This window comes from Pseudarthrobacter sp. NPDC055928 (assembly GCF_042270935.1).
In the GTDB taxonomy this organism is placed as follows: domain Bacteria; phylum Actinomycetota; class Actinomycetes; order Actinomycetales; family Micrococcaceae; genus Arthrobacter.
This window is the reverse complement of record NZ_JBHJZH010000002.1, coordinates 173,015-225,843: the sequence shown is the minus strand read 5'-3', so window position 1 is coordinate 225,843 and position 52,829 is coordinate 173,015. Positions and strand designations below refer to the sequence as shown.

The following is a 52,829-nucleotide window of genomic DNA, read 5'->3' as shown; positions in this document are numbered from 1 at the left end:
GCTGGCTTGACCGTCCGTGGGGTGATGAGCTGCCCCACGACTGAGGCCGTGACGATGCCGCAGCGTGCAGCCAACCACTCGTCGGTGCCTTGTTGCAGGTTCTCGTAGATGTGCAGGCCTGGTTGTTGTCCACCGGTGATGGCCGGTTCGGTAATCGTGGTCGTCATTCCATTTCCTCTGCTCGGATGGGTGTCTCTTCGGGCGGCTCAGTTGTGCACATCTCGCACTCGCATTGTTGGCGGGTCACAGCACGTGTCCCATGACCATGCCGATAAGGTCTGGTGCGTGACGGTCGAGATAGGTGAGTGCCCGTCGTTCTGCTTCGTGGTCGCGTGTGAGGGTGTGGAGGATTTGTTGTTGACCGAACACGTAAGACGACTGGAGAGTGTCATTCGCTGAGATGGGCTGAGTGGTCATTTGGTGTACTCCTCGTACTTGGCGTAGGTGATCTGGTCGCGGTTTACGAGCGTGGTCCCACCGTCTGAGGTGTTGATGAGGGTTGTTCCGGGACCAGCAGTAAGGCCGCGCATTAGGTCGCTAGCTTGGGTCGGGTTCATGCCTTTGACTGTGATGGTGTGCCCGCCCGTGAAACCTATGGTGAATGCGCTCATTGTTTGGTTCTTCCTGTGTGGTGTGCGGGTTGGTCGTTGTCGTGTTGGATGGCGGGCCGGATCGCAAGACCGAAACCGACCGCGAGTGTGAGGACGAGGATGATCATTGCGGGCCTGCTTGTTGGTGCTGGGTCTGGTTTGCGCCGGCGACCTTTGCGATGTCGAGTACGGCGAGTTCAACGGCGAGGTTGCCGCGGTAGAACTGCTCAAGAATGCCGTTGATCGCCTCCAACGCTGCCCGGTCGTTCATTGTTGGCCTGCCGCGTACTCGAGGGCCCGCTTCATGGCCTCGGGGTGAGACTCGAACATGTCCGAGTGGTACTTGCCGTGCTGATCCCGGTAAGTCGCCCACCACAAACCATCAGGCCGGATCTTGTACACGGCTGGCTTATCCCAGTTCCGGGTGCCAGCTTGTTGATAGATGCTCATTGTTTTCCGTTCCTTCTGTTGGCTCGTGTCCCGACGTTGGGGACGGTTCGTGGTGGGGGTGGGGCTTTGTGGTTTAGGGCGATGATGGCTTCGACGTCGGCCTTGGTGAATCGGTCTGTTTTGCCGTCCGTGCCGATCCTGGTTCTGGGCCAGTTCTGTGCTTTGGCTCTTGCGAAGATTGTTGATCTGGTGACTTTGAATAGTCGGGCTAGGTCTTCGTGGTCGTAGAGCTGGTTGGGGTCGGGTGGGGTTAGTTGTTGTGCGAGGGCTGCGGCGACTGCTTGGGCTAGTTCCTCGACGGTGAAGTTTGGTTCCATCAGCGTTGTTGTTGGTCGATGGCTAGTCGGGTCTTGTGGCGGGTCACGTCGCCGGCTCCCAAAGGATGGTTGCTGGGAGTGTTATGGCAATGCTTGGGAACTCGCTCACGGCACCAGCAGTAACCCACCAGATAGCGGTCGGGTCGTCGAGGTCAATGTCCTTGATGTATACGTTTCCCATGTCCGAAAGAACCGCGGACTCAACCGGCAGCGCGTCGAGTTCCTCAACCGTCGTGATGGTCCGGGGCTTGCGGTAACCAGCGGCGAGGATCCTGTCAGCCGTCTTATCCGCATACTCATTGCGGTTCGACGCAATAATGTCAGTCAGTTCGACGCGTTCAGCGTTCTCGTTCATGCTGCGACCCGGACCTTGCTGTGAGGGGAGCGGACCATGCGTGCGTGTGCGGGGTCTGCGACCAGGATGAGTGTCTCGACTTCGTAGGTGATGTCTTCGGGGAAGACTCCGAGGCACTTGCAGATGCCTAGCAAGGTGGCTTCGGTGGGCTGACGTTCGCCTGTTTCGATTCGCTGTAGGTGTGAGGGGGAGATGTCCCCTTCGAGGGCGAGTGCGTCCTGCGTTATTCCCTTTGCTTTACGGAGAACCTTGATGGCCCGTCCGAGTACTTTTCGTTCGCTCATAGGAAGAAGGTAGCAGGGATGCGCAGGTATGCGCAAGTGCTGGCACGCAGGAACCGGAAGACGTGCGCAAGTACCGAAAACCCGCGCCAATTAAGGGAAGAAGCGGTAAATTACAGGGGCAGCATGCTAGCAATCTGCGCATGTGCAGGTCAAAAAGTTTTTTTTGCTTGCGCGGTTCTTCTCATGACAACCTTTGGCCATGAGCAGCTAACGGAATCTTCCGGAAGCAAGTAGTGGATGTGCGCAAAGACAGGTACTTAAATGCACCCGCTACCTATATACGAATACGACTTGGGGGAGAAACATGGAGCACATGAGCAGCATTACCGGAGAACAGATAAGAGCAGCAAGGGAGATGGTGAGGATGACGCAGCGTCAGCTCGCGGAGGAGGTTGGTGTTTCGCTTCGGACTATTAGTAGTTGGGAGCGTGGTGAGTCGGTGCCTAGGAATAGGGCGGCGGCGATTATGGAGGTGTTGAATATTCCGCCGGCTGATGAGCCGGAGTTTGGGCGTATGGCGTTGTTGCGTCGGGTGGGTGAGTTGGGGAAGCAGCGGCGGGAGGAGTTGGGTTTGTCTCGTGTTCCGTTTTCTAAGGAGATGGGGTTGGGGTCGGATAAGACGCTCGTGTCGTTTGAGTTTGGTCGGGCTGGTTTGTCGGGTACGAGTTATCGGCGGATTGAGAAGGGCCTTGGTTGGCGTTTGGGTGTGATTGATGATGTTTTGCGGATGAAGGATCGTAAGGCGTCGAGTATCAGCATGGAGATGTTGGATGCGGAGGACAGTCTGCATTTGGATCAGGTGTCGGGTGTGCGTCCGTTGGCGTTGGTGTCGAATGAGGATCTGTTAGATGAGATCCGCCGGCGCCTGGTGTCGAACCCGGCGCCGTTGCAGAACGACGATATGCAGAATCTTTATGGTCTGGCGGCGTCTACGAACATGGAGCATTTGGAGGATGAGGAAGGGAAGGGTACTGGCGAGTAGGTCGGTTGTGTGCGATTAATCGAGGTTCTGGGGTTTGTCTATCGATTGTCGGTGTCGGGTTCTAGTGTGGTTGGACGGTCTAGTAGCGGGCCGGGTCTCGTTCGTTTCGTTCGTTGTTGCTGGGGGTTCTAGGTATGGCGTTGGTGTTCAAGGTTCGTATGCCTGATGGTGTTGCTGCTAAGACGGATGGGGTGAATATTTGGGTTGATGATCGGTTGAATGAGATTCAGGAGAAGTGCGCGATAGCTCATGAGGAGGTTCATATTGAGCGGGGGCATTCTACGACGCAGGTTGAGGCGGTCGAGATGGCTGTTCGCTATGAGACTGCGAAACGTCTGCTGCCGTTGGCTGACATTGTGGGTGTGTGTAAGAACGGTAAGTCGCTTGCCGGTATCGCCCGTGAGTTGAAGGTCACCCGTCAGGTACTCATGGATCGGGCCGCGACGTTGACGGATGAGCAGGCCCGTATAGCGGGTTGTATGGAGTGTCAGTTGTGCCCGGTGATCCAGGCCCGGTATTCGCAGCATCCTGTTGGTCGGCGCTACCGGCAACTGGTCGCCTAATTCGTAGCGCTACCGCCACGAATACGCCACGCATGTAAGCCCCCGGCGAGTCACCGGGGGCTACTGCATTGCATACACCGTTACCCAAAAGTACTTACACGGTTGGGTAATTTCGGGTAGAATTGTTGCATGAGCCAAATTGAGAACATGAACATACCGTCGGAGGCTAAGCGGGCTGCTGAGGCCGCCTACCGTGAGACATTGACAGGGCTACGGCTGGCGGAGGGTGGTGGGTTCAAGGTTCCCTCACAGGTGAAGCGTTCCATATCTGCTGCTCTTGATGCTGCGGCGCCGCGCATCCGTGAACAGGGATATGAGGATGGCGTTCAGGCGGTTCGGGATGCCCTCTTGGCGTTCGCTGAGGAGCGGGACAACGCGCTAGGTGCGATCCGGTCACACATCACCACCTTCGAGCTACGCAAACTACTAGGAGTAGAAGAATGAGCACGTTTGAGGTTTGCTGGAAAATGCACGGCACCGCAACTGTGAAGGCCGCGAGTATGGATGAAGCCATAGAACGCGCAACCAATGAGTTGCATGACTGGGACGGTGCAGGAGTAGCACTAGCCTCGGTCAGCGTGGACGGAACGGACGTAGAAGCATGATCCCTGATGAGGCTGTTGAGGCGGCGGTATGGGTTGTTATTGCTGGTCAGAAGCACGGCGCTGACCCCGTAATTACCGCCCGTGCCGCCCTTGAAGCGGCAGCACCGCACATGCTGGACGCAGGCTGGGCTAAGGCTTACGCGGTCGGGTTCGAGGATGCGAAGGGTGGCAAGAATTACAACGCCGCCGACACCAACCCCTACAGGACCACCAAGTGATCCCGGCGGAAGCTGTGGAGTAAGAAAGGCCTTCACTTCGGTGGGGGCCTTCTTCGTTGGTGAATGGTTGTGAATCTGGTGAATGTGGTGAGTCTCAGTGCCCCGGCGAGTCACCGGGGGCTACTGCATTGCGCATGGAAGTACCTAAAAATACTTTGGATGATCGGGTACTTTTGGGTAGACAAGTGTCATGACACCCGATAGTCTTTATCTATCGGAACAAGCCGACAACGAAGGGTAAGGTCATGAACTTCCGCCTCAAGGTACGTAATGACGCAAACGGCTACTACGCACACGCTCGCGGCAAGGTCATGACCGAACCGTTCGCCTCACTCGAAGATGCCAATGCGGTCCTCGGCGCCATGGTCAACGGCGCCGAGTTTGAGGTCATTGAGGAGGGTCTATGACCCGCGGAACGACCCGCCGCACAGTCCGCGTAGAGGACGAGTTGTGGGACCTCGCGCAGGCCAAAGCAAAACAACAAGGCGACAACCTCAGCGCCATCATCAGGGACGCGCTACGCCAATACACCCAAGACAACCAGGATGAACAACAATGACCAAGCGCACGATATCTCATGAGTCCTTATGTCCCATCTGCAACAAACGGGCACGTGACCCAAAGGCGCGTAAAAGTCCAACCGGACACTGGTGCATGCCCTGCCAAGATGAATACGACAACATCGACTGGGATGCTATCCCGTGATCCCGGAGGAGGCGGTGAAGGCGGCGCATCGGGCTTGGCGTGAGCAGGCCGCGTTGGATGGTTCGATCTTCGAATACAACCTGCGCGCTGCTCTCGAAGCCGCGGCGCCGCACATGGCGGCGCAGGCCCTTGAGGATGCAGTTGATGCGTTCCCCCTAGAAACTATCGTCGCACCAGACAACGCTGTGGTGTGGATGATGCGAAGATCCGAAGCGTTGCGAGGTGACGCGTGAGCACGATCCACGTTGAACCTGTCAATGACTTGATCGAACACGAGGACGATGACTGCATGTGCGGCCCTGACGTGGAAGCCGTATTCCGCGACGACGGATCCAACGGGTGGCTAATCAGCCACCACTCACTAGACGGACGCGAACTACGCGAGGCAAGCGAATGATCAGAAAGGCCCTCACTCCGGTGGGGGCCTTTTTGGTGCGCATACCGTTACCCAAAAGTACTTATATGAATGGGTAATTTCGGGTAAAGTTAGGGTATGAGTGAATCGGAAACCATCGAATATCAGTCCAGCGTATTGGTTGAGGGAATCGTCAAAGGTTGGGTCAGGAACGCAGCGGACGCGACCCGTGAGAACGTTGCTGAGTTGACCGCCTACGAAGCAGTACAGCGAATGCAGCACCTATACCTTGCTGAACCCTGGCTAATCACGACAAAGATCCTGAACGCGCTCAAGCTCTCGGGATGGACGGCTCCAGAAGGAACTATCGAAGTGGACTACTCAAAGTGATACCCGCGGAGGCTGTGGAGGCGGCGCATCCAATACGCACAACCTGCCCGGATTGTGGTGGTGACGGATCATCCCCCGAGAAAGACTGCACCTGTCCGGGATGGGTAGCCGTGGATGACATTGCACACGCGGACCTCAAAGCAGTATTCGCAGACAATGGCATCAGCCTAGGAGCGCCGAAGTGATCCCCGAAGAAGCCGTGGAGGCGACTGCCAGAGCTATATTTCAGAGTCAGACTGGCATGGATTGGGAATCGCGCAGTGATGCCCTAAAGGCTGAGTTCATTACGCACGCACACGCCGCACTCGAAGCTGCGGCGCCGTACATGCAGGCCCCTGGCATCAGGCGTCCGATGGAGAAGGGTGCACTCTTTGAGGAACTGCGCCGGCTGAACCCGTCTGGAGCTTTACTGAAAGACATTGAGGCGCTTGAGCAGCAGGACTAGTGACGAAGCAGAGGGCCTTCACTTCGGTGGGGGCCTTTTTGTGTGGGGTGAATGTTTGTGAATCTGGTGAATGTGGTGAGTCTGGGACCTGTTGACGGCGTAAACATGGGTGTTTACGGAGTAAAGAGTTTTTGACCTCGTTACCCATCTTTACCCTGCCTTAATGGCTGTTATGGACTGGATGTACTTAAAAGTACTGTGTTTACGCACCCTCTTAGGGGGTTCAATTCCCCCCATCTCCACATTTTGCGATGCCGCAAGGCACGCGGAACGGCCCGGACCTTGGTCCGGGCCGTTCCGCGTTAAGCGCAATGCAGCAGCTGACGCTGTCATTTCCCCCCCGTTCACCCACGGCGTAGACACGCAGGGAGTAGGACGGCAGGCCGAATGGTTGAGACAAATAGGACCAGCAGCCAGTCCGGAGCCAATCGGCTGCCATAACCCCAGGAGGTGGGCCATGGACCAGGTGCGGAAGCCCGGTTCACCAGCGTCCGACGACGGGCCTCTGGACTCGTACTCGGAGACGGTCATGCGCGTGGCTGAGACAGTCACCCCACACGTTGCCGCCATTGAAATGACGGGAAACCGCCGTAATGGACGATTTCGTGTGGGCGCCGGATCGGCGGTGCTGTTCACGGAGGACGGTTACTTGCTGACAAACTCCCACGTAGTGGCCGGCACCCGCCAAGGCAACGCTGTTTTCGCGGACGGTGCCCGCACCGACCTGGAGCTCGTGGGCGCCGATCCATTGTCCGATCTTGCCGTTGTGCGCGGCCGCGCGCCCAAAGTCCCTCCCGCCGAGTTCGGCGACGCGGAAACCCTGCGGGTGGGGCAGCTCGTCGTTGCGGTGGGGAACCCGCTGGGGCTGGCCGGATCCGTGACTGCTGGCGTCGTCAGCGGCCTGGGCAGAGCGATCCCAGTCTGGGCGGGAGGCAACCGGAGGGTGATCGAGGACGTTATCCAAACGGATGCGGCCCTGAACGCCGGGAGTTCCGGCGGTGCGCTGGCGGACACCCACGGGCGGATTGTCGGCATCAATACAGCGGTGGCCGGTGCCGGGCTGGGGCTGGCGGTGCCCATCAATGCAACTACGCGAAGGATCATCGCGGCGTTGCTGGCTGACGGGCGCGTTCGCCGGGCCTACCTTGGCGTCGTCAGCACGCCCATCCGCCTAAATGCCAGTGCCGTGGTCCGGACAGGGCAGCGGGACGGGCTGCGCGTGGTGGAGGTCCTGGCAGGTTCGCCCGCGGACCGGGCAGGCCTGGCGGCGGGTGACATCATCCTGACAGCAGGCGGCCGTCCCGTCAGCAACGCTGAAAGCCTGCAGAAGCTGCTGTTCGCCGACGCTATCGGCCAGCCCCTGCGGATTGCGGTGCTGAGGGACGGCAAAGAAACTGACCTTGTTGCCGTGCCCGAAGAAATGGCGGCTAACGGGTAGTGGCCGCTACCGGCGCTTCTTCAGGTGCGCGACCGGATCCTGCGGGCCGTCAATGGGGCTCTTGGCCTTCTTTTCGGCGCGTTTCTCTTTGATGGTCTTGACCGGCTTCTTGGACAGATTCTGGTGAGGTGTCTTGTCAGGCATGGCGTGCTCCCTTATTAGGCGGGACGGCGTACGTCCCATCTCGTAAATTACGCCTGATTCGCCCTTAAGGAAATGCCCGGATTCAGTCCGGGACGGCGACGTCCGCGATGCCGACAAACCGGGTCCCAACGCCGTCGAACTCGCTGCGGACAAAGCCCGGACGTGGGGGCGGCAGCTCACTGGGAGCATGGTGACCGCAGCTGACATAGGTAAACTCGGGCCACCATTTCTTGGGCCGCGCCGCTTCCTCGTAGCCGCACACGGCACATTCCAGATGAACCCACACAGGACGCTTCCCGGTGCGGTTTGCCCTCGATTGGACAAGCCAGGGCGGCGGGTTGTCCAGGATTTCGCCGAGGTCGGCTTCCGTCAGCCATTTTGGGATGCCGTGGCGTTGGGCCATCTCCAGGGGTACATCGAGGGCAATTGCCGCGTCACGTCTGCTAATCATCACAGTCAACGATACGGGACTGCGTTAGAGGCCGCCGCCGCCCACCAGGCAACCGGAAGCACAGAGTGCGCTGATTCAGCTAGGACGCAAGGGCGATACCCACAGCAGCAGCGGCGAATCCCGCGAGTAGATTGGCCGCCACGTTCAAGGCTGCAGCGGCAATCCGGGATTCAGCCAGCAGCCTGATGGTGGCGGTTGTCCACGAACTAAAAGTAGTCAGGCCGCCGGCGAGGCCAGTTGCCACAGCGGCATGGAGGTCTTCGGGCAGTCCCAGCCGTCCTGTCATTCCAACGGAGAGCCCTATGATCAGGCACCCGGCTACGTTGACCACCAGGGTGGCCCACGGCCAGTGCTGCGGCGTCCGACCGGCGGCGTCCTTGGCGCGCGGGCCCGTGGAGGTAGCGGCGGGCCGATGAGCGAACCAGCTGTCCACGGCGAAGCGCAGCAGAGCACCGGCCACGCCGAAGACGCCTACCAGCATTGCGGCGATCACGCAGGGGCTCCGGAGCGGTCGGCCAGCACTTTGCCCGTCCTCCAGCCAGCGGCCGCGGCGCCGAACCCCAGCAGAAGTGACAGGCCGAGGTACGCAATCCACACCAGGTGGAGGTTGGCACGGGAGAACTGATCCACCGCGAACACCACTGCGGAAAACGTCGTGAAGGATCCCAGCAGACCGGGCCCGAGCCCCGCCCGGAGCCAGAAAGCCGTGCGGGGCCTTGCGATCCAGAACGTCGTCAGGGCTGCCAGGACAAAGCTCCCGGCCACGTTGATGCCCAGCGTGGTCCAGGGCATCATTCCCGCGGCATCAGGGAAGGCCAGGCCTAGGCCGTACCGGAGTTCGGTCCCGAGGAGTCCGCCGCTGGCCACCGCCAGCCATGCACGCCAGCCAGGTGCCTCAGTGCCGGCCATTCAGCCGTTTCCGAGGACGCAGCCGGCGTGCGGCGCGTCGCTGTGCACCCACAAGGCCGAGGTGATTTCATCAGCGAGGTCATACTCCCGAGTCTTCCCCGCGGAGCTGATTCGCACTACAAGTGCCCCGCCAAATGGCTTGCGGCCCACTACCTCCACATCGGCGTCGAGGTCGATTTCCTCGGCAGACAGGTACCGGAGTAAGTCAGGGTTCTCATCGCTGATTCGAGTGATCCGGCCGGTGTGTCCCTGATCCAATTCATTCATCAGGTGGGCGTGTGGCATCCGGACCGTGCCATCGGCGCCGGGGATGGGGTCGCCGTGGGGATCCCGAAGTGGATTTCCCAGTTTCGCCGCCATCCGCTCAATAAATGTGTCCGAGACGGCGTGTTCGAGATGCTCGGCCTCATCATGGACCTCATCCCAGCTGTAGCCAAGTTGTTGGACCAGATAGGTTTCGATCAGCCGGTGCCGCCTGACCATGGAGAGCGCAAGCCGCACGCCGGCGTCGGTGAGGGTGATTGCGCTGTACGGCTTGTGGTCCACCAGGCCCTGGTCCTTGAGCTTGCGGACCATCTCGGACACGGAGGAGTTTGCCACACCCAGCCGTTGCGCAAGTTGGGAGGAGGTAATGGGTTTGTCCTGCCACTCCGTGAAGGAGTAGATGACCTTGACGTAGTCCTCGATGGAGGAGGAGGGCGCGCTGGTCTTCACGACACCAAGCCTACCCGTTGCGCGGAGGGCGTCACGCTTTTGCGGCCCGCCATGTCAGGGTGAGGTAGGGCAGTCCCAGGCCCGCGCCGGGGGAGTGTCCCAGATGGTCGTGGAGGTACCAGTCCAGGTTCGCGAGGACCTTGGCGCGGGTGGTATCGCCGGAACGGAGGTAGTAGCTCCGCGACTTGGCAAGCTCCATGATCTCTGTCGTGGTGAGCGCGTCTTCCCAGCGGGTGACATGGCTTTCCAGCTCCACGAACTCCGGTCCCAAGGGCGGCTGGAAGTGCGGCCGGTAGACATCCCCGGCGTGCATGATGCGGGAAAGCCGGTGAACCCAAGGGACTGAAGTGTCCAACTGGTTCCAGATCAGCCCCAACCTTCCGCCGGCGCGGAGAACCCGTGAAAGCTCCGTACTGGCGGCCAGTGGATCGCACCAGTGCCATGCCTGCGCCACGCTGACGACGTCGAATGAGGAGTCCGCGAATCCCGTCGCCTCGGCAGTGCCCACAGTGGCCGCAACGCCGGGGTGCAGGATCCGCAACTGGTCGAGCATGTCTGTGGAGGGGTCCACGGCGGAAACGATCAATCCGCGGTCGAGCAGCAGGACCGTGAATTTTCCGGTGCCGGCTCCCACGTCCAGGGCATCCCGGGCCCCCGCCGGAATAAGCCAGTCGGCCGAATCGCCGGGGTAACCGGGGCGCACGCGTTCGTAGTGTTCGCCTCCGTCCTGGAAGCTCTGACCAAGCTCCTGACGGCGTACGTCGTCAAGTTTGGGGCCACCCCGTGCCACGTGCAGCCTCCTTCGCCAGATGCCCTTGGGTATCCTTCGAATTTACCGCATGAGCCGGGTAACCCGGGTCAGTCGTCGATGCAGGGGGCAGCGCCTGCCGTGCCAGGCGTATTGGGTGCCCAGTCCGGGTATTTGCGGGTGTCGTTAGCCGGAACCCAGCGGCCCGAGTCAACCACATAGTCCCAGCCCAGGCCGGTTCGGCGGAGTTCCTCGATGCCAGCCAGCAGACGCTGGGCGTCTTCGAGGCGGGACCCAACGCCGAAGCTTGCCCGCAGGGAGCCGGACGGGAGGCCCAGGCGCTTCAGCAGGGGGTGGGCACAGAACCGGCCGTCGCGGAGGCCTACGCCGTGTTCTGCTGACAGGTAGGCAGCCACCAGGCCGGCGTCGTAGCCTTCGACCGAGAAGTTCACTACGCCGATGGTGTCGGTGTCCGGATCGGTGTCCTTGAAGATCTGGTGTACCGTCACGCCTTCGATCTTCTGCAGACCCTCCACCAGGAACGACCGGATAGCCGACTCGTGGGCGTGCCACCGGTCCTGATCCAGCGATGCGATGACCTGGGTGGCGCGAGCCAGCGTGGCGGCGCCCAGGACATTGGGCGAACCGCCCTCGTGCCGGGCTGGGCCGGTGGCCCAGCTGACGCCGTCGAGCCTGGCCTCCCGCACTGCGCCGCCGCCGGCAAGATGCGGCGTGCCCGCGTCGAGCCAGTCCGACCGCCCCACGAGGACGCCTGCGCCGAAGGGCGCGTAGAGCTTGTGGCCCGAGAAAGCGAGGTAGTCGACGTCGTCGGCGCTGATGTTGATCCGGCGATGCGGCGCGAGCTGCGCGGCATCGACGACGATCCGGGCGCCGTGCTGGTGGGCAAGGGCGGCGAGGGCACGGATGGGCAGGATTTCGCCGGTGACGTTGGAGGCGCCCGTGACGGCGAGCAGGCTGATTCCGCCCTGTTCCAGTTCGGCACCGAGGGCCTCGATGGTGCCGTCCACGGTGTCGGCCGCAACGACGCTGCGGTGCGGGACGCCCTGCCACGGCAGGAGGTTGGCGTGGTGCTCGATGTCGAGGTACAAAACCTCCCCCGTGGGGCGGCCGTCCGCGGACGGAAGGCACCCGGCGAGGAGGTTCAGGGAGTCCGTGGTGTTCCTGGTGAAGATGACGGAGTCACCGGGCCGGCCTCCCACGAAGTCACGCACGATGTTCCGGGCGTTCTCGTAGACGGACGTGCTGATCTGGGATGCGTAGCCGGCGCCGCGGTGGACGCTGGCGTAGAACGGCAGGATCTCGTTGAGGTAGGCGGAGACAACCGAGAGGGCCGGGGCGGAGGCGCCGTAGTCCAGGTTGGCGTAACGCACGTGGCCGCCCTGGATCAGCGGGGCCTGGATTTCGGCGCCGGTGACGGCGGAGAGCGGCCGTCCGGCAACGGCGAGCCGTTCGCTGAACAGGGCTGCGGTGTCGTTTGCGGCCAGGGTACGGACGGCGGAGTTGGGGGAGACGGTGGCTGTTGTCACAGAGACCTCACTTTAGAGGGACTCCCTGTCCCGGGAATCCGCGCTTGCCGGGTCCGTTCCGGACCGGCCTGGTCGTCACCCGGGGCACCCCACCGCGAATGGAGGGTTGCCGGCCAGCAAACCGGGGTTTCGCGCTGGCACTCGTGACCTGTTAAGAGCGTAGAACATGGGCGGGGCGGGCAGGAAGCCCGTCCGAATGTTAAGGCTTTTGTTACGCGCGGATGGAAATACCCATGGTTATCCGAAGATACGACGGCGGACGCCCCCATCAGGAGGCGTCCGCCGTTGATAATTCGGCACTTGGGCTGCTATAGGAGGTCGTCCAGGTCGGGGTTGAGCCGTTTGAGGACTTCCGAATGCAGGATGGAGTTCGTCGCAAGCGCGTTGCCGCCAAACGGACCGTCTTCACCCTCGAGGGAGGTGAAGCGGCCGCCGGCCTCCACCACGATCGGGACCAGTGCCGCCATGTCGTAGAGATTCAGCTCCGGCTCACACGCGATGTCCACGGAGCCTTCGGCCACCATGCAGTAGGACCAGAAGTCGCCGTAGGCACGCGTGCGCCAGACGTCTTCGGTGAGCCCAAGGAAGTCATCCAGGTTCCCGCGGTCCTTCCAGCCGCTCAGGCTGGAGTAAGACAGGGAAGCGTCCGAGAGTTTCGACACGTCTGAGACCTTTAGCCGGGTGGCCGCAGCCAGCGATCGGCCCATGTAGGCGCCTGCGCCCTTGGCAGCCCACCAGCGCTTGCCCAGGGCAGGGGCACTGACGACACCGACGACGGGCTCGCCTTCGTCCACAAGCGCAATCAGTGTTGCCCACACCGGTACGCCACGGACAAAGTTCTTGGTGCCGTCGATGGGGTCGATGATCCAACGCCGGGAGCCATGGCCTGAACTGCCGAATTCCTCGCCCAGGACCGCATCGCGGGGGCGGGAACGGGAAAGCTGGCCACGGATGGCTTCTTCGGCGGCCTTATCGGCATCAGTGACCGGGGTCAGGTCCGGCTTGGTCTCGACGTGGAGGTCCAGTGCCTTGAAGCGGCTCATGGTCTGGTCGTCCACGGAATCGGCCAGCACGTGGGCCAGGCGCAGGTCATCGTTGTAGCTCGAAGCGGGTTGGATCATGGTTCCAAACTACCGTCAAAGCGCCGTGTGGTTGGGGACCCCGGCTTCGGGCGGCGTCCTGAACAGCCTGGGCGCTGGTCCCAGCCGGCCGGGCGGGTCAGTTGACGCTGCCCAATTCCTTGGTTTCCTGCCCCTCCATGCGGGGATCGGTGCCGAGCAGGCGACGGAGGGACGCGAGCCTGGCAGGTCCGGTTGGGCCCGCATGGCCTTCGGCAACCCAGGAGTCCAGGCCGCAATTGACTGCGCTGGCATTGTGTTTGCAGCCGCGCTCGCACGCATCCGTGCCCGGTTCCAGGTCCGGAAAGGAGCGGAGGATGCGGTCTGCGTCGACATGCGCCAGTCCGAAAGACCGGATGCCGGGGGTGTCGATGATCCAGCTTCCAGCAGGGGCGTCGGCCAGCTTAAGGGCCAGGGCCGAGGAGGACGTGTGGCGTCCGCGGCCTGTCACGGCGTTGACTCCGCCAGTGGCTCGCTCGGCTCCGGTCAGGGCGTTCACCATGGTGGACTTGCCTACGCCTGAGTGCCCCAGCATCACCGTGACCTTGCCATCGAGGTAGGCCCGAAGCTGGGCGACGGCATCGCTGTCGAGGCGCGCCGAGAGCCCGTCGTCGGAGCGGGCATCGATGCCGGATGCAGCGGCGTCGGCCGTCCGGCTGATGATGACCGGGAAGTCCAGGTGCTCGTAGTTCGACAGAAGTTCGGCAGGGTCTTTGACATCGGCTTTCGTGACCAGCAGGATCGGCTCGATGCCGGCGTCGTAGGCGGCGACGAGTGCACGGTCAATGAAGCCGGTGCGTGGTTCGGGATTGGCCGCCGCCACCACAACAACGAGCTGGTCGGCGTTGGCCACGACTGCCCGTTCAACGGGGTCGGTATCATCGGCGCTGCGCCGCAGGAGCGTCCTGCGGTCCTGGATCCGGACCAGCCGGGCCAGCGTGTCCGGTTCCCCGGAGACATCTCCCACCAATGAAACGAAGTCGCCAGCGACCACGGGGGACCGGCGGAGTTCCCGTGCCCGTGCGGCGATGATGATGCGTTCTTCCCCTGAATCTTCGCCGACCACCGCTGTGTATCGGCCGCGGTCCACGGTAATGATCCGTCCTGTCACGGCATCATCGTGGCTGGGGCGGTCCTTGGTGCGGGGCCGGGAACCCTTCTTGCTGGGGCGGATCCGGACGTCGGATTCGTCCCAGGAGTCAGTGCTGCGTGCCACTATGCGTTACCAGCGGGTCCCGGCGTACCGGGTTCCTGGCCCTGCGCGATCATGTTTTCCCACAGCCGCGGGAAATCGGGCATGGTCTTGGCCGTGGTGGCGATGTCTTCTACTTCTATGCCCTCCACTGCGAGGCCCAGTATCGCCCCTGCAGTTGCCATTCGATGGTCCGCATAGCTGTGGACGACGCCGGAATGCAGCTTGGCCGGGCGGATCACCAGCCCGTCGCTGGTTTCCTCGGCGTCGCCGCCCAGCCGGTTGATCTCGGCGACCAGGGCGGCGAGCCGGTCAGTCTCATGGCCGCGGAGGTGTGCGATGCCGCTGAGCCGGGAGGGCCCGCTGGCAAGCGCGCACAGCGCCGCGACAGTGGGGGCAAGCTCACTGGTTTCATCAAAGTCGGCGCCCTTGATCTGAGCTCCGCCGGTGACCGTGAGGACGCCGTCGGACAGGCTGACCGTGGCGCCCATGTCCGCAAGGATACTGCGCCAGAGGTCACCCACCTGCGTGGTTCCAGTGGGCCAGTTGGGGATCCGGACCGTGCCGCTGGTGGCCAATGCGGCGGCCAAGAAAGGGCCGGCGTTGGAAAGGTCCTGCTCAATGCGCTGGTCAAACGCCCGGATGGTTCCTGGCGCCACGACCCAGTGATTGGGGACGGAATCATCCACGGACACGCCCACGCCGCGAAGGACTGCCACTGTCATGTTGATGTGGTCCAGACTCGGAACCGGCTTACCGACATGCTCCAGGTGCAGCCCCTCTGTAAAGCGTGCACCCACCAGCAGTAATGCAGAAACAAACTGGGACGAGGCACTGGCGTCGATCACCAGATGTCCGCCCCGGACTTCCCCGGTTCCGGCCACGTCAAAGGGCAGGGACGCCGGTGTCCCGCCGTCCTCTGCCGTCACGGCCACACCGAGCGCCTTCAGGGCTTCGATGATGGTCCCCATGGGGCGGTTCCTGGCGTGCGGATCGCCGTCGAACACGCTGACGCCGTTCCGCAGTGCAGCGAGCGGAGGAACAAAGCGCATGACGGTGCCGGCCAGTCCGCAGTCGATCCGGGCCAGCGACGACGGCGCGTCCTGGCTGAGGGGAACGACCTCAAGGTCCGGGCCGAAGGCTCCGTCGCCGGGAACTTCCGTGATGGAAGCCCCCAACTGCCGCAGGGCCTCAATCATCAGGGCGGAGTCCCTGGAGTGCAGCGGAGCGCGGAGCCGGGACGGTCCGTCAGCCAGCGCCGCCAGGACCAGGAACCGGTTGGTCAGGGATTTCGAACCCGGCACGGTCACGGTGGCATTGATGGGCCTGGTGGCGAACGGTGCGGGCCAGAGCGGAAGAGCTTCGGCAGCGTCAGGCTGCGAAAGGGCGGTAGTGGATCCGGTCATGCGTCCTTATGCCCCCGTTGCCTGGTCCACCACACGACGCACGGCCTTGTCGGCCTTGTGGAGTTTCTTCCCAGTGCTCTTGCGGGCGTCAGCTGCCAGGTGCGAAGCGCCCTTCCTGGCGTCGGCAGCGAGGTGTTCCGCCCGCCAGGCCAACCCTGGCTTACCGGCAGTATCCACCGAAGCCAGCAGGGCCCCGCCGCTCAGGGACAGGTTCTTCAGGAGCTGGTTGCGGCGTGCCACACGGGCCTCCTTGGTGCTGATGTCGGCGCTGCGCCATTCGACGAATGTGTTAAGGGCAGAGATGACCGTGAGCAGCGTCGCAGAGAACCGCGCGAACTTGCCCAGGCCAAACAGCACTCCGGCGCCCACCTGCACCCCGCCGATGACCCGGGCCAGTGTCTTGTCTTCCGTACGGAAAGGCAGTGAGGCCGTGGCTTTGCGCAGAAGCGGCGACAGCTGCTGGGCAGTGTCATCCGCGTTCTTGAGCTTATCCAGTCCTGCGAGTACGAAGCTGGATGCCAGCATGGGCCGGGCGAGGGTACGGACAAAGGACATGGATTTCCTCCTGGCTGGACGAACCGCGTCGAATGCGGCGGAGTCGGTTCTAGTCTTGCACTTTTGGGGAATATTTGCCCGCCACTAAAGGTTATGGATTGCGGGTCCGGCAGTGCCGGACGAATCACGGCGCACACTGCGCCATGGCGGTTGGGTTGCGGGCTGCAGGTCCGGGCGCATCGAACGGTACAGGGAAATGGAGTTGGCCTTTGGGGTTGGTGAAGGACGGCATGGACGTGGCAGGCCCCGTGGCGATGGAGGCTTTGGAAACCGGTGCCCCGGAGTACGGGTCGCCGCGTGCCCGGAGCGTCACAGTAGACTTGGGGGCGATGAGCACCCTGGATCCGGCCCTCGAGGCCATGTATGAGGCCTCCGGGCGCGAAGCCAAGACCGCGGATGTCTCACCGGACGCCGCGAAGTCAGGCGGAACGCCTGATGCCGCGCTGTTGCCGGACACGGCGGCCACAGAACCCGAAGCCCCGGCAGTTGACCTTGCCACGGAAAGCACGGAGGAGCGCCGGATTCGTTTTGAGCGCGATGCCATGCAGTACGTGGACCAGCTCTATTCAGCGGCCATGCGGATGGCGCGGAACCCCGCTGATGCCGAGGACCTTGTGCAGGAGGCCTACACCAAGGCATTTTCGGCCTTTCACCAGTACAAGCCCGGTACCAACCTCAAGGCGTGGCTGTACCGCATCCTGACCAATACCTACATCAATTTGTACCGCAAGCGGCAGCGCGAACCGCTGCAGTCCAACTCGGACACCATTGAGGATTGGCAACTCGCCAGGGCAGAGTCCCACACGTCCAGCGGGTTAAGGTCGGCCGAAGCAGAGGCCTTGGACCACCTGCCTGACACCGACGTCAAGAGGGCGCTGCAGGCCATTCCCGAAGAGTTCCGGCTCGCGGTGTATTTCGCCGACGTAGAAGGCTTCGCGTACAAAGAAATTTCAGACATCATGAACACGCCCATCGGCACTGTGATGTCCCGGCTCCACCGCGGCCGGAAAATGTTGCGGGACATGTTGGCGGAATATGCCGCCGAGCGGGGATTCAAAACCGCCGTCGATCCTCAGGAAACGGCCGGAAGCACACAACAGGAGAACAGGAAATGAGCGACTGCCAGGGATTGGGCGACTGCGACGACGCCCGGATGCAACGCATCTACGAATATCTTGACGGGGCACTGACCCGGGAAGACATCACGGACATCAAGCACCACCTCGATGACTGCCCGGAATGCACCCAGCAGTATGACCTCGAATGCGTCATCCGCAACATGGTCAAACGCTCCTGCACGGAAGCGGCACCGGAGAACCTGAAGAACGCCATCCTGGACCGGATCCATTCAATCCGTCCCGTCGAGGCCTGAGGGCACCGAACCGGCCACACACCGTAAGAGACGAAGAACCCCGGAAGCCATGTGACTTCCGGGGTTCTTCGTTTGAACCGTCATACCAAGCTTTTGCTTAGGTGTTGGGGCGCTTGCCGTGGTTCGCGCCGCCACGCTTACGGTCACGACGTTTACGTGCACGCTTGCTCATAGCTGGCCTCCTTAATGTTGGTACTCAAAAGAGCTGCCCTCAAGTCTCCCACATGATGGCACGGGCCGCGAACCAGGACCGCCTGTGAAGCGGCCGCTCAGCCCGGCAGGGAATTCCGGATGGAAATGCGGGCCTGGTCAAGTACCGTCCGGACGGTTTCGAGCACCATGGGGCTCAGCGGCTCCCTGTTAGCCTGCAGCCTCAGCTCGACTCGGAGGTCGTCGCGGAACGCCTGGAGGAGCATCTCGGCTTCCTTGAGCGTGCGTTGTCCTTCGGGTGACTGCCGGGGTCCGGCCGAACTGAAGTCACCGTTCCGGACCGAGGCCCTTGCTGCCTCGGCCGTTGCTGCGAGATCTGCCCTCAGGCCACGCATGTTGGTCCGGATATCGTCGCGGAGGCTATCCGCCAACCGCCGGACGGAGGCGGAAATGTCGTTTTCGACGCCGGCCAGCTCGTCCCGGCGGGTGTTCAGTTCAGCCAGGCCTGCAGGCGTGATGTGGTAGTTGGTACGGCGGCCCGCGGATTCCGTGGCGACGAGCCCTTCCTCTTCCAGCTTCCCCAACCGCGGGTAAATGGTGCCCGCGCTGGGGGAGTACGTGCCGCCGAACCGTTCATTGAGGGCCTTGATGAGCTCGTAGCCGTGCTTGGGCCCGGACTCGAGGAGGGCAAGGAGGTAGAGCCTTAGGGCGCCGTGGGCGAAGACAGGAGGCATCAGTACTCTGTTTCCGGGGCCCCGGCTGTCTGGCCATGGAAGATGGAGGTCTTGCCGGAGACAGAGTTGGTCCGGACAATCATCAGCTTGCCGTCCGGGCCGGCGATTGTTTCCACCTTGCCGCCGGGCTGGGAGTACTGCTGGTTGTCGATGACCAGCGTGCCACTGGCCGACTTGGCCACGATGTCCACGCCGACGTCGTGCGGAAGGCGGATGGTCAGGTCGCCCGAAACTGAATTGGCGCCAAAATCCTGGGTGAAGCCCAGGAGGTCGAAGCTCATGTCGCCGCTGACAGTGTTGGCCCGGATGTGGCTGAACCTTCCAGAGGCGGTGACTTCACCGGAGATGCTCTTGGCGGTCAGGACGCCGTCGTGGTTGCGTGCGATCACCTCGCCGCTGACCGTGTTGACGTGGAGGTCACCGGCGGTTCCATCCGCCATCACCGAGCCAGACACCGTGTTGAGCCGTATGTGCCCGCCGGTACCCGACACCAGGCCATCCCCGCTGACCGTTCCGGCTTCCACGTCAACGCCCTCGGGCAAGGCGATGCTGATGACAGCCGAATTGTTGCTGTTGTGGTTGACGGTGCCCATGAGGTTCTTGAACCACCCCTGCGGCCCGTGGAGCTGGTGCCGAACCTCCAACCGGCCGTCCACCAGGCTGATGGCTACGGGATCGCCCTGGACTTCGGAAACCTCAACTCGCGCTACGGTGTCCGTGTGGGTGACAATGTCGAACCGCCCGCGAACCATTCCCAGCTTCAGCGACGTGACACCGTCGACGTCGATAATGCGGGGCTCGGTGACGGCCCAGCTGCTCTCTGCCATGGATCCTCCAAGATCGCGATATATCGTGACTGATACCCCACGGTATAACGCCTCGGCGGACGGGTCAAGATATATCGCGATTGGCGGCGTGGGGATTACTCCGGGGCGTCCATGCCCAGCCACTGGAACCAGCCCCGGTGCAGGACCAGCCAGGCCATCAGGCCGTAGCCAGACTGGCCGGGTGTCCCACCGTTAGCCGCGAGGTCCTGGCGCCACTGCTCGTGGTTCAGCAGGGGTGAGAAGGTGTCAACATACAGGTGCTTGCGCCTGGTGGTTACATCGGCGAAGGCCGTGTTGAGCTCTCCCAGCCGGCGGTTCTGGGTGGGATCCAGCGTAGGTGGCGGGCCAACCACAAAGACTTCGATCCGGTTCTGCGAGGCGGAGTCCAGGATGTTGGCCAGGTTAAGGCGGCTGCGGGCGGTGGAGAGGCCAAACTCAATATCGCGGCCGGAGAGCCCGATGACCAGCCGGTTTTCGTGGAGGTCGCTGAAACGCCGGCCGGCTTCCTCCAGCCAGCGTGCGGCCAGTCCTTCCGTTCCTTCCTGTGGGCAGGGGAGGGCATAACTCTCAAGTGCCATGCCATCCTGCGGAGTGCGGGCCAGGACGCGGCCCAGCCAGCCGAGAGCCCTGGGATCGCCCAGTCCGGCCAGCAGTTCATCTCCAACAGCTGCGATGCGCAGCTTCCTGTCTTCCACAAGTTCCTCTTTACTTCCGTACTGAATGGCGCCCCATGCCGGCAGCGCGGGACGGGCCGGGCAGACTCTGCCCGTTGGTACCCTCGCAACCCATTAAACAGAACTGCCCGGCCGGAGTCTGGTATTTCGACGTCCGGCCGGGCAGCCCCCGTGGTTACTTACGGGCGAAAGCCTGCTTCAGGAGTGTGTCCTGCTCGGCTGCGTGCCGCTTCATGGAGCCGGCGGCAGTGGATGCCGACGCCGGACGGGACACGAGCCGGACCCTGCGGTCAAGCGCGTCGGGAAGGTTCAGGCCCATAAACGGCCACGGTCCCTGGTTGGCGGGCTCATCCTGTGCCCAGACAACCTCCGCGTTCGGGTACTTGGCGAGCTCCGCCGCAATTTCCGCCGCGGGCAGCGGATAGAGCTGCTCGACACGGACGATCGCCGTCGTCTTGTCCTCGGTCTTCTGCCGGGTGGACAGGAGGTCGTAATACAGGCGACCGGATACGAGCAACACGCGTTCGACGGCGTCAGCCGCCAGCTGCTCGTGCTCACCGATGACCGGGCGGAAGCTGCCAGTGGTGAAGTCTTCGACCGAGGATGCCGCTCCCTTGAGGCGGAGCAACTGCTTTGGCGTGAAGATGATCAGCGGCTTGCGCGGCCTGCTGTACGCCTGGCGACGCAGCAGGTGGAAGTGCGATGCGGCTGTCGTGGGATTGGCAACGATCATGTTCTCTTCCGCGCACATCTGCAGGAAGCGCTCGATACGTGCCGAGGAGTGGTCCGGGCCCTGGCCCTCGTAACCGTGCGGCAGCATCAGCACGAGCGATGAACGCTGGCCCCACTTCTGCTCGGCGGAGGAGATGAACTCGTCGATGATGGTCTGCGCGCCGTTGACGAAGTCGCCGAACTGCGCCTCCCACAGCACGAGCGCGTCAGGGCGCTCCACTGAGTAGCCGTACTCGAAGCCCATGGCCGCGTATTCGGACAGCAGGGAGTCGTAGATCCACAGCTTTGCCTGGTTGTCTGAGAGGTTGCCCAAGGGAAGCCACTCGTTGCCATTGGAGCGGTCGTGGAACACGGCGTGGCGCTGCACGAAGGTTCCACGGCGCGAATCCTGACCTGCGAGGCGGACGGGAACGCCTTCCATGATGAGCGAACCGAAGGCTGCGATCTCGCCGAAGCCCCAGTCGATGCCGCCTTCACGGGACATCTGCTCGCGCTTCTCGAGGAGCTGCTTGAGCTTGGAGTGGACGGTGAAGCCCTCGGGGATTTCGACGTGTGCCTTGCCGATCCGGGCCAGGGTCTCCGGGGAGATGGCAGTGGACGCGGGAGCGTTGGTGCCGAAATCGGACTGCTGGGCGATGGGACGTTCGATGTCCGAAACCGCTGCGGAGTCCGCCGTGATGATCGGGATCGGGGAAGTCTGGGCGGCGTGGGTCTCTGCGAAGACCCGCTCCAGGCGCTCCTGGTAGTCGCGGAGCAGCTGCTCTGCTTCATCTTCGGTGATGTCGCCACGGCCAATCAGCGATTCGGTGTACAGCTTGCGGACGGAGCGCTTGGCTTCGATCAGGTTGTACATCAGCGGCTGGGTCATCGAGGGGTCGTCGCCCTCGTTGTGGCCACGCCGGCGGTAGCAGACCATGTCGATCACAACGTCCTTGTGGAAGCGCTGGCGGAACTCGTAGGCGAGCTGGCCAATGCGGACCACTGCCTCCGGATCGTCACCGTTCACGTGGAACACCGGAGCCTGGATCATCTTGGCAACATCCGTGGAGTACGTGGATGAGCGTGAGGACGATGGAGCTGTGGTGAAGCCGACCTGGTTGTTGACCACAACGTGGATGGTGCCACCGGTGCGGTAGCCACGGAGCTGGGACAGGTTCAAGGTTTCTGCCACCACGCCCTGGCCGGCGAAGGCGGCGTCGCCGTGCACCATGATGGGCAGGACCGGGAAGGCCTCGCCCTGGTCCAGGCGGTCCTGCTTGGCGCGGACGATGCCTTCGAGCACGGAGTCCACGGCTTCAAGGTGCGAGGGGTTGGCAGCGAGGTAAACCTTGGTTTCGTTGCCATTGTCCGACGTGAAGGTGCCCTCGGTGCCAAGGTGGTACTTGACGTCACCCGAGCCCTGGACGGAGCGCGGATCCTGGGTGCCCTCGAATTCGCGGAAGACCTGGGCGTAGGTCTTGCCGGCGATGTTGGTCAGCACGTTGAGGCGGCCGCGGTGGGCCATGCCAATGGCGACTTCGTCCAGGCCGTCATCGGCGGCGTCTGACATGATCGCGTCAAGGAGCGGGATGAGGGACTCGCCGCCCTCAAGGGAGAAACGCTTCTGGCCCACGAACTTGGTCTGCAGGAACGTCTCAAAGGCCTCCGCGGCGTTCAGCTTCGAAACAATGCGCAGCTGTTCTTCACGGGTGGGCTTGGAGTAGGGGTGTTCCAGCTGGTCCTGGAACCACTTGCGTTCCTCCGGCTCCTGGATGTGCATGTATTCGATGCCCGTAGTCCGGCAGTAGGCGTCACGCAGCACCGCCAGGATGTCGCGGAACTTCAGCATGGGCTTGCCGCCGAAGCCGCCGGTGGGCCACTCGCGGTCCAGGTCCCACAGGGTCAGTCCATACGTCAGGACGTCGAGGTCGGGGTGCTTACGCTGGACGTACTCCAGCGGGTCGGTGTCCGCCATAAGGTGGCCGCGCACGCGGTAGGAGTGGATCAGCTGCTGGATCCGGGCGACCTTGTTGATCTGGTCGGACGGGTCAACCTGCAGGTCCGGGCTCCAGCGCACGGGCTCGTACGGGATGCGGAGGGACTCAAAGATTTCGTCGTAGAAGTTCTGTGCCCCCAGCAGGAGCTGGTGGACGAGCTTCAGGAACTCGCCGCTGCCGGCTCCCTGAATGACGCGGTGGTCATAGGTGGAGGTAAGCGTCAGGACCTTGCTGATCGCGTTGTGCGCGATGATCTTTTCGCTTGCGCCCTGGAACTCGGCCGGGTAGTCCAGCGCGCCCACGCCGATGATGGCTGCCTGGCCCTTGGAAAGGCGGGGCACTGAGTGGACGGTGCCGATGCCACCGGGGTTCGTCAGGGAAACAGTGGTGCCCTGGTGGTCGTCGGCGGTCAGCTTGCCGCTGCGGGCCCGCTTGATGAGGTCTTCATACGTGTGCCAGAACTCGGAGAAGTTGAGGGTCTCCGCCTTCTTGATGTTGGGAACCATCAGGAGGCGGGTTCCATCGGGCTTGGGCATGTCGATGGCGATGCCGAAGTTCACGTGGGCCGGCTGGACGGCGACGGGCTTGCCGTCCACCTCGTCGTAGTACACGTTCATGGACGGGAACTGGGACAGGGCCCGAATGACGGCGTAGCCGATCAGGTGGGTGAAGGACACCTTGCCACCGCGGGCCCGCGCCAGGTTGGAGTTGATGACCACGCGGTTGTCGATCAGCAACTTGGCCGGGATCGCACGGACGCTGGTAGCGGTGGGAACCTCAAGGCTAGTCACCATGTTCGTGGCGATGGCCTTGGCCGGGCCACGAAGGATGGAGACGACGTCTTCCTCAGGCGCCGTAGGTGCCTTGACGTTCTTGGGAAGCTGGGCGGGGATCGGCTGTGATCCGGAGCCCGGCTCGGTCTTCTTCGCGCCGTCACGCGCCACGGTGGCCGGTGCCTTCTGAACCGGCGCCGGTGCCGGAGGAGCAGGAGGCGCAGCTGCAGCGGGGGCAGGCGCGGCCGGCTGTGCTGCCGGCGACGGTGCCGGAGCTGCGGGGGCCTGCGCCTGGGCTACGACGGGCATTTCGCGGGTTGCGGGATGAGCAACCGCGAGGGCCGAATTTCCGTTGGAGGAAGAACCGCTGCCCGAGTCGAAGGATTCGAACAGGGGCCACCACTTGGCATCCACCGCGTTTTTGTCCTGCTGATACTGCTCGTACAGTTCGTCAACGAGCCACTCGTTTCCGCCAAATTCCTCTGGTAGACGGTGGCTAGGCTGCTCTGGCACTTGAAATACGCCTCTTCCATGAGTTTGATTTCTCTCTGGCCGCCACGGTGCCTCAGCACAACATCCGAACCAGTCTCTGCGTCCTCTGAACCCAGACCTTTGCCAGTCTAATGAGCATTCTGTATTAACTGCCAATAAGGGTGACCCAAATCATGAAGTGACGCGTAGATTGGCAAATATGGCGCCGCCGGTCCCTGCCCGACGCTCATGGAGGGCTATCCCAGGGGACGCTTCAGGATGCCGGGATTTGCTCCTGTAGACTGAAATTCTTATGGACAGTAAATCTAGGTGCCGGCCTGGGGGCTGTCAGCGGAGCATGAAGTACAGCAACGCGCAGCCGACCCGCCGAGCCGGCAAACCCCGAACACGCGCCCATCACACTCCGTCGTTCCACGCCTCCGGAGCCTTCAAGGAGACAGCGTCCGCTTCGGCGGACCATCCTCCGCCGGGCAGACTTCCCCGGATCCAGCCTGGAACACGGACCTGCACCATCACCCCGCCCCAGCATCACCGGGCGGGCTGCTGAATGGAATGGTTACTCCTCGCGGCAGGCCTCCTGCTGATCGCCGGCACCGGCTTCTTCGTCGCCGTCGAATTTTCCCTTATTGCCCTGGACCAGGCGACTGTCCAACGCGCGATCGACAACGGTGACACCCGTGCCGTTGCGCTGCTCAAGTGCCTGAAGTCCCTTTCAACCCAGCTCTCCAGCTGCCAGCTTGGCATCACCCTGACCACCCTCCTGACCGGTTACGTCATGGAACCCTCCGTCGGCAAACTGCTTGAGGTGCCCCTGACCGCCGCCGGGATCCCTGAGGCCGCAGCAGCGTCCATTTCCCTTGTCATCGCGATGGTGCTGGCCACCCTGCTCTCCATGCTCCTGGGCGAGCTGGTGCCCAAGAACATGGCCATCGCCCTGTCATTCCCCGTGGGCCGCGCACTCGCGAGGCCACAGCTGATGTTCACGGCCATTTTCAGACCGGCCATCGTGGTCCTCAACGGGTTTTCCAACAAAGTCCTCAACGTCTTCGGCCTCGAAGCCAAGGAAGAGATTTCCGGTGCCCGGACGCCTGCCGAGCTCGCATCCCTGGTGCGTCGCTCGGCTGCCATGGGAACGCTCGACGCCGGAACGGCCAACTTCGTGGCACGGACACTGAATTTCTCGGCCAGGACGGCTGCCGACGTGATGACACCACGGATCCGCGTGGAAACCATCGACGCCGACCAGCCCGTTTCGGACATCGTGGAGGCCGCCCGCCGCACGGGTTACTCGCGGTTCCCGGTCATCGGGGACTCTGCCGATGACATCAGGGGATTGGTCCACGTCAAGAAGGCTGTGGCCGTACCTTCGGCACGCCGGGCAAACCTGGAGGCCGGAGCCATCATGACCGACGTCCTTCGGGTCCCGGAAACCATCCACCTCGATGCTCTCCTCGCTGAACTCCGCGAGGGAAACCTCCAGCTCGCCGTGGTCCTTGATGAGTATGGCGGCACCGCCGGAATCGCGACGCTCGAAGACCTCGTGGAGGAAATCGTAGGAGAAGTGGCGGACGAGCACGACAAAGTCCGTCCGGGGCTCCTGCAAAGCGCATCGGGTGACTGGTACTTCCCTGGGCTGCTGCGTCCGGACGAACTCTCCGAACAGATTCCCGGCCTGACCGTTCCCGACGAAGCAGCCTACGAGACGGTGGGCGGCTACGTCATGAGTGAATTGGGGCGGATCGCCGCCGTCGGGGACACTGTGGCGGTGGGCGGCGGAACGTTGAGCGTGACCAGGATGGACGGGCGCCGGATCGACAGGATTTGCTTCCGGCCGGCCGCCCCTGATGCAGAGCCTGACCCGAATGACAGGACGGAACGATGAGTGACTGGGCCGGAATTTTCTGGCTGGTAGTGCTCCTGCTGGGTAACGCGTTTTTTGTTGCCGCCGAGTTCGCCGTGATGTCGGCCAGGCGCAGCCAGATTGAACCGCTGGCCGACGCCGGGTCCAAGCGCGCGCAGACCACCTTGCGGGCAATGGAGAACGTGTCCCTGATGCTGGCGTGCGCGCAGCTGGGCATCACGGTCTGCTCCCTGCTGATCCTGCTGGTAGCCGAACCGGCCATCCACCATCTCCTGGCTGCCCCGCTGGAAGCCGTGGGGCTGCCAATGGAGATCGCCGATGTGGCGGCGTTCGCCGTCGCGCTGATGGTGGTTACCTTCCTGCACGTGACCTTCGGCGAAATGGTGCCGAAGAACATCTCGGTTTCGGTAGCTGACAAGGCCGCACTTTTCCTGGCGCCGCCGCTGATGTTTGTTGCCCGCCTGGTCAAGCCCGTTATTGTGGCCCTGAACTGGTCGGCCAACCACATCCTGAAGCTCCTCCGCATCGAACCCAAAGACGAGGTGAATTCCTCGTTCACCTTGGAGGAAGTCCAATCGATCGTCCAGGAGTCCACCCGGCACGGTCTGGTGGACGATGATGCAGGGCTGATCACGGGTGCACTGGAATTCTCCGACCACACCGCCTCGGACATCATGGTGCCGCTGGACAAGCTGGTCATGCTAAAGGCCGCCACCACGCCGGTGGAATTCGAGAAGGCAGTCAGCCGGACCGGATTCTCGCGGTTCCCGATGCTGGACGATGATGAGATGCTCTACGGCTACCTGCATGTCAAGGACGTGCTGTCCATCCCCGATGCGGATTATCAGCACCCGATTGCGGAAAGCCGGATCCGCTCTCTTGCCAACCTCGCGCTGGGCGATGAGATCGAGAAGGCGATGTCGGTCATGCAGCGAACCGGTTCGCACCTGGCCCGGGTCATCGGCCCGGATGGCCAGACGCAGGGGGTGCTGTTCCTGGAAGATGTGATCGAGCAGCTTGTCGGCGAAATCCGGGATGCTACGCAGGCGACCGGGATTCGGAGGCTCGGCCAGCCGAACGGCGAGTGATGCCCGCGGTCGGGGACACTGGCGCTTTTCTAAATAGGAATCATTCCTATTTGGAGATAGACTTTCCGGAGTTGCTTTTGTCCCTCCTGAACTGATCTGAGGTTTCCGTGCGCCGTCCATCCGCCGCCCGTGCATCCCTGGCCGCCCTCGCCGGCCTTGGCCTGATGTTGTCTGCATGCTCTGCTGAGGGGGCGCCCTCCGGCGCCTCTTCGGCTGCCGAGGGAATCAATGTGGTTGCCTCCACGAACGTCTATGGCGACATTGCCAAGGCCATCGGGGGCGACAAGGTCAACGTCACGGCGATCATCAACAAGACCAGCCAGGACCCGCATTCCTACGAGGCGACCGCCCAGGACCGGCTGGTAGTGTCCAAGGCCGACCTCGTCATTGAGAACGGTGGCGGCTACGACGGCTTTATCCACACGCTCGCAGACGACAGCAAGATCCCCCACGACAGCATTGTCAGTGCCGTGGAAGTATCGGGACTGGCGCCGGAGGAGGAAGCATCCGAGCCTGCGGCTGCGGAAGCCACCGAGCCGGCCGACGACCACGTCCACGATCACGGCGAGTTCAACGAACACGTGTGGTACAGCCTTTCTGCGATGGGGAAGCTGGCAGATGTCCTCGCTGCCAAGTTCGGTGAAGCCGAGCCGGGTTCAGCTGCCGCGTTCGAGGCGAACGCAGCCACGTTCAAGTCCGGCCTGGATGGGCTCACGGGTAAACTGGCAGCATTGTCGGCGGCCGATGCCGGAGCTCCTGTTGCAGTTACTGAGCCAGTTCCGTTGTACCTGCTTGAGGCCGCCGGGCTGGAGAACAAGACACCGGAGGACTACACTGCAGCGATCGAAGAAGGCACTGACGTACCGCCAGCCGTGCTGAAGGCGGCAACCGATCTTGCCGGTTCCAAGGACCTAAGCTTCCTGGCGTACAACCTGCAGACCGAAGGTCCCCAGACCGAGGCGCTGAAGAAGGCGGCAGAAACAGCCGGCGTTCCGGTGGTCGACTTCAGCGAAACACTGCCGGAGGGCAAGACGTACCTGCAGTGGATGACGGACAATGTGGACAACATCAGCAAAGTTTTGGAGAAAAAGTAGTTGAAACCGGTTGTGAGCCTCCGTGGGGCGTCCCTGCAGTTTGGCAGGAGGGCGCTGTGGGAGGGTCTCGACCTAGACATCAGGCCCGGTGAATTTTTCGCCGTGCTTGGTCCCAACGGAAGCGGGAAAACCAGCTTCCTCAAAGTGCTGCTCGGGCTGCAGCAACTCCACTCGGGCACTGCCAGCCTCGGAGCACACCCCGTGGAACGGGGGAGCCGGATGATCGGTTACATCCCGCAGCAGAAATCGTTCGCTGTGGACACGCCGATGCGTGCCAGGGACCTGGTGGGCCTGGGCGTCGATGGCCACCGGTGGGGCCTGCGCCTCGGGGCCGCCAAAGCAAACCGCAGGATCGACGAACTCCTGGAACTTGTCGGTGCCACGGACTACGCCAAGGTCCCGGTGGGGCAGCTCTCCGGCGGTGAGCAGCAACGACTTCGGGTGGCCCAGGCTCTGGCGACGGACCCGAAGGTCCTGTTGTGCGACGAGCCGCTCCTGTCCCTGGATCTTCACCACCAGCAGGCGGTCAGCGCCCTGATCAACAAGCAGTGCCGTGAACAGAACAGTGCAGTGGTGTTTGTGACCCACGAAATCAATCCGATTATCGATTACGTAGACCGCGTGCTGTATCTGGCCGGAGGCCGCTTCCGGGTGGGAACTCCCCAGGAAGTCATGACCACCGAGGTTCTCTCCGACCTCTATGGCAGCCATGTGGAGGTCATCCACGCCAACGGACGCATTGTCGTCGTCGGACTTCCGGACGCAACCACGCACCATCACGCGGATGTCCACGCCACCGCCGCTGAGGTGGCGTGATGGACGCCGACAGCATCATCGGGTCGATCTTCAGCTTCGAAAACTATGGCGAACTCCTGGTCCTGGTCCAGAACTCCATTTGGGCCGGCGCGGTCCTGGGGCTGCTGGGCGGCCTCGTCGGGACGTTTGTGATGAAGCGTGACCTCGCCTTTGCGGTTCACGGCATCTCCGAACTTTCCTTCGCCGGGGCTGCCTTTGCGCTGCTCATCGGCGCTGACATCGTCTTCGGCTCGCTCATTGGGTCAGTGGCGGCCGCGCTGCTCCTCGGGCTCATGGGCGTGCGGGCGCGGGACAAGAATTCGATCATTGGCGTGATCATGCCGTTTGGACTGGGGCTCGGCATCCTGTTCCTGTCGCTCTATGAAGGGCGGGCGGCGAATAAGTTCGGCCTGCTGACAGGCCAAATCGTCTCTGTCGACACGGTTCAGCTGCAGGCCCTGGCCGGGACAGCGGTGGTGGTCATGGTGGCGTTGGTGATCATCTGGCGGCCGCTGAACTTTGCCAGTGTCGACCCCGAGCTTGCCGAAGCCCGGGGGGTTCCCGTGCGGACCTTGGCCCTGGTCTTTATGGTCCTGCTGGGCGTGAGCGTGGCCCTGTCCATTCAGGTGGTGGGTGCCTTGCTGGTCCTGGCCCTGCTCATTACGCCGGCCGCAGCGGCTTTGCGGGTAACGTCCTCACCGGTGGTGGTGGTGGTGCTGAGCGTGGCATTTGCGATGACTGCGACCGTCGGAGGGATCTTGCTGGCACTGGGCGGCCGCATCCCGATCAGCCCCTATGTCACTACGCTGTCATTCGTCATCTATGTGGTGTGCCGGATCATCGGAACGGTCCGCGCCAAGCGCGGGCTAAACGGCCGGCTGCTGCACGCGGCCTGAGGATCTCCCGCCGATTCAGGTCCGTGTTCGACGACGGACCAGGCTACAGGAGCCCAGCGGCCTTGCGTGCCGTGCAGTCCGGGCACAGCCCAAAGATCTCCACGGTGTGCGCCACCTCGGTATAACCATGGTCCTTGGCTGTCCGCGCGGCCCACGTTTCGACTGCGGGTGCTTCGACCTCAACGGCCTTTCCGCAATTCCGGCACAGGAGGTGGTGATGGTGGCCGGTTACGGCACAGCGGCGGTAGACGGCCTCACCCTCACCGTTGCGCAGAACATCCACGAGCCCGTCGTCAGCCAGCGACTGCAGGATCCGGTACGCCGTGGCGAGGGAGACGGAAACGCCCTGGTTCTGCAGGATGCGGTAGAGCTCCTGGGTGCTGACGAAGTCATCCAGTTCGTCCAGGGCAGCGCTGACGGCCAGGCGCTGCTTAGTGACGCGCTGCTCTTTGCCCGCGGCGGTGCCTACCCGCGGCGCGGGGGTTGACGGCGTCGATTCGTCAGCCTTGGTGCCATACGGCATGGATTGACTCGCTTCCCTGAGGGATGGTGGCAAAGATCCAGATTACCAGCCAGACCTTGGCGGGCAGGAGTTCCGTGGACACCTGCCCGGACAGGACCCTAGGCTGGCGCTATGAAGCTAACTAAATACACTCACGCCTGCGTCCGGCTCGAAGTAGACGGGCGTGTCCTGGTCCTTGACCCCGGCACGTTCTCCGAAGTGAAGGAAGCACTGGACGGCGCGCAGGCAGTGCTGATCACGCACGAGCACGGCGACCACGTGGACGTAGCTGCCCTGGTCAATGCCCTGCGGGGTGAAGGCGAGCTCGCTGTTTTCGCGCCGGCGGGGGTGGCAGGCAACCTGCGCGAGGAAGCGCCGCAAGCCGCAGACCGGATCCATTCGGTTGAACCCGGGATATCCTTTGACGCTGCCGGGTTCAGCGTCCGCAGCTTCGGCGGGCAGCATGCCCTGATCCATCCACAGGTTCCCGTGGTGGCCAACGTAGGCTACCTCATTGACGAAAATGTCTATCACCCGGGCGACTCCTTCATCGTCCCGGACGGCATTAGCGTCAAGACGCTGCTGGTTCCCATCCATGCACCATGGAACAAGGCCAGCGAAGTGGTGGACTTTGTCATCGGCGTCCGGGCACCGCAAGCCTTCCAGATCCACGATGGGCTCCTGAACGAGATGGGCCTGAAGATGGTGGAGTCTCATGTGACCCGGATCGGAGCCAAGTACGGCACGGAATTCACGCACCTGGCGGTCCGTGAAACAGTCGAAGTCTAGGGTGCCCAGATGCCGGTTTCGAAGAAGCGGCTGATGACTGCCTGATGGGGCTCGGGGTCCATCCCCTGGGCGGCCAGCCACGCCGGGTTGTAGTAGTTGCCCGCGTAGCGCTCGCCGCCGTCGCACATCAGCGACACAATACTTCCGCGCTGGCCCGTGGCGATCATCTCCGCCACCAGTTGCCAGACACCCCAGAGGTTGGTGCCGGTGGAAGGCCCTGCGTGCAGGTCCGTGAGTTCCCGAAGGTGCCGCATTGCGGCCACGGATGCGGCGTCAGGCACTTGGATCATGCGGTCGATGACAGATGGGACAAAGCTGGGTTCCATCCGCGGCCGCCCGATGCCTTCGATCCGCGAGGGAATGCCGGTGGTGAATTCCGGCACGCCGTCCCGCCAGCCGGGATAGAAAGCAGAGTTCTCGGGGTCAACCACTGCCAGGGAGGTGTCATGGGAGTGGTACCGGAGGTAGCGGCCGATCGTCGCGCTGGTTCCGCCAGTGCCGGCACCCACAACGATCCAGCGGGGGACCGGGTGCTCCTCCATGGACAGCTGATCGAAGATGGACTCTGCGATGTTGTTGTTGCCGCGCCAGTCGGTGGCCCGCTCGGCGTAGGTGAACTGGTCCATGTAATGCCCGTTGCTGGTTGCTGCGACCTCCTCCGCAGCGGCGTAGACCTCGGACGCGTGGTCCACGAGCAGGCAGGCCCCGCCGAACTGTTCAATGAGGGCGATCTTTTCCGGGCTGGTGGTCCGGGCCATCACAGCGACGAAGGGCAGGCCCAGCAGCTGTGCGAAATAGGCCTCGGAGACGGCGGTGCTGCCGCTGGACGCCTCCACAATAGTGGTGTCCTCCCGGATCCAGCCGTTGACCAGGCCAAAGAGGAACAGGGAACGGGCCAGCCGGTGCTTGAGGCTGCCGGAGCGGTGGGTTGATTCGTCCTTGAGGTACAGCTGGACTCCCCAGTGCTCCGCAAGCGGCACCGAGTATAGGTGCGTATCCGCGGACCGGTTGTTTTCTGCGGTAATTTTCCTGATGGCCTGGTCAGCCCAGGCCCTGTCCGCGCGTGCGTTCTTCACCGGACCAGCCTACCCGCGCTGCCCGTTGGGGCCGGGCTAGAGTGGTCTGGTCAAAGCCCGAACCAACTACTCCTAGGAGCCGCATGGGACCCCTTCTGGATGTGGCCGCACTCGACGCCCGAATGAAGGCCGGCCAGCGCACCGTACTGCTGGACGTCCGGTGGCAACTGGGCGATCCCCATGGCCGCGAACACTATCTTGAAGAACACCTGCCCGGAGCAGTTTTTGTGGACCTGGCCACCGAACTGGCTGCCCCCGCCCAGCCGGAACATGGCAGGCACCCGCTTCCAACAGCTGAACAGTTCCAGGCCTCGGCTCGACGCTGGGGCATCTGCGACGGCGACATCGTCGTCGCTTACGACGACAGCGGGAACCTGGCTGCAGCACGGGTCTGGTGGATGCTGCGCAACGCCGGTTTCCCGGGCGTGTACCTGCTCGACGGCGGCTTGGCGGCGTGGCGCGGCGCTGGGCTGCCTGTGCAACGCGGCAATGTGGAGGCAAGGCCGGGCAACGTCACCCTTGGTGATGGGGCAATGCCGGCCATCGATGCGGCCACAGCGGGCAGTTGGGCCGGCACCGGAGTCCTCCTGGACGCCAGGGCTGGCGAAAGGTACCGCGGGGAATTCGAACCGGTGGACCCGCGGGCTGGCCATATCCCGGGCGCCGTCAGTGCTCCGACGACGGAGAATGTTGATGCGTCGGGGCGGTTCCTCCCCGCCGACGAACTGCGGCGCCGCTTCACCACGCTGGGGATCTCCGGGGACGCCCCCGTGGCCGTGTACTGCGGTTCCGGCGTCACTGCCGCCCACGAGGTCGCGGCACTGGAGATGGCCGGCATCGCGGCGGCGCTATACCCAGGTTCGTTCTCCGAATGGTCCAACAACCCTTCCTTGCCTGTGGTGACGGGCAGCGAGCCCCGCTAGCGCCTGCCCGGTGGAATGCCTCCCGAGTGGAAATATCCGGCAACACGGGGGTAGCGTCGCTGTATGACCCCTGGACGACCCGTACCGCCGCCCCTCGCCCGCCCGATTTTGCCGGCTCGCAGCTTCGAAAATGACAGCACGGTAAACGACAGCCTGGCGGCCGCCTATGGCGCCACGTCCGGGGAAAGCGGCCTGGTCCCGCTGACCGTAGCAAGGCGGGCACTCAAGGCGGACGACGTCCGGATTGCCATTGACTTCTGCGGCCTCTGCCACTCGGATGTCCACGCCACCCGCGGGGAATGGGGCACCCAGCACTACCCCTTGGTTCCCGGGCACGAAATCGTCGGCAGCGTCAGTGCTGTCGGGTCGGCCGTGAACGACTTCGCGCCTGGAGATCTGGTAGGGGTTGGCTGCATGGTCGACTCGTGCCGGGAGTGCCGGAGTTGCCTGGACGGACAGGAGCAGTACTGCGAAAACGGACTGACTGGGACCTATGGGGCGAAGGACGCCCGCAACGGTGGAGCGATCACCCAAGGCGGTTATTCGACGTCGGTAGTGGTGGACCGCCGGTACGTGGTCCGCGTGCCGGACAGCCTTGACCCTGCTGCCGTGGCGCCGCTCCTGTGTGCCGGTGTCACCACGTTTTCCCCGCTCCGCCATTTCGGCGTCAAGGAAGGGGACACAGTGGGCGTCGTGGGACTTGGCGGCCTGGGGCACATGGCGGTCAAGCTGGCCAAGGCCATGGGCGCCCGTGTGGTGGTCTTTACCACCTCCGAATCAAAAGTTCCCGCTGCGCTGGAACTGGGCGCGGACGAGGTGGTGTTGTCCCGGGACGCGGACGCGATGGCCGCCGCTGACCGCAGCATCGACGTCATCATCGACACCGTGGCCGCTCCACATGACTTGGACCCCTTCCTTCGCACCATCCGGCGGGACGGTGCGCTGTTCCAGCTGGGTTTGCCGTCAGAGACCATGCCCCCGGTAAACCCCAGGGCGCTGATCCGTCGGCGGATCTCCTACACAGGCTCGCTGATCGGCAGCATCGCCGAAACCCAGGAAATGCTCGATTTCTGCGCTATGCATCATGTGGTGGCGGACATCGAACTGGTGCGCGCGGACCAGCTGAATGAGGCCTACGACCGCATGGTGGCAGGCGACGTAAAATACCGGTTTGTGCTGGACACCAGCACCCTGCAGGCCCCGGCCGAGGAGGCAGACGCATGAGTACCCTGTTCACCAAGATCCTTAACGGCGAGATCCCCGGACGCTTCGTCTGGCGCGAGCCGGACGTCGCCGCCTTCCTCACCACCGGGCCCCTGGCTGACGGGCACACCCTGGTGGTCCCCACAGAGGAAGTGGACCGCTGGACGGATGCGTCGCCGGAAACGCTCGCCAAGGTGATGGAAGTGGCGCGCCGGATCGGTGCGGTGCAGCTGGATATCTTCCCGGCGGAGCGTGCCGGGCTGATCGTGGCGGGGTACGAGATCAACCACTTCCATGTCCATGTGTGGCCATCCAGGAGCATGGCCGATTTTGATTTTGCTTCGGCCGACCAGCACCCTGACCCTGCCGTGCTGGACGCGAACGCCGAGAAGCTCCGCGAAGGTTTGCGGGCCGCCGGTTACGGGGAATTCGTACCTGGCGACGCCTAGCCCCGCTGATGCCCAGAGCCACTGAGGCCCACAGCCTAGGCCGGCGCGAGAGCTTTGTTGAGCACGGCGCGGATTCGTTTTTCGGACACTGAGTAGGCAGTCCCCAGTTCGACGGCGAAGAGGCTCACCCTGAGCTCTTCGATCATCCAGCGCACCTGGGCCAGCTCCGCACCTGCCCGGCGGCCAGGCAGCAGGGCCGACACCGCGTCGTCGTAGTCGTCTTCCAGGCGCTGGACGGCGGCCATGCTGAGGGCGTCGCGCTGGACGTTGCCTGGCAGCCGTTCCAGCCGTTTTTCGATGGCTGCCAAATATCGCGGCAGCTGGCTCAGCTGGGCATAGCCGGTGCGGGCCACAAAGCCCGGGAACACGAGTTGCTCCAATTGGCTCTTGATATCGTTCAGTGCGCTGATGAGGGCAAGGCTCGTGGTGCCCTTCAGCTGCTTCTCGATCCGCCGGGTGCTGGCAAGGATGCGTTCCACCACTGCCGTCACACTGAAGACGGTATCGATGAGTTCGGCGCGGACCTGCTCATACAGCGCATCGAAGGACGCCTGGTCCCACGGAAGTTCAGCCGGGACCAGTTTGTCTACGGCGGCCAAGGCACAGTCGGCGATGAGGGCGGAGACTGAACCGTGCGGGTTCTGGCTGAACGTCAGTTTTTCGGTGTTGTTGAGGTGCTCCAGGACGTAGCGGTCCGGTGCCGGAACGCGGAGGGCCAGAAGGCGGATCACTCCGCCCCTCATGGCCTCCAGCTGTTCCGAAGGCGTCTGGAAGACGCGGAGGGCCACGGAGGTCCCTTCGTCCACCAGTGCCGGATAGCCCGTTACAGTGTGGCCCTTGACGGTGTTGCTTACCTGCCGCTGCACCGTGCCGAACGTCCAGGAGGTCAGGCCGCTTTGCTCCTTGAACCCCGGCGTCGAGCCGTTGGCGCTGCCTCCTTCGGCCGCCGCAGGGGTGATTCCGGCGGCTTTGCCGCCGGATTTTGGGGCCGTCGTTCCAGGCGTGGCCCCCAGCGACTCAGCGATGGCACGGCGAGTCGCCGGCGCCAGCTTTTCCTGCAGGGCGGCCAGGTCCTTGCCTTCGTCCAGTACCTTGCCCTTGCTGTCCACCACCTTGAAGCTCACGCGCAGGTGGGAGGGCACGGCATCCCAGTTCCAGGACCCGGGCGGGATGATGTGGCCCCTGATCCGGCGGAGGGCCAGTTCGAGTGATGCTTCCAGCTCGTCGACGGCGGGGTCGAAGTCCGCTTCCAGGGCCGCCACTGCCTGACGGGCCACATCTGGAGCGGGAACAAAGTTCTTCCGGATCTGCTTCGGCAGGGACTTGATCAAGGCCGCTACCAATTCGGCGCGTTGCCCGGGAATCAGCCAGCGGAACGCTGCATCATCGAGCTGGTTCAGGAAGAGCACCGGCACTTCGGCCGTGACGCCGTCGGACGGGTTGGGCGGCGAGCCGGGCGCCACCGGATGGAACTCGTAGCTGAGCGGCAGCTCGAACCCCTTGTGCAGGAGGGTCTTTGGGTACGCGGCCTCGTCCAGGTCGTCGGCGTCGTCATTGAGCAGCAGCGACTTGTCGTAGTCCAGGAGGTCCGGATTCTTCTGCCGGGCCTCCTTCCACCACTTGTCAAAGTGCCGCTCGGACACAACTTCGGGGCCAATCCGGGCGTCGTAGAACTCAAACAGGGTTTCGTCGTCCACCAGCAGGTCACGGCGGCGCATCCTGGCTTCGAGCTCCTCGACTTCAAGGAGGAGGGCGCGGTTGCGGTGGAAGAACTTATGGTGCGTTTTCCAGTCGCCCTCAACCAATGCATGCCTGATGAAGAGCTCGCGGGCCAGGACGGGATCCACCCGGCTGTAGTTGACCCGGCGCTGCGGGATGATGGGCACGCCGTAGAGCGTGACCTTCTCGTAGGCCATCACCGCGCCCATCTTGGTGGACCAGTGCGGTTCGCTGTAAGTGCGCTTGACGAGGTCCGGCGCAACCTGTTCGGCCCAAACGGGATCGAACTTGGCGGCCACCCGTGCCCAGAGACGGCTGGTTTCCACCAGCTCCGCCGCCATGACGAACGTAGGCGACTTCTTGAACAACGCTGAGCCGGGGAAGATCGCAAAGCGGCTTCCCCGGGCGCCCACGTATTCGCGTTTGCGTTCGTCGAGGATGCCGATGTGGCTGAGCAAGCCGGAGAGCAGGCTGATATGGATGCCTTCGTGGTTGCCCACGGGGTCGGCGAGACGCTTGTTGTCCAGGCTGATGCCCAGCGGCCGGGCCAGCTGCCGGAGCTGGGCGAACAGGTCCTGCCATTCCCTGACGCGCAGGTAGTTGATGAACTCTGTGCGGCACAGGCGGCGGAACTGCGTGGATGAGAGTTCCTGCTGCTTCTCCTGCAGGTAGTTCCATAGGTTCAGGAAGCCTGTAAAGTCTGAGTTTTCATCGCGGAAGCGGGCGTGTTTCTCTGCGGCCAGCTGCTGCTTGTCCGTAGGACGCTCGCGCGGGTCCTGGATGGTAAGCGCTGCCGCAAGGATCATCACTTCACGGACGCAGCCGCGCTTGCCGGCCTCCACGATCATCCGGCCGAGCCGGGGATCGACTGGGAGCTGGGCGAGCTTCTGGCCGACGGCGGTCAGGCCGCCGCTCTTGGCGTCCGCTTGTGCGTTTTGCGGTCTGGCGGCACTCAAGGCGCCGAGTTCACGGAGGAGGGTAACGCCGTCGTTGATTGCCCGTGAGTCCGGCGGCTCAACAAACGGGAAGTTCTCCACGTCCTTGGGCCCACGGGCCACCCCCATGGCGGTCATCTGGAGGATGACGGCGGCCAAGTTGGTCCGAAGGATTTCGGGGTCGGTGAAGAGGGGCCGGGACTCGAAGTCCTCTTCGGAGTACAGCCGGATGGCGATGCCGTCAGAGACGCGGCCACACCGCCCGGAGCGCTGGTTGGCGGAAGCCTGGGATACGCGTTCAATCGGGAGCCGCTGGACCTTGGTCCGGTGCGAATAGCGGGAGATCCGGGCTGTGCCGGTATCAATGACGTATTTGATGCCCGGAACGGTAAGGGAGGTCTCGGCGACGTTGGTGGCCAGCACGATCCGGCGTTTGCTGCCCGGGTGGAACACCTTGTGCTGTTCCTGCAGGCTGAGGCGGGCAAAGAGTGGCAGCACCTCGGTACCGGCAAGGCGCCGGTTGGACTGGATCCTGGCGTTGAGTGCCTCGGCCGCGTCACGGATCTCGCGCTCGCCCGAGAAGAAGATGAGGATGTCGCCGGGTGCCTCAGTGGCGAGTTCGTCGACGGCGTCGCAGACGGCGTCGAGTGGATCACGGTCCTCTTCGAGTTCGTCGTCGGAAGCGTCGGCGTCTTCGCCGTCTGCCGTGCCGCGTGCCGGCTGGGACAGCGGACGGTAGCGGATCTCCACCGGGAACGTTCGGCCTGAAACTTCGATGATGGGAGAGGGCTCGTCCTCGGAGCCAAAGTGCTTGGCGAAACGCTCCGGATCGATGGTGGCCGAGGTGATGATGATCTTCAGGTCGGGCCGCTGAGGGAGGATGCGCTTGAGGTAGCCAAGGATGAAGTCGATGTTGAGGCTTCGCTCATGGGCCTCGTCGATGATGATCGCGTTGTATTTCCGCAGCAGCTTGTCGCGCTGGATTTCCGCCAGGAGGATGCCGTCGGTCATGAGCTTAACCTTGGTGGACCGGCTGACTTCGCCGGTGAACCGGACCTGGAAGCCCACTTCCTGGCCAATTTCGACGCCGAGTTCCTCCGCGATACGCTCGGCTACCGTCCGTGCGGCCAGCCGCCGCGGCTGTGTATGACCGATCAGGCCGTTTTCGCCCAGGCCCAGTTCCAGGCACATCTTGGGGATCTGGGTGGTCTTACCGGAGCCGGTCTCGCCGGCAATGATGGTCACCTGGTTGGCGGCGATGGCCGCCATCAGGTCCTCGCGGCGCTCGGAGACCGGCAGCTCTGCGGGGTAGGAAATGTGAAAGGTCATGGCTCGAACCAGTCTACTGTGGGCTCCGCTGGCTGTTATGACGCTGTTACGGCCAGCACCCGGGGCTGATCAGCTTCGGCACCGGGGCGGATGCCGCCGTCGTGCTTTACGCATACTTCCGCCGTCGGACCATCACAGCCTACCCCTGGCGCCTGCACAGAGGAGGACCCGGCTCTGATGAGCCGGGTCCTTGGTGGTTGATGGATGCTTGGGCCGATGTGCTGCTCAGAACAGATGTCCTGCTCAGAAGAGACGGAGCGTGTAGCTGGTACTGGGCAGGTCCAAGGCGGACCAGGCCTGATGGGAGCTGACGGGCGGGTTATGGCCGAGGCCGTCGCGCAGAAGCGCTGAAACGGTGGCGGCGAGGACGATGAGGAGCAGGATGGCGATGATGATTCCGAAGATTTCCATGCCTCAATGCTGCTCCTGGCCGCCGCCAACCAACAGTGGCAGAAATGCCCAAAAAGCTATAATTTCTGCCACAATGGATGCATGCTCAAATCAGTGGCAGTCATCGTGGTTCCCAACTTTTCGATCTTCGAATTCGCTACGGCGTGCGAGGTATTCGGCATCGACAGGTCTGGTCGTGGCGGGATCGTGCCTGCGTTCGATTTCAGGGTCTGCACGCCTGAGCCTGGAAACCTCAGGCTCAAATCGGGCCTCTCCATGAACGTCTCCTTGGGGCTCGATGCCACGGCGGATGCGGACCTGGTGATTATGGCGCCGTACGGGCGGGACGAAGACGTTCCCGAATCCGTCCTGGAGGCGCTCCGTGCGGCGGATGCCAGGGGAGCCTGGGTTATGTCCATTTGCTCGGGTGCTTTTGCCCTCGCCCGAGCGGGCCTGCTCAACGGCCGGCGCTGCACAACGCACTGGCACTACTCGGGGGAGCTCGCCAGCCGCTATCCGGATGTGCAGGTGGACGAAAACGTGCTCTACGTCCAGGACGGGAACATCATCTCCAGTGCAGGCACGGCAGCCGGGATCGATGCCTGCCTCCATTTGGTCCGCGTGGAACTTGGCGCGAATGTGGCTGCCGCGATTGCGCGGGACATGGTGGTTCCCCCGCACCGCGACGGCGGTCAGGCGCAGTTTATCGACCGGCCCATGCCCACGTGCGGCTCCGCGCCGATGGAGGAGCTCCTTCGCTGGATGGTGCAGAACCTGGATCGCGAGCACACCGTCGGCGAACTGGCGACCCGCGTGCACATGTCGGCGCGGACATTCGCGCGCCGCTTCCGCTCCGAGACGGGCGCCACGCCGGCGGCATGGCTCAACTCACAGCGGGTCCTCCGGGCGCAGGAGTTGCTGGAATCGACGGACCTCAACATCGACGAGGTGGCCAGGGAATCCGGGTTCGGCCATCCGGTGCTGCTCCGGCACCACTTCGCCAAGGTGCTCGACACCAGTCCGCAGTCCTACCGCAGGGCCTTCCGGGGGCAGCTGGTGGAGGCGGGCTAGGCTGAGCCCGTCGTGCCATGCTGCGGGTGGTCTGCCCTAGGCAGGGTGGTCCTCGGCGGCCGCCCGGGCGCTGTCAACCAGCACGCGCCAAGGGCCGGTGACAGCCTGCTCGGGCAGTGCCGCCCGCCTTTGGCCGGCCCGGATTGCATAGATGAAACGGTCAGCCTGGTTCCCGGCAGCCTCCGCGGCTGCCGCCCTGACAGTTTTCGGCACCGCGTCCCAGGGGCATGCTTCGACAATGGGCTGCCACTGGTTCTTGGCGCTTTCGGTCTGGGCGTGCACTGTCCATACTCTTGTGAGGGCGGCGATGCCGCCGCTTCGCTCCACACTGATCTTCATGGCCGGTCCCGGGCTTTCCTGCAGCCTGGCCGCTTGGTGGTGTGCGGCCGGGCATTCAACTAAAGCTTGACCTTCACAGTTTCCCACGCCTGCCGTACGGCGTCATGCTCGGGGGAACCGGTGCCAAAAAGCTCGACGGCGGATGCCGCCGTCGCCCTCGCGAAGACACTGAAGGTGGCTGTGGCTGGCAGTGAGCCGTCGGTAAGCGTCTCGTACCAGATCCGGCCGGGCGACTCCCAGGCATTGCCGCCCAATGCCTCTGCGACGAGGTAAAAAGCGCGGTTGGGAATCCCTGAGTTGATGTGGACACCACCGTTGTCCGCGCTGGTGCGTACGTAGGAATCCATGGAGTCCGGCTGTGGGTCCTTCCCGAGAACGTCGTCGTCGTATGCAGTGCCGGGGGCCTTCATGGAACGCAGGGCTGAACCCTCCACATGCTCAGTGAAGAGACCTTCGCCGATGAGCCAGCTGGCCTCCTTGAAGGACTGCTGCCTGAGGAATTGCTCCACCAGGGCACCAAAAACATCCGACATCGATTCGTTGATGGCGCCGGCCTGGTTGCGGTAGGCCAGCCCGGCAGAGTACTGCGTGACGCCGTGAGCGAGTTCATGGCCAATAACGCTGAGAGACCGGGTGAAGCGTTGGAAAACCTCGCCATCGCCGTCGCCGAAAACCATCTGGCTGCCGTCCCAGAAGGCGTTGTCGTAGAGCTTTCCGAAATGGACCGTGGCGTCGAGGGGGAGACCCTCACCGTCGATGGAGTTCCGGCCAAAGACCTCAGCGTAAAGCCGGTGCGTGTGCCCTAGGCCGTCGTAGGCTTCGTTCGCCGCGTCGTCGCCCGAGTCCGGTTCACCTTCCTTTCGGACGAGCTTGCCGGGAAGTTTCTCGGCGCCTTGTGCGTCGTAGATGCTTCGGTGAGGCGGTCCCGGCTGGACCTGCCGAAGTCCCGGGGGAGTAACCCTGGCCGGCTGGGCTCGGGACTCCTGGACCGACCGGACATGGCTCAGTGCCTCTTTCGCGGCCCGGGCTGCGGCGGAAAACTGTGGTGCGTCCTGGCGGGCCAGCCGGCGCAGCAGGTACGGCGGAATGATGGAACAGAATGTGGCTGAAGCGTGCATGGCCTACCCCCTCAAGTTGGTTGAATCAGCCTACGAGGGGCCACCGACAAAAGGACTGCAGCCACACCCGTTTGATGTAAGGGGCCTAGATTTTTGGAAACCTTGGCGGGGGTCGCCTGGGTATAGGCGGGGAGCTCTGCGGCCATGTCCTGGGTGGTCGGGGGTTATCCACATAGGCGATGTGCTGGGCTGTTTTTGTTGGCACCTCGCTGGATGATGGGGGTATGGGGATCCCGGGTGTTGACGAGGCGGTGGAGGCCTTCGAGGCTGCTGCTGCGGAGTTTGCTGCCTTTGTGCGCCGGGGGCTGGGTGGCCGCGGTTCCGGGATGGGTTCCCAGATGGATTCCGGGACGGGTTCCTGCGGTGGTGATCCTTTGCGGGGGCAGGCCGATGCTTGCCTGGACGGGCTGGACGGTTCGGTCCGGGTGGACGCAATGGTGGCGGCGTTCAGGGTGCGCCTGGCCGCCGCGTACGCGGGAAAGGCTGCGGCCCTGGACGGCCCGGTCAGGAGCCCGGGCGAACACACCGCCCAGGAGATGAGTGTGGTGTCCGAGGTCGCCTGTGCCCTGACGGTGACTGAACGCTCGGCCTCGGCGCTGCTGGCGCAGGCCCATGAACTGACCACGGCCCTGCCGCTGACGCTGGCCGCCCTGCAGGCCGGGGACCTGTCGTGGCAGCACGCGAAGATCATGGTCGATGAAACCACCGGCCTGGATGCGGCCGGCGCGGCGGCGTTGGAGGCCCGTTTCCTGGGCCCGGACGTTCCGGACCGGGCGCGGGAGTGCCCGGCCGGGGAGCTGGTCCCGTCCCGGTTCCGGGCCAAGGCCCGGACTTGGCGGGAACGCCATCATCCGGTGAGTATTGAAAAGCGCCATGCCAGGAGTGTGTTGGACCGGCGGTTGGAGTACGTCCCGGACCGGGACGGCATGGCCTGGCTTTCGGCTTACCTGCCCGCGGACCGGGCGGCCGGGATCTGGAACGGTATAACCGCCGCCGCCCGCACCCTCCAGGGCCCGGCCGAGACCCGCACCATGACCCAGCTCCGCGCCGACATCGCCGCCAAACTGCTCCTCAGCGGCGCCGCGGGCGATGAAACAACGGCTGACGGCGGCTCCGCCGATGAGTCGACGGGGCGGGTCCCGTTACCGGCGGCGCAGGTCCTGGTGACGGTGCCGGTGTTCGCGCTGATGGGCCTCACGGACGAACCAGCCACTCTCGACGGGTACGGTCCGATCCCGGCATCGATGGCCCGGAGCCTGGTCGCCGACGGCGCCGGCTCGTTCCATCGCGTGTTGACCGACCCCCGGAACGGGGCGCCGCTGGAGATCGGCCGCCAAAGCTACCGGATCCCCGCCGCGATGCGCCAATGGCTGAGGCTCCGGGACGGCAAATGCCCGTTTCCCGGCTGCAACAACCAGTCCCTGGACAATGAAGCCGACCACCTCCTGGCCTGGGCCGACGGCGGCACCACCGGCATCAGCAACCTCGGCCAGCCCTGCCCCAAACACCACCGGCTAAAACACACCACCGCCTGGACACCCACCGAAGCCAGCATCGACAAACCACCCGGCTGGACCTCACCCACCGGACGCCACTACCAAAGCGAACACCAAGACTGGGAACCACCTAGGTTACCGGCGCAGGTTTTAGCGGCGAGCTGGAACGAGACACCGCCCTAGTTCGCCGGGGTGTGGCGACCACCCAGCCTTGTCACCATCCGCCCGGGCCGCATTGATCGTTGGTGTGGCATTCCTGCTGCTCTCTGTGCACGCCATGGGGCAGTCGCATATGTGACTTTTCATCCGGATCGGACGGCGATGGAACCGACGACGGGGCCTGTGGATAACTCTGAGCGCTGAACTGTCGCCTGGGCTAACCTTAAGGAATTGTTCGGAGCGAGGCATTGAAACACTATTGGGGGAATAGCTGCCCATGACATCGCACAACCTTTTTACGTCCCGGCGTCTGCGCCTGACCCCACTCGTAGTTGTTGCGGCGGCCGCTGTGGCGCTCTCGGGCTGCAACTCGGGCAGCGGTCCCAACAGCACTGGCACGTCACCTTCCGTGTCTGCCACAGAGTCGGTGACCCCGAGCGCCACGCCGACTCCCACCGCAGCCTACAAACCAGCTGACGCAACGGGCCCCGCACAGAACGTGCCCGTGCCCGTGTTGCCTGAGGTCGCAAAGACCGAGACGAAGGAAGGGCTGGAGGCATTCGTGGGGTACTGGTACTCGACCCTAAGTTACGCGTATGAGACCGGCAGTGTGGAGGCGCTGGAGAAGATTAGTGGACCAGACTGTGCCAATTGTCAGGCGGCGGAGAAGGTCATTCGAAACTGGTACACCGAAGGGCGCTGGCTTGCGGGTGGAAAAATCGTCACGCCCACCATAGAAACACGATTTGTGAAGACGGGGGATGGGCTATATCAAGCCATCGTTCAAGTTCAGCAGTCGGAGCTCCGAGCCTACAAAGCGGATGGGACGATGTCAGATACTGTCGTAGCTCCCACGGATGTCGGGCAAATCTTCTTGGCAGCTTACTCGGCGTCGGGCTGGCATCTTGTCGACGCCCAGCGTCTAAACGGCTAGCGAAGGTGGTCAGCTAGTGAGGACTAGGTCGTGCCGTCTAGTTGTTATTGCACTGCTCCTCTCTCTTCTTGGCGGTTCCCCTGCTGCAGTCGCGGAGAATCTGAACGATAATCTGGCTGGATTTGCGCCGGGCGGCATAGATGTAAGTTCCCGATGGCTTCCCAATCCAAGTACTGGACTTTTCGAAAAAGTAACAGATGCCGCGGCGGCAGATCCAAACCAGTACAAGTACGAACTCCAATGCCACCTCGGCGGGGGCGATTTCAATTCCGTCTGCCTGCGGGACCAGGTCGAGTGCAAGAGTGGGCCTGAGGGCAAGGCAGGCATTCCCGTCGTCTGGTTAAAGGCACCTCGCGGACTGGCCAACCCGGTATGGACGCACCACTCCGGCCCGACGTGCCTCTACGACGCGAAGCCCGAGGACCTGCTGCCACGCATTGCCGCGGACATTCAGCGCCAGTTCGAGAACTTGCCGGTCAAGGCGGGGTCAGTCGTGGCCCAGCCGAGCCCGCACACCCTCCGGGGCGCCGAGACGAACTTCTATGCCGACGCCAGCGAGCAGCAGTTCGACGTCACCATGTTCGGGCAGCAGGTCCACGTCGTAGCCACACCGGTCCAGTACACGTGGAATTACGGCGACGGTACGGTGTTAGGCCCACAGTCATCGATGGGTGGACCACTTCCGCAGGAGCGTTGGGGCGAGAAAACACGGACCAGTCACGCCTACACGGCCACTGGAGACTTCCAAGTAGTCCTCACCACCTCATTCCGAGGGACGTACTCCGTCAACAACGGACCCCCGTTGCCCATCCCCGGACAAGGCCAGTTCAGCGCCGCGCCCCAGAACATCAGCGTATGGCGGTCCATCACCCGCAACTACGCCGACGACTGCAACCAGAATCCCCAAGGCCAAGGCTGCCCCGGAGTGCCGTCAGCGCCCTAACGCCGCATCATGGGCCTCAATACGCGAGTCCGGGCAATCACGGGCGCCAGTAGTGTGCCCCGGGTGGAAAACAGAAAACCCCCGCCGCTTTTCCAAGCGGCGGGGGTTTCATTGTGCCCTCGATAGGATTCGAACCTACGACCTTCTGCTCCGGAGGCAGACGCTCTATCCCCTGAGCTACGAGGGCAATTCAGGGTTCCTGCTGTTGCCAGCGGGACGTCCTAGAGCTTAGCAGGAAGGTGGCCTGCAAGGAAAAACGCCACGCCTCAGTAGCCGGAAAACGAGTCCACATGCACTCGGCGTGCCCCGGCCTCCCTGGCCGCGCGGCGGAGTGAAGCCACGCTGGCAGGAGATCCTGAGATGTAGACGCTGCGTCCGGCAATATCGGGCACAAGGGCCTGCAATGAAGCCCCATCCAGCCGGCCCCCAGCTCCGGTATTGGTTCCTGCTTCGGTGATGAACGACGGCGGGGCGGAACCGTCCGCGAGTCGGGCAATGATCCGCGCCCCCGAAGTACGAAGCTCATCGGCGTAGGCAATCTCTTCGGCATTTCTTGCCAGCAGCAGCAACACCACGTCCCGGTCCTTGGCTGCGCCGGAGGCCAGGTGTGCCAGATATGGAGTGATGCCGATCCCGGCAGCTATCATCAGCAGCGGCCTGGCCGGATCCCGCGGCAGCACGAAGTCGCCTCCCACCGATGTGGCGGTCACTTGGTCGCCCGGCTTCAGCCCCAGCAGGACTTTCTTGGCGGCTGACAAGGGGTCAGCTGTCCGGACCCCGAACTTCACCTCATCCGAACCGGGCGCGCTGGTCAGGCTGAACACCCGGCGTCGGCCCTTCCCGTCCGACTTGGCGTGCGGAAGGTCAAGTTCCATGTACTGGCCCGGTACAAAGCGCACAGGCCGGGACGGCTCAAACGCAAATTCTGTGGTGCTCGGCGTCAGGGGCCTGGAACCGGTGAAGCGCAGCTTCAGCCCGCCCCGCTGTCCCACAAGGAAGGCCAGCAAGTTGCCGAGCAGCAGTGCCAGCTCCGGTGAGTTGGCTATAAAGCCCAAGTTGTACGGCACCGCAAACACCACGCCCACCACCGCGCCCAGCGCCAGCTGTTGCCAACGGCGCGGCGGCAGCGTCAGCGGCTCGGTCAGCATAAAGCCCACGAAAAACAGGAGCGGGCGTTGGGCGAAGGCCTGCCAGAGGGCGCTGCCGAAGGAGAGTCCGGCTTGCAGCAGTTCCGTCGTGATAATCGCAGTCGCAACCACGAGGAACACAGTTGCCATCAGAAATTTGCGGGTTCGGTAGAGCACCAGAAGGATTCCAGGGACCAGCAGCCACAGCATTGCAGGGGTCGCCGCCCACCACGTTGCAATGTTCAACCCGGTCAGCCCCGTAACGAACGCCCCGGCTGCTGCCGGGTTGAAGATGTGCCGGCCGCGCCAGGCAAGCGCGTACTTTGAGGCGGAGGCAAGGACGCACGCCAGTGCCACGCCTGCCATGTCCATGGGCGCGAAGGTCGGCCAGAACAGGAAGTAGAGAAGCAAACCAGTGATGAGTGACGACTCAGAATGCGGCCGCACACGGAACAGTGCAGCAAGCCCGCGGTTGGAGACGTAGGTCAAACCAAGGCACAGCACCAGGTGGACCAGCATCTGCGGGATGCCGAACGTGAGCCAGCCGAGGGCGTTCAGGAGGAGGCTATACGCGGCGAGGGCGGACAGCACCAGGAGGATGAGCCGGTACATCGTGTACTTGCCCAACAGGGTGTCCAGCCGGCCTGCAGGGGAAACGGCTGCCCCTGTCTTGGGGGCGTCAACGGGGCTCATGTGAACAGTGTCCCTTCAAATCCTGCCGAATAGGCGGCGCTACCATCAGAAAATACCGTCAGCCACGAAAAGTCGAAGGACTCTTCCAACACAGCGCCGGGTGCGAAGAATAGCGCCGTTGCCAGGGCGTCAGCCACCATGGTGCTTTCCGCCATGGTCCAGGTGGCCACGGCAGTAGTGACCGGACGTCCGGTGGTGCCGTCCAGCACGTGATGCAGGCCGTCGCCCCACGCCCGGCGGTTCGACCCCGATGCACACAACGCCCCGCCCGCCAGCGATACTTTTCCGATGGCCTTGGATGGGTCATAGGGATGCTCCAATGCCACCATGACGGTATCGGGGCCGCTGTGAAGCAGGTCCCCGCTGGCATCAATCAGGAAGTCCTGCTCGGCGTGTGAGCGCAGTTCCGCCGCCAAGAGATCCACCAGCTGTCCCTTGCCGGCCGCTCCAATGTCCAGGACAAGGGGCACTCTGGTGGTGAGTACGTCGCCATCCCAGTCCAGCGCATCCTCCCAACGGAGGGCGGGAACCGGCGAACCCGCGGGACGAAGGGAATATGAGGAGTCGTACCCCAATCGCTCAAGGCTGCCGCCGATCAAAGGAGTCATGGCGCCGGCCGTGATGTCGTATAGCTCGCGGTATAGGCGGCCAAGAGCCGCGGCTTCTTCCGAAAACCGATACCGCCCGGGCTGCCGGGCCATGGCACCCACCGTTGAATCGGGTCGGAACCGGGACCAGTCGCCGTCGTACCGCTCCACCACGGCCAGCAGCCTCGCGCGGAGGGAGCCGTCAAGCGGCCGGGGCGTGGAGATTTCCCAACGGGTACCGATCCCGTCGAAACTGAACCCGTCCCAGTCCGGCTGCGGCACGTCCTACTTTGCCTCTGCCTTGATCTTTTCGAGTGCCTGGTTGAAGCCGCCGCTGGTGAGCGAGGACCCTGCCACCTTGGAAACGTTCAGTTCGTCGATGCTCTTTCCCACGATTTGCGCTGCGATCCCGCCGGCAAATTCGCCTTGGAATTTCCGCGTGTTCGGGTTCGAGGGATGCGGGGTGATGTTCACAGCCGTGACATTGCCCGAAGCAAGGGTCAGTTCAACACCAACAGTTTCGGTACCGTTCGGGGAAACATAGGTGCCGTCCGCGCTATATGTACCGTCCTGGTAGACGGAACCACTGCTGGCGAGCGACGACGAAGTGCCCGAAGCGGAGGTGGTGGATGGCGCGGCCGACGTTGCAGGCGAACTGTTGCCGGTGGTAGCCGGCGTGTCCTGTGTAGCGGACGGCGCGCAGCCCGCCACCGTTCCTGCGAGGGAAAGGCCGGCGATACCGGCGAAAACACTCTTGCGGACTGACGGTCTCATGAATGGGTCTCGTTTCGTGGGCTGGGTGCTTACGGTGTTCTCAACGTCGGATTCACCGTAATGGTTCACCCTGTGATTCAGCCGTGCAACTGCTGTGAGGAAAATCGCTGTTGCCTGGTCGAGTTAGTGCCGGTCACGCGCAACGCTCAAATTCGTCCATGTGGCGGCCCCCGGTAGGCTAGAGGGGTGACTCCCGAAGAACTCTCCCTCGCCATATCCACCTGCCTGAAAGACGCCGTCGCCGCTGGCGAAATCGCGCTTTCCGCATCAGCTGTCCCTGATGAGGTGCGCGTGGAGCGACCGAAGAACCGGGACCACGGTGACTGGGCCACCAACATTGCGCTCCAGCTCGCCAAGCAGGCAGGCACAAACCCGCGTGAATTCGCCACGATCCTCAGCGCCCGGCTGAAGTCCATCAACGGTGTCTCCGCCGTGGACATCGCCGGACCCGGCTTCCTGAACATCACGGTGGATGCAGCCGCGGCAGGTGCCCTGGCGAAGGCCATTGTGGAAGCCGGACGGGAATACGGCACCAACACCGCGCTCGCCGGCCACGTGGTTAACATGGAATTCGTCTCCGCGAACCCCACCGGACCCCTCCACATAGGCCACACGCGCTGGGCCGCCCTGGGCGATGCGATCGCCCGCGTCCTGCGTGCCTCGGGAGCCGAGGTCACCGCTGAGTACTACATCAACGACGCCGGCTCGCAGATGAACGTCTTCGCCAACTCCGTTTACTCCCGGCTTCACGGACGCCCCGTGCCCGACGGCGGCTACCCCGGCCAGTACATCGCGGACCTCGGCCACGAGGTACTCAGCGAGCACCCGGACATCCGCGAGCTGACGGAGGTCGCCGCTATCCCGGTGATCCGAGCGGCGGCCTACAAGGCCCAGATGAAGGACATCAAGTCCACCCTCGCGGACTTCGGCGTGGCATTTGACGTCTACTTCTCCGAACAGGAACTGCACGACGCCGGCGCCATCGAAAGTGCCGTTGCCCGCCTTCGCGAGCAGGGTCACGTGTTCGACGACGGCGGTGCCGTTTGGCTGCGCACCACCGACTTCGGTGACGACAAGGACCGTGTGATGATCCGGGCAAACGGCGAGCCCACCTACTTTGCCGCCGATGCCGCCTATTACCTGTCGAAGAAGGACCGCGGCTTTACCGAGAAAATCTACCTCCTCGGAGCAGACCACCACGGTTACATCAACCGCCTGAAGGCCATTGCGGCCTGCGCAGGCGATGACCCCGAGGTGAACATCGAGGTGCTGATCGGCCAGCTGGTCTCCGTCAACGGTGCCAAGTTGTCCAAGCGTGCCGGCAACATCATCGAGCTCAAAGACCTCATCGACTGGCTGGGCAAGGACGCCGTGCGCTACTCCCTGGCCCGTTTCCCTGCGGACTCGCCACTCACCCTGGATCCGGACCTGCTCAAGAAGCACAGCAACGAAAACCCCGTCTTCTATGTCCAGTACGCCCACGCGCGTACCCGCGGCGCCGCTCGCAACGCCGTGGCCGCTGGGGTGGACCGGAGCGCCTTCGAGGCTTCCCTGCTGGACCACGCCACGGAAAATGAGTTGCTTTCGTACCTGGGCAGCTACCCCTCCATCGTGGCCAAAGCTGCGGAACTGCGTGAGCCGCACCGCGTGGCCCGCCACCTGGAAGTGATTGCCGGCGCCTACCACCGCTGGTACGACGCCTGCCGAATCGCCCCCATGGGCGACGAGCCGGTAACCGACGTCAACCGCACCCGGCTGTGGCTTAACGACGCCACCAGCCAAGTACTGGCCAACGGCCTTGACCTCCTTGGCGTTTCCGCGCCGGAACGGATGTGATCCCCATGACAGTGCAGACCGGAAATGCAGCGTCCCCGCTGGCTCCCGACTGGCTGTCGGTGCCGGCGGATCTGAACGCCCTGCACGAACCCATGTGGGCAGGCAGCGTGCAGCGGAACAACGACGGCGTCCTCACGGTGGCGGGCATCGACGTCGCCGCCCTGAAGCAACAGTTTGGGACGCCGCTTTTTGTAATGGACGAGGCCGACTTCCGTGCCCGGGCGCGGGCCTTCAAGGACTCCTTCGACGCAGCCTTCCATGACATCTGCGGGGGAGTGGACGTCTACTACGCCGGCAAGTCCTTCCTGTGCACGTCCGTCGTGAAGTGGGTCGAGGAAGAGGGCCTGCGCCTGGACACGGCCTCGGGCGGTGAACTGGCGGTGGCCGCGCGAGCGGGCATTCCCGGTGAGCGCGTGGCCCTGCACGGCAACAACAAATCCGACGCCGAAATCCACCGCGCGCTGGACATGGGCCTTGGACGCATCGTGGTGGACAGCCTCGACGAACTGGTCCGCGTCGGTGCCATCGCGCACGGGCGCGGTGAACAGGCAAAGGTCATGCTCCGGCTGACCCCCGGCGTCTACGCCCACACGCATGAATTCATTGCCACAGCCCACGAGGACCAGAAGTTCGGCCTGTCCATGGCCGCGGACTCCACAGACAGTGAAGGACTCTCCGCGGCCGAGGAAGCGGTAGCAGCTGCTGCCGCACACCCCGGCATCGAACTGCTCGGGCTCCATTGCCACATCGGCTCGCAGATCTTCGAGCCCGACGGTTTTGCGCTGGCCGCCGAGAAGCTGTTGCGGTTCCTGGCAGCCGTGCAGGAAAAGTACTCCATCGAGTTGCCGGAACTGGACCTTGGCGGCGGCTACGGCATCGCGTACACACCCGTTGACACCCCCCGCCCCGCAGCCGACATCGCGACGGCGATGGCCGCCGTCGTACGTTCCACCTGTGCCGAGCTGGGCATCACGTCACCCAGAATCTCCATCGAGCCGGGTCGCGCCATCGTGGGCAGCACCACCTTCACGCTGTACGAGGTGGGCACACTGAAGACCGTCCGTGTTGACGCGGAAGGGCAGGAGAACGTTACGTATCCCCGCCGCTATGTGTCAGTGGACGGAGGCATGAGTGACAACGCCCGCCCGGTGCTGTACGACGCGGATTATTCGGCAATTCTTGCCTCCCGCACGTCGACGGCGTCACCGCAGCTGTCCCGCGTAGTGGGCAAACATTGCGAGAGCGGCGACATAGTTGTTAGAGATGTATATCTGCCCGAGGACGTGGCAGCCGGTGATCTGCTTGCTGTACCGGGTACCGGCGCCTACTGCTGGGCCCTGTCAAGCAACTACAACTATCTGGCCCGGCCGGGCGTTGTCGCGGTGCGCGATGGATCTGCCCGGCTGATTGTCCGCGGGGAAACCGAAGAAGATTTGCTTAACCGCGACATGGGAGTGCCGAATGACTGAATTGCGAACCCTGAAAGTGGCCCTGCTGGGCTGTGGCAACGTTGGGGCCCAGGTTGCGCGGATTCTCATTGAGGACGCCGACGCCCTTGCTGCCCGCACCGGTGCGCACCTGCAGCTCAGCGGCATCGCCGTACGCAACGTCAATTCCAAGCGCGACGTTGAGCTGCCGCAGGAACTGTTCACCACCGACGCCGAGACCCTGGTCAAGGACGCCGACCTCGTCATCGAGCTCATGGGCGGCATCGAACCTGCCCGCACCCTGATCCTCTCGGCGCTGAGCAACGGCGCCTGTGTGGTGACCGGCAACAAGGCACTGCTCGCCCAGGACGGACCCACCCTCTACGAGGCAGCTGACAAGGCCGGCGTGCAGCTGTCCTACGAAGCTGCCGTCGCTGGCGCCATCCCCATCCTGCGCCCCATCCGCGACAGCCTTTCCGGCGACCGGATCACCCGGGTGCTGGGCATCGTCAACGGCACCACTAACTTCATCCTGGACCAGATGGATTCCACCGGTGCCCAGTTCGCCGATGCCCTCGCCGAAGCCCAGCGCCTCGGTTACGCGGAAGCGGACCCCACGGCCGACGTCGAAGGCCATGACGCCGCCGCCAAGGCAGCCATCCTGGCCACGCTGTCCTTCCACACCCGGTTCGCGCTGGAGAACGTCCACTGCGAAGGCATCACCTCCGTCAGCGCGTCCGACATCGCCGCGGCGAAGGATGCGGGATTTGTTATCAAGCTGCTGGCCATTGCCGAAAAACTCACCGATTCCGACGGCGGCGAAGGGGTTTCGGTGCGGGTTCACCCGACGCTGCTCCCGCGCGAGCACCCGCTGGCCGCCGTCCGCGGTGCGTTCAACGCCGTGTTCATCGAAGCGGAAAACGCCGGCGAGCTGATGTTCTACGGCCAGGGCGCCGGCGGCACCCCCACTGCCTCCGCGGTGCTGGGTGACCTTGTATCGGCCGCCCGCCGCTTGGTGCTGGGCGGGCCCCAGCGCACCGAAACCACTACCGGCCACGTCCCGGC

The 52,829-nt window shown here is 63.5% G+C and carries 61 protein-coding genes, 1 tRNA gene and 1 riboswitch (2 of these 63 running past the window's edge); of the genes, 29 read left to right on the top strand and 33 right to left on the bottom strand.

All coding sequences use genetic code 11. The features are described from left to right. The 7 genes from ACFC25_RS04210 to ACFC25_RS04180 form a co-directional block, all read right to left on the bottom strand. On the bottom strand, positions 1-167 hold the 5' end (the start) of the coding sequence (locus tag ACFC25_RS04210) for a lambda exonuclease family protein (RefSeq protein ID WP_376044189.1). The gene continues 556 nt to the left of window position 1, outside the view; only the first 167 of its 723 coding nucleotides appear in the window; it begins with the start codon at positions 165-167; its stop codon lies beyond the left edge, outside the window. Positions 168-243: 76 nt separating this feature from the next. After that, on the bottom strand, positions 244-417 hold the full coding sequence (locus tag ACFC25_RS04205) for a hypothetical protein (RefSeq protein ID WP_376044188.1): 174 nt from the start codon (positions 415-417) through the stop codon (positions 244-246). Continuing rightward, entirely contained in the window at positions 414-611 is a 198-nt protein-coding gene (locus ACFC25_RS04200) for a hypothetical protein (protein ID WP_376044186.1), read from the bottom strand. Before ACFC25_RS04200 ends, ACFC25_RS04205 begins: the two co-directional genes overlap by 4 nt. A gap of 103 nt (positions 612-714) precedes the next feature. Then, entirely contained in the window at positions 715-861 is a 147-nt protein-coding gene (locus ACFC25_RS04195; protein ID WP_376044185.1) for a hypothetical protein, read from the bottom strand. After that, positions 858-1,040 carry a hypothetical protein gene (locus tag ACFC25_RS04190; protein ID WP_376044183.1) on the bottom strand — a complete coding sequence of 61 codons (183 nt, stop codon included), beginning with the start codon at positions 1,038-1,040 and terminating at the stop codon, positions 858-860. The genes ACFC25_RS04195 and ACFC25_RS04190 overlap by 4 nt, the downstream gene beginning before the upstream one ends. Before the next feature lie 360 nt (positions 1,041-1,400). After that, positions 1,401-1,712 (bottom strand): hypothetical protein, encoded by a 312-nt coding sequence (locus ACFC25_RS04185; RefSeq protein ID WP_376044181.1) that lies wholly within the window; start codon positions 1,710-1,712, stop codon positions 1,401-1,403. Then, entirely contained in the window at positions 1,709-1,996 is a 288-nt protein-coding gene (locus tag ACFC25_RS04180) for a helix-turn-helix domain-containing protein (protein ID WP_376044179.1), read from the bottom strand. Before ACFC25_RS04180 ends, ACFC25_RS04185 begins: the two co-directional genes overlap by 4 nt. Before the next feature lie 313 nt (positions 1,997-2,309). Between ACFC25_RS04180 and ACFC25_RS04175 the strand changes: the two genes are divergently transcribed. The 11 genes from ACFC25_RS04175 to ACFC25_RS04125 all read left to right on the top strand — a co-directional run bounded on the left by ACFC25_RS04175 (position 2,310) and on the right by ACFC25_RS04125 (position 7,697). Further along, entirely contained in the window at positions 2,310-2,978 is a 669-nt protein-coding gene (locus tag ACFC25_RS04175; RefSeq protein WP_376044177.1) for a helix-turn-helix transcriptional regulator, read from the top strand. Positions 2,979-3,112: 134 nt separating this feature from the next. Further along, positions 3,113-3,541 (top strand): hypothetical protein, encoded by a 429-nt coding sequence (locus ACFC25_RS04170; protein ID WP_376044175.1) that lies wholly within the window; start codon positions 3,113-3,115, stop codon positions 3,539-3,541. Positions 3,542-3,670: 129 nt separating this feature from the next. Next, positions 3,671-3,985: a hypothetical protein gene (locus ACFC25_RS04165; RefSeq protein ID WP_376044174.1), complete on the top strand. Its 315-nt coding sequence runs from the start codon at positions 3,671-3,673 to the stop codon at positions 3,983-3,985. Continuing rightward, on the top strand, positions 3,982-4,146 hold the full coding sequence (locus ACFC25_RS04160; RefSeq protein WP_376044172.1) for a hypothetical protein: 165 nt from the start codon (positions 3,982-3,984) through the stop codon (positions 4,144-4,146). Before ACFC25_RS04165 ends, ACFC25_RS04160 begins: the two co-directional genes overlap by 4 nt. Then, positions 4,143-4,364 (top strand): hypothetical protein, encoded by a 222-nt coding sequence (locus ACFC25_RS04155; protein WP_376044170.1) that lies wholly within the window; start codon positions 4,143-4,145, stop codon positions 4,362-4,364. Before ACFC25_RS04160 ends, ACFC25_RS04155 begins: the two co-directional genes overlap by 4 nt. Positions 4,365-4,609: 245 nt before the next feature. After that, positions 4,610-4,771, top strand: coding sequence for a hypothetical protein (locus tag ACFC25_RS04150; protein ID WP_376044168.1), 162 nt, complete (start codon positions 4,610-4,612; stop codon positions 4,769-4,771). After that, entirely contained in the window at positions 4,768-4,923 is a 156-nt protein-coding gene (locus ACFC25_RS04145; protein ID WP_376044166.1) for a ribbon-helix-helix protein, CopG family, read from the top strand. Before ACFC25_RS04150 ends, ACFC25_RS04145 begins: the two co-directional genes overlap by 4 nt. Positions 4,924-5,065: 142 nt before the next feature. Continuing rightward, positions 5,066-5,302: a hypothetical protein gene (locus ACFC25_RS04140; RefSeq protein WP_376044165.1), complete on the top strand. Its 237-nt coding sequence runs from the start codon at positions 5,066-5,068 to the stop codon at positions 5,300-5,302. Between the two features lie 260 nt (positions 5,303-5,562). Next, complete coding sequence (locus ACFC25_RS04135) at positions 5,563-5,814, top strand: hypothetical protein (RefSeq protein ID WP_376044164.1); 252 nt, start codon at positions 5,563-5,565, stop codon at positions 5,812-5,814. Between the two features lie 241 nt (positions 5,815-6,055). After that, a complete protein-coding gene (locus tag ACFC25_RS04130) occupies positions 6,056-6,259 on the top strand; it encodes a hypothetical protein (RefSeq protein WP_376044162.1) in 204 nt (67 codons plus the stop codon). 457 nt (positions 6,260-6,716) lie between these two features. After that, positions 6,717-7,697 (top strand): trypsin-like peptidase domain-containing protein, encoded by a 981-nt coding sequence (locus tag ACFC25_RS04125; protein WP_337345805.1) that lies wholly within the window; start codon positions 6,717-6,719, stop codon positions 7,695-7,697. A gap of 6 nt (positions 7,698-7,703) precedes the next feature. Here ACFC25_RS04125 and ACFC25_RS04120 read toward each other — a convergent pair whose 3' ends face one another. From ACFC25_RS04120 to ACFC25_RS04070, 11 genes are all read right to left on the bottom strand, one after another. Then, a complete protein-coding gene (locus ACFC25_RS04120; RefSeq protein ID WP_310161748.1) occupies positions 7,704-7,841 on the bottom strand; it encodes a hypothetical protein in 138 nt (45 codons plus the stop codon). A gap of 82 nt (positions 7,842-7,923) precedes the next feature. Continuing rightward, the gene (locus ACFC25_RS04115; protein WP_337345806.1) at positions 7,924-8,292 is read right to left on the bottom strand and encodes a hypothetical protein; all 369 of its coding nucleotides are present in this window, start codon (positions 8,290-8,292) and stop codon (positions 7,924-7,926) included. A gap of 79 nt (positions 8,293-8,371) precedes the next feature. After that, positions 8,372-8,782, bottom strand: coding sequence for a fluoride efflux transporter FluC (locus tag ACFC25_RS04110; RefSeq protein ID WP_376044357.1), 411 nt, complete (start codon positions 8,780-8,782; stop codon positions 8,372-8,374). Further along, positions 8,782-9,201 (bottom strand): fluoride efflux transporter FluC, encoded by a 420-nt coding sequence (locus ACFC25_RS04105; protein WP_376044159.1) that lies wholly within the window; start codon positions 9,199-9,201, stop codon positions 8,782-8,784. The genes ACFC25_RS04110 and ACFC25_RS04105 overlap by 1 nt, the downstream gene beginning before the upstream one ends. After that, on the bottom strand, positions 9,202-9,915 hold the full coding sequence (locus tag ACFC25_RS04100; protein ID WP_376044157.1) for a metal-dependent transcriptional regulator: 714 nt from the start codon (positions 9,913-9,915) through the stop codon (positions 9,202-9,204). A 31-nt stretch (positions 9,916-9,946) separates the two neighbouring features. Then, positions 9,947-10,705 carry a class I SAM-dependent methyltransferase gene (locus ACFC25_RS04095; RefSeq protein ID WP_376044156.1) on the bottom strand — a complete coding sequence of 253 codons (759 nt, stop codon included), beginning with the start codon at positions 10,703-10,705 and terminating at the stop codon, positions 9,947-9,949. Positions 10,706-10,773: 68 nt separating this feature from the next. Beyond that, on the bottom strand, positions 10,774-12,210 hold the full coding sequence (locus ACFC25_RS04090) for an aminotransferase class V-fold PLP-dependent enzyme (protein WP_376044154.1): 1,437 nt from the start codon (positions 12,208-12,210) through the stop codon (positions 10,774-10,776). Positions 12,211-12,245: 35 nt separating this feature from the next. Then, a riboswitch (SAM riboswitch) is annotated at positions 12,246-12,359 on the bottom strand. Positions 12,360-12,518: 159 nt separating this feature from the next. Beyond that, positions 12,519-13,331, bottom strand: a complete 813-nt coding sequence (hisN, locus tag ACFC25_RS04085; RefSeq protein WP_376044153.1) for a histidinol-phosphatase — start codon at positions 13,329-13,331, stop codon at positions 12,519-12,521. 97 nt (positions 13,332-13,428) lie between these two features. Beyond that, entirely contained in the window at positions 13,429-14,544 is a 1,116-nt protein-coding gene (locus ACFC25_RS04080; protein WP_376044151.1) for a ribosome small subunit-dependent GTPase A, read from the bottom strand. Continuing rightward, positions 14,544-15,926: a 3-phosphoshikimate 1-carboxyvinyltransferase gene (aroA, locus tag ACFC25_RS04075; protein WP_376044149.1), complete on the bottom strand. Its 1,383-nt coding sequence runs from the start codon at positions 15,924-15,926 to the stop codon at positions 14,544-14,546. The genes ACFC25_RS04080 and aroA overlap by 1 nt, the downstream gene beginning before the upstream one ends. A gap of 6 nt (positions 15,927-15,932) precedes the next feature. Further along, positions 15,933-16,481, bottom strand: a complete 549-nt coding sequence (locus tag ACFC25_RS04070) for a DoxX family protein (protein ID WP_337345813.1) — start codon at positions 16,479-16,481, stop codon at positions 15,933-15,935. A 329-nt stretch (positions 16,482-16,810) separates the two neighbouring features. On the opposite strand from ACFC25_RS04070, the gene ACFC25_RS04065 reads away from it, so the two are divergent. Together ACFC25_RS04065 and rsrA are read left to right on the top strand one after the other, a co-directional pair. Beyond that, the gene (locus ACFC25_RS04065; protein ID WP_376044147.1) at positions 16,811-17,596 is read left to right on the top strand and encodes a sigma-70 family RNA polymerase sigma factor; all 786 of its coding nucleotides are present in this window, start codon (positions 16,811-16,813) and stop codon (positions 17,594-17,596) included. After that, positions 17,593-17,853 carry a mycothiol system anti-sigma-R factor gene (rsrA, locus tag ACFC25_RS04060; RefSeq protein ID WP_131131627.1) on the top strand — a complete coding sequence of 87 codons (261 nt, stop codon included), beginning with the start codon at positions 17,593-17,595 and terminating at the stop codon, positions 17,851-17,853. The genes ACFC25_RS04065 and rsrA overlap by 4 nt, the downstream gene beginning before the upstream one ends. 97 nt (positions 17,854-17,950) lie before the next feature. Here rsrA and ACFC25_RS04055 read toward each other — a convergent pair whose 3' ends face one another. The 5 genes from ACFC25_RS04055 to ACFC25_RS04035 form a co-directional block, all read right to left on the bottom strand. Next, on the bottom strand, positions 17,951-18,025 hold the full coding sequence (locus ACFC25_RS04055; RefSeq protein ID WP_369299106.1) for a 50S ribosomal protein bL37: 75 nt from the start codon (positions 18,023-18,025) through the stop codon (positions 17,951-17,953). A gap of 97 nt (positions 18,026-18,122) precedes the next feature. Further along, positions 18,123-18,737, bottom strand: coding sequence for a PadR family transcriptional regulator (locus tag ACFC25_RS04050; RefSeq protein WP_337351022.1), 615 nt, complete (start codon positions 18,735-18,737; stop codon positions 18,123-18,125). Beyond that, the gene (locus ACFC25_RS04045) at positions 18,737-19,564 is read right to left on the bottom strand and encodes a DUF4097 domain-containing protein (protein WP_376044145.1); all 828 of its coding nucleotides are present in this window, start codon (positions 19,562-19,564) and stop codon (positions 18,737-18,739) included. The genes ACFC25_RS04050 and ACFC25_RS04045 overlap by 1 nt, the downstream gene beginning before the upstream one ends. Positions 19,565-19,659: 95 nt before the next feature. Then, entirely contained in the window at positions 19,660-20,259 is a 600-nt protein-coding gene (locus tag ACFC25_RS04040; RefSeq protein WP_337345816.1) for a GDSL-type esterase/lipase family protein, read from the bottom strand. A gap of 154 nt (positions 20,260-20,413) precedes the next feature. Further along, a complete protein-coding gene (locus tag ACFC25_RS04035; RefSeq protein WP_376044144.1) occupies positions 20,414-24,232 on the bottom strand; it encodes a multifunctional oxoglutarate decarboxylase/oxoglutarate dehydrogenase thiamine pyrophosphate-binding subunit/dihydrolipoyllysine-residue succinyltransferase subunit in 3,819 nt (1,272 codons plus the stop codon). Positions 24,233-24,758: 526 nt separating this feature from the next. Between ACFC25_RS04035 and ACFC25_RS04030 the strand changes: the two genes are divergently transcribed. The 5 genes from ACFC25_RS04030 (at position 24,759) to ACFC25_RS04010 (ending at position 29,945) form a co-directional block, all read left to right on the top strand. Continuing rightward, positions 24,759-26,093 carry a hemolysin family protein gene (locus tag ACFC25_RS04030; protein ID WP_337351023.1) on the top strand — a complete coding sequence of 445 codons (1,335 nt, stop codon included), beginning with the start codon at positions 24,759-24,761 and terminating at the stop codon, positions 26,091-26,093. Next, positions 26,090-27,160 carry a hemolysin family protein gene (locus ACFC25_RS04025; protein WP_337345819.1) on the top strand — a complete coding sequence of 357 codons (1,071 nt, stop codon included), beginning with the start codon at positions 26,090-26,092 and terminating at the stop codon, positions 27,158-27,160. Before ACFC25_RS04030 ends, ACFC25_RS04025 begins: the two co-directional genes overlap by 4 nt. A gap of 107 nt (positions 27,161-27,267) precedes the next feature. Beyond that, the gene (locus tag ACFC25_RS04020) at positions 27,268-28,254 is read left to right on the top strand and encodes a metal ABC transporter solute-binding protein, Zn/Mn family (protein ID WP_376044141.1); all 987 of its coding nucleotides are present in this window, start codon (positions 27,268-27,270) and stop codon (positions 28,252-28,254) included. Next, complete coding sequence (locus ACFC25_RS04015; RefSeq protein WP_337345821.1) at positions 28,255-29,070, top strand: metal ABC transporter ATP-binding protein; 816 nt, start codon at positions 28,255-28,257, stop codon at positions 29,068-29,070. After that, positions 29,070-29,945 (top strand): metal ABC transporter permease, encoded by an 876-nt coding sequence (locus tag ACFC25_RS04010; RefSeq protein WP_337345822.1) that lies wholly within the window; start codon positions 29,070-29,072, stop codon positions 29,943-29,945. The genes ACFC25_RS04015 and ACFC25_RS04010 overlap by 1 nt, the downstream gene beginning before the upstream one ends. A gap of 43 nt (positions 29,946-29,988) precedes the next feature. On the opposite strand, the gene ACFC25_RS04005 is transcribed toward ACFC25_RS04010, so the two are convergent. Next, positions 29,989-30,468, bottom strand: a complete 480-nt coding sequence (locus ACFC25_RS04005) for a Fur family transcriptional regulator (RefSeq protein WP_337351025.1) — start codon at positions 30,466-30,468, stop codon at positions 29,989-29,991. Positions 30,469-30,579: 111 nt separating this feature from the next. Here ACFC25_RS04005 and ACFC25_RS04000 point away from each other — a divergent pair, with 111 nt between their 5' ends. After that, positions 30,580-31,236 carry an MBL fold metallo-hydrolase gene (locus ACFC25_RS04000; protein ID WP_376044138.1) on the top strand — a complete coding sequence of 219 codons (657 nt, stop codon included), beginning with the start codon at positions 30,580-30,582 and terminating at the stop codon, positions 31,234-31,236. On the opposite strand, the gene ACFC25_RS03995 is transcribed toward ACFC25_RS04000, so the two are convergent. After that, positions 31,233-32,312 (bottom strand): PLP-dependent cysteine synthase family protein, encoded by a 1,080-nt coding sequence (locus ACFC25_RS03995; RefSeq protein ID WP_376044136.1) that lies wholly within the window; start codon positions 32,310-32,312, stop codon positions 31,233-31,235. The genes ACFC25_RS04000 and ACFC25_RS03995 overlap by 4 nt on opposite strands. Before the next feature lie 83 nt (positions 32,313-32,395). Here ACFC25_RS03995 and ACFC25_RS03990 point away from each other — a divergent pair, with 83 nt between their 5' ends. From ACFC25_RS03990 to ACFC25_RS03980, 3 genes are all read left to right on the top strand, one after another. Beyond that, the gene (locus ACFC25_RS03990; protein WP_376044135.1) at positions 32,396-33,235 is read left to right on the top strand and encodes a sulfurtransferase; all 840 of its coding nucleotides are present in this window, start codon (positions 32,396-32,398) and stop codon (positions 33,233-33,235) included. Positions 33,236-33,298: 63 nt separating this feature from the next. Then, positions 33,299-34,459 carry an NAD(P)-dependent alcohol dehydrogenase gene (locus ACFC25_RS03985; protein ID WP_337351028.1) on the top strand — a complete coding sequence of 387 codons (1,161 nt, stop codon included), beginning with the start codon at positions 33,299-33,301 and terminating at the stop codon, positions 34,457-34,459. Next, positions 34,456-34,887, top strand: a complete 432-nt coding sequence (locus ACFC25_RS03980; RefSeq protein WP_376044133.1) for an HIT family protein — start codon at positions 34,456-34,458, stop codon at positions 34,885-34,887. Before ACFC25_RS03985 ends, ACFC25_RS03980 begins: the two co-directional genes overlap by 4 nt. A 35-nt stretch (positions 34,888-34,922) precedes the next feature. Here ACFC25_RS03980 and hrpA read toward each other — a convergent pair whose 3' ends face one another. Beyond that, positions 34,923-38,870, bottom strand: coding sequence for an ATP-dependent RNA helicase HrpA (gene hrpA, locus ACFC25_RS03975; protein ID WP_376044131.1), 3,948 nt, complete (start codon positions 38,868-38,870; stop codon positions 34,923-34,925). Between the two features lie 243 nt (positions 38,871-39,113). Next, on the bottom strand, positions 39,114-39,281 hold the full coding sequence (locus ACFC25_RS03970) for a hypothetical protein (protein ID WP_337345829.1): 168 nt from the start codon (positions 39,279-39,281) through the stop codon (positions 39,114-39,116). An 81-nt stretch (positions 39,282-39,362) separates the two neighbouring features. Between ACFC25_RS03970 and ACFC25_RS03965 the strand changes: the two genes are divergently transcribed. Beyond that, positions 39,363-40,331 (top strand): helix-turn-helix domain-containing protein, encoded by a 969-nt coding sequence (locus ACFC25_RS03965; RefSeq protein WP_337345830.1) that lies wholly within the window; start codon positions 39,363-39,365, stop codon positions 40,329-40,331. A 36-nt stretch (positions 40,332-40,367) separates the two neighbouring features. Here the strand turns inward: ACFC25_RS03965 and ACFC25_RS03960 are convergent, their stop codons facing one another. Both ACFC25_RS03960 and ACFC25_RS03955 read right to left on the bottom strand, forming a co-directional pair. Next, a complete protein-coding gene (locus tag ACFC25_RS03960; RefSeq protein ID WP_376044129.1) occupies positions 40,368-40,670 on the bottom strand; it encodes a protealysin inhibitor emfourin in 303 nt (100 codons plus the stop codon). A gap of 59 nt (positions 40,671-40,729) precedes the next feature. Beyond that, entirely contained in the window at positions 40,730-41,788 is a 1,059-nt protein-coding gene (locus ACFC25_RS03955; protein ID WP_376044127.1) for a M4 family metallopeptidase, read from the bottom strand. Between the two features lie 224 nt (positions 41,789-42,012). Between ACFC25_RS03955 and ACFC25_RS03950 the strand changes: the two genes are divergently transcribed. The 3 genes from ACFC25_RS03950 (at position 42,013) to ACFC25_RS03940 (ending at position 45,320) form a co-directional block, all read left to right on the top strand. Beyond that, the gene (locus ACFC25_RS03950) at positions 42,013-43,467 is read left to right on the top strand and encodes a DUF222 domain-containing protein (protein ID WP_376044125.1); all 1,455 of its coding nucleotides are present in this window, start codon (positions 42,013-42,015) and stop codon (positions 43,465-43,467) included. Between the two features lie 253 nt (positions 43,468-43,720). Next, on the top strand, positions 43,721-44,377 hold the full coding sequence (locus ACFC25_RS03945; protein WP_376044123.1) for a DUF6318 family protein: 657 nt from the start codon (positions 43,721-43,723) through the stop codon (positions 44,375-44,377). 16 nt (positions 44,378-44,393) lie between these two features. After that, the gene (locus tag ACFC25_RS03940; protein WP_376044122.1) at positions 44,394-45,320 is read left to right on the top strand and encodes a hypothetical protein; all 927 of its coding nucleotides are present in this window, start codon (positions 44,394-44,396) and stop codon (positions 45,318-45,320) included. A gap of 114 nt (positions 45,321-45,434) precedes the next feature. Here the strand turns inward: ACFC25_RS03940 and ACFC25_RS03935 are convergent. The 4 genes from ACFC25_RS03935 to ACFC25_RS03920 all read right to left on the bottom strand — a co-directional run bounded on the left by ACFC25_RS03935 (position 45,435) and on the right by ACFC25_RS03920 (position 48,501). Beyond that, positions 45,435-45,507 (bottom strand) — tRNA-Arg (locus tag ACFC25_RS03935). A gap of 79 nt (positions 45,508-45,586) precedes the next feature. After that, a complete protein-coding gene (locus ACFC25_RS03930) occupies positions 45,587-47,140 on the bottom strand; it encodes a ferredoxin--NADP reductase (protein WP_376044120.1) in 1,554 nt (517 codons plus the stop codon). Then, a complete protein-coding gene (locus ACFC25_RS03925) occupies positions 47,137-48,009 on the bottom strand; it encodes an FAD:protein FMN transferase (protein ID WP_376044118.1) in 873 nt (290 codons plus the stop codon). Before ACFC25_RS03925 ends, ACFC25_RS03930 begins: the two co-directional genes overlap by 4 nt. A gap of 3 nt (positions 48,010-48,012) precedes the next feature. Further along, positions 48,013-48,501, bottom strand: a complete 489-nt coding sequence (locus ACFC25_RS03920; protein WP_376044116.1) for an FMN-binding protein — start codon at positions 48,499-48,501, stop codon at positions 48,013-48,015. A 186-nt stretch (positions 48,502-48,687) separates the two neighbouring features. Here ACFC25_RS03920 and argS point away from each other — a divergent pair, with 186 nt between their 5' ends. The 3 genes in view from argS to ACFC25_RS03905 are tightly spaced (at most 5 nt apart) and all read left to right on the top strand, a layout consistent with a single transcriptional unit that may run on beyond the window. Then, positions 48,688-50,337 carry an arginine--tRNA ligase gene (gene argS / locus ACFC25_RS03915; RefSeq protein WP_337345839.1) on the top strand — a complete coding sequence of 550 codons (1,650 nt, stop codon included), beginning with the start codon at positions 48,688-48,690 and terminating at the stop codon, positions 50,335-50,337. Positions 50,338-50,342: 5 nt separating this feature from the next. Further along, entirely contained in the window at positions 50,343-51,806 is a 1,464-nt protein-coding gene (lysA, locus tag ACFC25_RS03910; RefSeq protein WP_376044115.1) for a diaminopimelate decarboxylase, read from the top strand. Next, positions 51,799-52,829: the 5' portion of a homoserine dehydrogenase gene (locus tag ACFC25_RS03905; RefSeq protein ID WP_337352180.1), read on the top strand. It continues 286 nt past the right edge of the window; only the first 1,031 of its 1,317 coding nucleotides appear in the window; it begins with the start codon at positions 51,799-51,801; its stop codon lies beyond the right edge, outside the window. The genes lysA and ACFC25_RS03905 overlap by 8 nt, the downstream gene beginning before the upstream one ends.

Excerpts from the sequence above, each read along its gene's own strand:
- hisN (WP_376044153.1), bottom strand. The coding sequence starts at position 13,331 with ATGATCCAACCCGCTTCGAGCTACAACGATGACCTGCGCCTGGCCCAC.
- ACFC25_RS04130 (WP_376044162.1), top strand. The coding sequence starts at position 6,056 with ATGGATTGGGAATCGCGCAGTGATGCCCTAAAGGCTGAGTTCATTACG.
- aroA (WP_376044149.1), bottom strand. The coding sequence starts at position 15,926 with ATGACCGGATCCACTACCGCCCTTTCGCAGCCTGACGCTGCCGAAGCT.
- ACFC25_RS03945 (WP_376044123.1), top strand. The coding sequence starts at position 43,721 with ATGACATCGCACAACCTTTTTACGTCCCGGCGTCTGCGCCTGACCCCA.
- ACFC25_RS04190 (WP_376044183.1), bottom strand. The coding sequence starts at position 1,040 with ATGAGCATCTATCAACAAGCTGGCACCCGGAACTGGGATAAGCCAGCC.
- ACFC25_RS04115 (WP_337345806.1), bottom strand. The coding sequence starts at position 8,292 with ATGATTAGCAGACGTGACGCGGCAATTGCCCTCGATGTACCCCTGGAG.
- ACFC25_RS04120 (WP_310161748.1), bottom strand. The coding sequence starts at position 7,841 with ATGCCTGACAAGACACCTCACCAGAATCTGTCCAAGAAGCCGGTCAAG.
- ACFC25_RS03980 (WP_376044133.1), top strand. The coding sequence starts at position 34,456 with ATGAGTACCCTGTTCACCAAGATCCTTAACGGCGAGATCCCCGGACGC.
- ACFC25_RS04205 (WP_376044188.1), bottom strand. The coding sequence starts at position 417 with ATGACCACTCAGCCCATCTCAGCGAATGACACTCTCCAGTCGTCTTAC.
- ACFC25_RS03950 (WP_376044125.1), top strand. The coding sequence starts at position 42,013 with ATGGGGATCCCGGGTGTTGACGAGGCGGTGGAGGCCTTCGAGGCTGCT.
- rsrA (WP_131131627.1), top strand. The coding sequence starts at position 17,593 with ATGAGCGACTGCCAGGGATTGGGCGACTGCGACGACGCCCGGATGCAA.
- ACFC25_RS04030 (WP_337351023.1), top strand. The coding sequence starts at position 24,759 with ATGGAATGGTTACTCCTCGCGGCAGGCCTCCTGCTGATCGCCGGCACC.
- ACFC25_RS03920 (WP_376044116.1), bottom strand. The coding sequence starts at position 48,501 with ATGAGACCGTCAGTCCGCAAGAGTGTTTTCGCCGGTATCGCCGGCCTT.
- ACFC25_RS04050 (WP_337351022.1), bottom strand. The coding sequence starts at position 18,737 with ATGCCTCCTGTCTTCGCCCACGGCGCCCTAAGGCTCTACCTCCTTGCC.
- ACFC25_RS04185 (WP_376044181.1), bottom strand. The coding sequence starts at position 1,712 with ATGAACGAGAACGCTGAACGCGTCGAACTGACTGACATTATTGCGTCG.
- ACFC25_RS04005 (WP_337351025.1), bottom strand. The coding sequence starts at position 30,468 with ATGCCGTATGGCACCAAGGCTGACGAATCGACGCCGTCAACCCCCGCG.
- ACFC25_RS03985 (WP_337351028.1), top strand. The coding sequence starts at position 33,299 with ATGACCCCTGGACGACCCGTACCGCCGCCCCTCGCCCGCCCGATTTTG.
- ACFC25_RS04000 (WP_376044138.1), top strand. The coding sequence starts at position 30,580 with ATGAAGCTAACTAAATACACTCACGCCTGCGTCCGGCTCGAAGTAGAC.
- ACFC25_RS03955 (WP_376044127.1), bottom strand. The coding sequence starts at position 41,788 with ATGCACGCTTCAGCCACATTCTGTTCCATCATTCCGCCGTACCTGCTG.
- ACFC25_RS04165 (WP_376044174.1), top strand. The coding sequence starts at position 3,671 with ATGAGCCAAATTGAGAACATGAACATACCGTCGGAGGCTAAGCGGGCT.
- ACFC25_RS04135 (WP_376044164.1), top strand. The coding sequence starts at position 5,563 with ATGAGTGAATCGGAAACCATCGAATATCAGTCCAGCGTATTGGTTGAG.
- ACFC25_RS04150 (WP_376044168.1), top strand. The coding sequence starts at position 4,610 with ATGAACTTCCGCCTCAAGGTACGTAATGACGCAAACGGCTACTACGCA.
- ACFC25_RS04065 (WP_376044147.1), top strand. The coding sequence starts at position 16,811 with ATGAGCACCCTGGATCCGGCCCTCGAGGCCATGTATGAGGCCTCCGGG.
- hrpA (WP_376044131.1), bottom strand. The coding sequence starts at position 38,870 with ATGACCTTTCACATTTCCTACCCCGCAGAGCTGCCGGTCTCCGAGCGC.
- ACFC25_RS04175 (WP_376044177.1), top strand. The coding sequence starts at position 2,310 with ATGAGCAGCATTACCGGAGAACAGATAAGAGCAGCAAGGGAGATGGTG.
- ACFC25_RS04105 (WP_376044159.1), bottom strand. The coding sequence starts at position 9,201 with ATGGCCGGCACTGAGGCACCTGGCTGGCGTGCATGGCTGGCGGTGGCC.
- ACFC25_RS04145 (WP_376044166.1), top strand. The coding sequence starts at position 4,768 with ATGACCCGCGGAACGACCCGCCGCACAGTCCGCGTAGAGGACGAGTTG.
- ACFC25_RS03930 (WP_376044120.1), bottom strand. The coding sequence starts at position 47,140 with ATGAGCCCCGTTGACGCCCCCAAGACAGGGGCAGCCGTTTCCCCTGCA.
- ACFC25_RS04010 (WP_337345822.1), top strand. The coding sequence starts at position 29,070 with ATGGACGCCGACAGCATCATCGGGTCGATCTTCAGCTTCGAAAACTAT.
- ACFC25_RS03990 (WP_376044135.1), top strand. The coding sequence starts at position 32,396 with ATGGGACCCCTTCTGGATGTGGCCGCACTCGACGCCCGAATGAAGGCC.
- ACFC25_RS04025 (WP_337345819.1), top strand. The coding sequence starts at position 26,090 with ATGAGTGACTGGGCCGGAATTTTCTGGCTGGTAGTGCTCCTGCTGGGT.
- ACFC25_RS04160 (WP_376044172.1), top strand. The coding sequence starts at position 3,982 with ATGAGCACGTTTGAGGTTTGCTGGAAAATGCACGGCACCGCAACTGTG.
- ACFC25_RS03960 (WP_376044129.1), bottom strand. The coding sequence starts at position 40,670 with ATGAAGATCAGTGTGGAGCGAAGCGGCGGCATCGCCGCCCTCACAAGA.
- ACFC25_RS04170 (WP_376044175.1), top strand. The coding sequence starts at position 3,113 with ATGGCGTTGGTGTTCAAGGTTCGTATGCCTGATGGTGTTGCTGCTAAG.
- ACFC25_RS03970 (WP_337345829.1), bottom strand. The coding sequence starts at position 39,281 with ATGGAAATCTTCGGAATCATCATCGCCATCCTGCTCCTCATCGTCCTC.
- ACFC25_RS04180 (WP_376044179.1), bottom strand. The coding sequence starts at position 1,996 with ATGAGCGAACGAAAAGTACTCGGACGGGCCATCAAGGTTCTCCGTAAA.
- ACFC25_RS04125 (WP_337345805.1), top strand. The coding sequence starts at position 6,717 with ATGGACCAGGTGCGGAAGCCCGGTTCACCAGCGTCCGACGACGGGCCT.
- ACFC25_RS04195 (WP_376044185.1), bottom strand. The coding sequence starts at position 861 with ATGAACGACCGGGCAGCGTTGGAGGCGATCAACGGCATTCTTGAGCAG.
- ACFC25_RS04045 (WP_376044145.1), bottom strand. The coding sequence starts at position 19,564 with ATGGCAGAGAGCAGCTGGGCCGTCACCGAGCCCCGCATTATCGACGTC.
- ACFC25_RS04070 (WP_337345813.1), bottom strand. The coding sequence starts at position 16,481 with ATGTCCTTTGTCCGTACCCTCGCCCGGCCCATGCTGGCATCCAGCTTC.
- lysA (WP_376044115.1), top strand. The coding sequence starts at position 50,343 with ATGACAGTGCAGACCGGAAATGCAGCGTCCCCGCTGGCTCCCGACTGG.
- ACFC25_RS04200 (WP_376044186.1), bottom strand. The coding sequence starts at position 611 with ATGAGCGCATTCACCATAGGTTTCACGGGCGGGCACACCATCACAGTC.
- ACFC25_RS04155 (WP_376044170.1), top strand. The coding sequence starts at position 4,143 with ATGATCCCTGATGAGGCTGTTGAGGCGGCGGTATGGGTTGTTATTGCT.
- ACFC25_RS03965 (WP_337345830.1), top strand. The coding sequence starts at position 39,363 with ATGCTCAAATCAGTGGCAGTCATCGTGGTTCCCAACTTTTCGATCTTC.